Origin of the sequence: Fructobacillus tropaeoli (assembly GCF_016860625.1) — a bacterium.
Lineage (GTDB): Bacteria > Bacillota > Bacilli > Lactobacillales > Lactobacillaceae > Fructobacillus > Fructobacillus tropaeoli.
In genome coordinates, this window is the sequence record NZ_BOJU01000001.1 from 226,967 (window position 1) to 284,099 (window position 57,133).

Consider the following 57,133-nt stretch of genomic DNA (forward strand, 5'->3'; position numbering starts at 1 on the left):
TCGGCGTCTTTCTCCCACGACTTAGCTTTGACAACCTGCCGTGGTGCAATCACAATCACGTCCGACAATGGGAAATGTTTTATCACGTGGGACAAGCCAACAACGGTCTTACCTGTTCCCATTTTCATGACGTAGTAGTAATTTGGTTGTGACTTAGCAACTTGTTTGGCTTGTGCTTCATAAAGGCTAAAAGAGTTGTTCGACATCATCGATAACCTCCAAAAACTTAGTGAAGCTATCAACCACGTACCAGAGTCCGCCATTTCGCTTGATTTGTGCACCAACCGCTTTCTGTTCGGCTGATACCGTTCCTTGTCCGTCTGGTCGCTTAATTTCAAGTCCTAAGAACTTGCCATGTTTATCAATCGTGATGATGTCTGGCGTTCCAATGTCAGTACCAGGACCCGCTTGCGTCTTGTTAACGAAGTAATCGTGTCGATGAAGATAAGTCGTGATTTGTGATTGTAAACGTTGTTCAGGCTTCATTGCTATCCTCCAAAAATAAAGGTTGTGTTCTAAGAACATTAGCTAACTTTCTTAGATTTTCAATTTTAGGATTTCGAATACCCCGTTCATAAGCTGATATAGAAGCCAGGGATACACCACTTTTTTTAGCTAGTTCCTCTTGAGTTAAATAGACTTGTTTTCGAAAATATTTAATTCTATTCATTCTTCACCTTTCGTCAGTCCATCCGACTAGATATTCGAATGAAACATCAAAGTATTCCATTAGCTTTCGCCATGTTGCGAGTTTTGGTTCACTTTTATTGTTTTCGTATCTATTTAGTGTTGACCTGTTAATTCCTGTCTTGTTGGAAAGAAAGTCTAATGTCTCTTTTCTTTCTAACCTCAACTGTTTAATGCGGTTCATCTGTCCACCCCACTAGATACTGCGGTGTCACTTTAAAGAACTTGGCGAGCGCTTCCCATGTAGTAATATTGGGTTCTCGCTCATTGCGTTCGTATTTGCCAAGTCGGTCTCCACTAAATCCAACTTCTTTAGAAACCTGTTTGAGTGTTAAGCCACGTTTTTTTCTTAATTGTTTCAACCTATTACCGTTCATCGCTGTACCCCACTAAGTAATCAATTGATACGTTGAAGTAAGTAGCCATCTTTTTGAGCTTGTTAATATTAGGTTCGGTATCCCCAGCCTCATAACGTTGAACAGCTTGTCCAGTTATTCCTAGAAAATCGCCAACGTATTTTTGCGACACACCCTTTTCCTTTCGTAATTCAGCTAATCGTTTCATCGTCCACCTCTTCATCACAATACACAGATGACTGGTCGATATAGCCAATCCCTCGTTTGTTGAACTCGTCTTGATCAGTGACCATGTGATTCTCAATGTTAGGCATTATTTAATCCTTTCTAGCGTGTTACGGATTTCCCGAGACGCCTTAACTAGGTTGTCGACATCTTCCCCACGTTCTGCTGCCTCATATATCATTTGTGCCATCTGACGGTAAATCTTCTTCTTGTAGTCCTTAGCGTCCCTAATCGCTTCACGATTTGTCATGAACTCGCCATAGTCTAAGAAGCGAACTGTTTGATTAGTTTCTTCGTCGATATTTTCAAGTCTTGTTAGTCGACCTTGTTTTAAATCACGGCTAATATAAGCCTTTACCGAATCAATATTTACGCCAGTTTTTTCGCTGATAGTCTTATTGTCAGCAGTAGGATTTTCACGAATAAAATCTCTAACTTTATCAATTTGTGTTGCCATATTGTCTCTCTGCTTTCTTTCCAACCATCAGCGATGGTCTCGTGCTATAATAGAGACATAAAATTATTTCCCGATAATTTATGCCTAAGCTCGCTCTGCTAAGCGGGCTTTTTTTGTTCGCTTTAAATCTCGTTTGGCAAGTCGCTTGCCCTGGTGAACAATGTCATTGGTAATATCGTTCTCAACGTCATAGGCATCGAACAACGGTGCTCGCTTGTAGTATTTGTATGCCATGATTGACAGTGCTGTCACACTCGTGCCAATCACTAGCATCAATAAGTCGTTGAACTGCATTAGTGTCATGGTTTGTCCTTTCTTATGCGTAACGGTTTGATAACTTGAAGAAATAATTACGAAGTGCTAATCCGTCCCAGACAGGATGGGTCTTACCACCGTGTATTGGTTTCGGAAATCCTTTCTTTTTCTTGTAATTTTTACGGAAAGTATCGTTTGACTTAATTTCAAGTTCGTCCTTTATCTGTTGCTGTGTGTATTCCCTATCTGGCTTAAATCGTTCATACATACTCTTGACTCCTTTTTAGTCTTCTGTAATTTTTATACCGACATTTCCATTTGGTCTGGAGCGTAAAACTTCTTATAGAAGAACTGACGACCGTATGGCGTGATCAAAACTTGTGGCGTATATTCAACACCATTTACAGAACCGCTCTTCAACACGAAGAACTTAGGAACATATTTCTTGTATGGTTGCAACTTCCCGTGACTTCCTGCTGAACGGTAGAGATACTTGTTATTCAGCAAGTTGTCGATGAACTCGTTTTGCTTAACGTTCATTTCTTTAGCCGCTTCACGAACACCAATGGCCTCACCCGTTTCGATAAAGACATCGTTCAGTTCTGCCTTAGGTGTCAATTCTGCAATCTGTGATTCATAATTAATCAATTTTGAATTGGCGTACTGTAATGACCGCGACAACATTAGTTCTGGGCTGTTCCATTGCTTTTCCACTTCGATGAAGTACAGGCGAATTTCACGTCCCTTGTCAGTTCCGGACATCATTGCAATTTGCTTAGCGGCGTCAACTGTTAGTGAGTAGTCTTGAAGGTATTGAATATTGCCATTACCGCCATTAACGGGTGTACCTCCAGGTACACCTGTAAAATCTTCATTTTCAATCAATTGCTTGGAATTTGCGTCAAACCAAGCACTAAACCGCTTCTTTACTTCCAGTGCCTGATACAACTCACGAGCGCTGACACTTACCTCGCCCTGTTCGTTTGTTTTAATTTTGATGATTTGATTCATTTATTAAATTCCTTTCTTAAAACCAGTTTTCGCCTTCGTATCCAGTGAAGTCGAACAACTTTTGCAAGTTGTCATGAGCCGCCGGACCACTGGCATTACCACTCAACAACTGTCGTACGTAAGATGGTGACGAATCAACAACTTTTGCCAACTGGGCTTGCTTGATTCCTTTCATCTTTAGATGAAATTGAAACTTAAAACGTTCTTCTTCAAGAATTCGCTTTGCTTCTTTTACTGACATTCTCTTATTCCTCCTTTCAGTAACAAATGTTTGTAAGTTTTACTTTACTTTTACTCGATTGAGTACTAAAATTGCAGTATAAAGCAACACAAAACAACATAGCTATCACTTATTTAGCCCGCCAAGACACTTAAGTTTTAACTGTTTTTTGTTTGCGTAATTAACTTACAAGAAAAAGTATATTACCCAATCGAGTAATTGTCAATATAAAAACTACTGTTTTGAGTAATTTTCTTGTAAAAACAAGGAGAATACCCAGTATTATGCTACTTGATAGAGTAAAAGAAGTTTCAAAATCACGTGGATTATCGCTGAAAGAAGTTGCTTTAAAAGCAAACATCGGCGAAAATTCAATTTATGCTTGGAAAAATAGAGAACCAAGCGTTGCTATTTTGCAAAAAGTAGCCGACGTATTAAACGTATCTACCGACTACCTATTAGGTCGTACTAATCAAATGAATAGTTACGACTCAAAAGATAAAACTACCGATATTGATGATGATACATTGATCATGGCATTTGATGGTAAGCCCATACCTGATGAAGAACGTGAAAAGCTACTCGATTACGCACGCTACATTATGAGTCAGAAAAAGGAAAAATAAGTGGAAGAGATTTTAGAAGAACTCGAAAAGATAGCAAGACAAAATGAAATTACTATTTTTGATGTTGATAGCCTTGAAAAAGACACGCCAGATTCTTCCATGAGTAACAATAAATTGGTACTCATGAATCCTGCTTATAAAAAGTCTAGTTATGCCTTTCGATTGGCTCATGAATTAAGTCATATTATGTATGGTAATAATTTACCTGACGCCGTGTATCAATTCAGTCCCTACTTCCAACGTGGCGAAGAATATGAGATGCACAAGCACGCTATCGATATGCTGATGGAAATTAAACGGCCGTCAAGTGTTCAAGCGTTCATGGAGTTTTATAAGATTCCATCGTGGCTGTCTGAATATGTAGAAGCTGAATATATCCAGCAGGTATAAAAATGAAAAAATTATATTACGCAACAGTCTTCACGTTCGCCGTTGTTTCTGTTGCTTTGGCTTGTTTGGATATAGGTGGATTAATATCAATTACCAAAGAACCTTACTTTCTAATTGATAAGTTTATTCTTATATTCTTTTGGATAGATTACATCGCTCGATTTACTAAAGCTGATAACAAATGGCAATTTTTCAAATCAAATATCTTTGATTTATTGGCAATCATTCCCTTTGATTCCGTCTTCTCGATGTTCCGAATAGCTCGAACCGTTCGATTGCTGAAACTATTACGCTTTGTAAGAATCGTTGGATTTGCTGGGCGTTTTAAACGTAACCTAGTGAAATTCATCAATACGAATGGTTTCATTTACTTAATGACTTTTGCCATTGTTTTGATATTAATATCTGCTGGAGTGTATTCGTTAGCCGAAAACATTAGTTATGGCAACGCACTGTGGTGGTCGATTGTAACAGCTACGACAGTTGGGTATGGTGATATATCCCCCACTTCTGCAATAGGACGTGGTATAGCTATTGTACTAATGTTCGTAGGCATTGGATTAATTGGTACAATTACCAGTACAGTGACTTCGTTTTTTACACAAGAACAAGCTGATAAATCAAAAGATGAACTAAATCAGAAGTTGAATGAAATCACTGAACAGTTAGATAGATTAGAAAGAAAGTTAGGAGACAAATAATGATATTAATTGGTTTAATTGCACTATTCATCATCAGTATCTGGTTTACGTGGAAATCTTTAACGGTATTCTTGCCATGGTTGATTATCATTTGGGTTATAGTATCCATTCTTTCTTTCATCTTTAGTTGGGTGTTTATTATGTTTGCCTCATTTGCGCTATCTGGTTACTGTTTCTATTTAGCAATAAAGAAAATCAAAGAACAAAAGTCTAATGGACGTGTTGATATAACAGACGAATCAGAAGTATCTGATTCTGACCATAAGTAATTTAAGGCCCCTGGCCTTTTTATTTGTACCTATTTTTGGAAAGGAAACATTATGGCGAGTATTTTTAAACGAAAAGGAGCGAAGACTTGGACCGCTTCCGTTCTTTTAAACGTTGATGGTCAACGTAAAACCAAACAGAAAAACGGTTTTGCAACTAAATCAGAAGCAAACGAATGGGTTGCAAAAGTTGAGTATGAAAAATCAATAGGTAATTTCAGCAAATCAAACAAGCTGTTCATTACCGAGATGAAAAAGTGGTACGCAATCTTCAAAGAACCAAAAATCGCCCGTGCGACAAAACTATGGTTCAATACCGTGCTGAAGTTGGTTGAAAAAGAGTGGCCTGATAAATTAGTGTCAGATATTCGTTCGTCAGACTTCCAACAGTTGCTCAATAAATATGGTCAGACACATGTTAAAGTTTCCACCAAGCGAGTGAATAACATTATATCTGAATTTGGTCGGTATGCCCTTGACGAAGGCTATACAACTCGTGATTTCACTCGAAACGTTTACAATACTGGTAAAGTTGAAAGCAAAAAGGCTGATATGAAGTTTCTTGAAAACGATGAATTTCAAAAGCTGATACAGCGTGCTAAACAAAGCAATTCGGTTTCTGCGCACATGATAATCACTGCCTGCTTAACTGGCATGAGATACGCTGAAATAGCTGGATTAAGGCCAGAAAACGTTGATCTAACCAACAAAACAATTAGCATTGTGGAGACGTGGGACCAAGTTAGTCACGAATTTAAGCCGACAAAAACAAAATCATCAGTCCGAACAATATCGATGCCTGACGATTTAGTAGACTTATTCAATAAATGGGAGTTCGGTGATCAGTTCGTTTTTCAAGGGATAAACGGTTATCCTGCTACAAGCGCTTCTTGCAATCACACGCTAAAAAATTACCTGGAAAAAGATAATTCAAAGCAAATCACATTCCACGGGTTGCGTCACACACATGCTAGTTACCTACTGGCTAATGATATTTCGGTTCAATACGTTAGTGAACGTTTGGGACACGCTAACACAAATATCACTCTCGGCATTTATGCTCACCTTCTCGAAGAAAAACGAAACGAAGAAAATTTAAAGGCATTGGATAAGTTAAACATTCTTTAATCGTCGCATTAACACTGCACGACTTTTGCACGACTTTCGAGTGAAAATAATAGCTTAACGCGTGTTTAACACATTTGAACGTGTTAAAAAAAAGACCTTACAAACGCCTTTAAATCAACGTTTTCAAACACAATAGCTTTAGACAGGCATTTGTATCAAAATATCAAATACGTCCTCTCGGTGCATTTAACATATTGGTCGATCCACGTTGATAACTGCTAATATAAGACAAACCAAAAGGCGTTTGCTTTCGTGAAAGAAAGCAAACGCCTTTTATTAAAAAAATAAATATTACTGCTCGTAAACAAGGTTCAGCAAGCATTGCTATTAAAACTAGCGAGTAGCCATTCACTATAACAAATAATGATGTTACTTATACTTACGTGTATTCATTAATTAAAACTGATGCAAAAACGCAATTTTAGTCATCATCCCCCAGACAGCTAAAATTTGATCCATATTGTGCATCAACAAGACGGCAATGAGGTAAAAGGCAATTACATCAATCACCGTCACCGCTGCTAAACCTGCAATTGTTCCTACTACCGCTTTTACATTCATTGCCCTACTCCCCTTTTTATGATTGAATTAATTTTTGAACCTGCTTAAATTTGTCAGTGTCTTTAACTGATTGACACTTCAAACAAAACGTTATGAAACGCCATCAGTAGCAACTAATCACCTTTATTGTTACAATTATATCACGAAACGATATAATTATTGTGATAACATTTCTTTATAATCAATATATTTCTGAATAGCTTTCATTCGACATGATATTCTCTTTAAAATCACAATTCTGATTTCATCCGACATTTTTTAGACATAAAAAAGCCAAAGGTTCTAAAAACCTTTGGCTTCAGTTAAAAACAATGAAGAACTTGTTATTTTTATTCGCGGGTTTTCTTGCTAGTTACCCCGAAGATTGCCAAAATACCAGCAAATGCAAGTGCTAAAATTCCTTGATTGCCACGATTACGCTGACCAGTAGCCGGCAAGACCGAACTGTTCTTTTCAACGCGAGTTGTTGCTACTGGCGTTGCTGTGATTCCGCCATTCGTTCCAGTTGTCGAAGCAATCGATGAAACTGGCGTTTCACTCGCCATGCCATTATTCAAAACAGCAGTTGCTGGTACTGCAGCATTAGCGCTCGTTGAGCTGCCAGTAGTTGAAATTCCACTGTTCGTGGATTCACCGGTCGTTGACGAACCGCTATTCGTGGTGCCGCCTGTGGTTGACGCTCCGCTAGTTGTATTGCCACTAGTAGTTGAAGTTCCACTATTCGTGGATCCACCGGTCGTAGATGTACCACCATTCGTCGTGCCACCTGTTGTTGACGTGCCACTGTTCGTAGATTCACCGCTTGTTGACGTTCCACCGCTCGTGCTTCCGCCGGTCGCTGAGGTATTATCAATCGCTTCAATCTGCGACAGCAATGCCTGCTTCGACTTCAAATCATCAGTATCAGTGCTCAACTGCTTTTGCAGATCAGTCAACTTACTTTGAGCGGCATCCAACGTTGACTGTGCCTGAGCCTGATTTGCCTGAGCAGTTTCCAAATCCTTTTGCTTAGCAGCAACATCCGCCGTATCAGCTGTACCATTACTTTCAGAATTAATTTTATTTTGTAAATCAGAAATTTGCTGGTTAAGACTAGCAATCGTGCTGTTCAAATTATCAACAGTTGTCTGCACATTAGCCTTCGCCTGTTGGGCCAAGATAATTTGGTTTTGCAAATCAGTATAAGTTGGATTTGTCACCTGTGTTGATGTATCAGCAACCTCGCTGGCACCGAGCTCCTCCGTTTCATCGACACTATCCGTCGTAACGGCTGAGGTAGCGGCCGCACTTGTTGATGGCGTGCTAGTCGAACTTGTCGATGAAGCAGTATAAATTGAAGGATCAACCGTTGAATCATTAGCAGACTTGGTCTGCTGTCCAAGCAAAGCCTGTTGCGAAGCACTATTGATAGCATAAACATCGTATAGTTGTTCAACCTGACCATTAATTGGGCTTAAACTGAAATTAATCGCAATACCCTGGTTAGCCGATTCAGCTGTTGGCTTCAAATCATCTGTAATACCCATCAAGGAATCGCGATGACCCCATTGGTTGGATCCGTCTTGATAAACCATGGCGGTAATAACATTTAAAATCCAAACCTTTGCCTGTAACATGGTTGTTGGATTTTGGCTTGAGTCCCCAGAAGTGCTAAAGTCCTGTGAATAAGTGCTTGGTATAAAACCAATCCCCTTCAAATAATCAATATTCATATAGTGGGGATAGCCACTTTTTACCTTTGGGTCTTGGTAACGCAATTGCGTTTTCTTCTGCATGTTGGTATCCAACTGTGCATAAGAACTAACCGGATTGACCCCAAATGATGCACGACCAGAATTAACAATGGTCATCGCATACTGACGTAATTCTTGCAATTGTTCCTGATTAGTCACGTCAAACTTAGCTGATGTGTCACCATCTCCGACAGTATACCAACCATAAAAACTATCATTGTTCGCTGTTTGGTCCACATTAGCCGGCTTAACCAATGTCAATGGCAATTGTTGTTGCGAATTAATCGTACCATTCGTCTCACCTTTACTTATGCCACCATCATCAGCCGTGGGTGTTGCTACGCTTGTACCATCAACAGTCTTTGGTGTGTTAGCCAATTTGTTTTGCAAATCAGTTACAGTCTGGGCATTCGTTTGCAACGTCTGCTGTGCCGGTGTCAAGGCTGACTGATTTTGTGCCAGGCTTGCCTTAGCTGTTGCAAGAGATTGGTTATCGGTTGCAACCTGTGATTGCTGATTAGAGGTAAGACTTCCCTGCTTAGCCGTCGCCAAAGCGGAATTGGCAGTTGCTGTGGCAGCCGTGGTGCTGGTCAAATTCTGTTGGGCACTATTCACAGTAGCCTGTTGGGAATCAACAGCTTGCTGGTCAGAGTCCACCACTTTTTGCTGGGTATCAACAGCAGCCTGCGCCTGCGCCTTTGTTTGCGTCGATGTTCCTGTCTGACCGGAGCTAGCAGCTGACGTCCCTTGGGTGGTGTCATCGGCATGTGCTGTCGTATTTGAAGCAGCAACTCCTGCCAGAGCAGCCGTCGCGGCTGCCAGTCCAATAATTTTTTTGGTATTACTCATTGTTTAATTGTCCCCCTCTGATTCTAAACTTAACCACACTCGTGTTAACTTTCACCAATCCGGTTCGCAACAAAAGGTACGCAACAGTATTTTAGAATAATGTGTCGTACTGGTGTCGATTATACAATTATTTTCTAATAAAAACCACACTGTTAAAAACTAAGCAATCTTATCAATCAAAGGCAAACAATTGTTGCATTTATAAGTCGAAGGTATACAATAAGGGTTAACTAAGCCAAAAGCAAAATTTCATCTCGGCCTCGGCCAATTTGATTTACTTTCCGGTCAAATTTCAATAAAATATTAGTAGGAAATCAATCATTCGTACACAACCATCAAATTCGTGAAAGGAAATTGCCCATGGTTCAATACAACTTTATTATGGCCTCAGCCCGCGTCGAAACTGACGTTCAACTACCCATCACTCCCCGTCGCGGTGACATCGTTTCGCTAACAACCGGCGTTGACACCCCTCACTACCTTGTTCAGCGAGTCGAGCTGTTTGCTAATTCCGACATCGTTAACCTCCACGTCCAGCGCTTCCCTGACCAACTTTCGGCCAAGCTTGCAATCGATGGTTTCCGTAACACCAGAAACTTCCTTTAAAAGGAAACATCCCCACAGAAAAATCCTCTTACCAGCAAATTGATTGGTCGCATTGTTGCGCTTCCCAGTCAAAGTTGATAAGAGGATTTTTTATTTTGCCGTCAGGCGTTACTGGCTCCAAACCTATCCATTCCCCGCCCAAACATTCTCAAGACAATAAAAAAACGACCTCTCGGTCGTTTTTTTATTGTCTTTAAAAGTGAGCCTTCACCTTGTAGATTGGTTGGCCCAAAGCCATGAACTTCTGTTCATACTCCGTTTCAACGTTGCCTTCAACCTTGTCAGCATCAGCATGCAAGTCCAAGGTATAGTCTTCTGGCGTCCAGCGCATTCCAAAGTCCATGAAGGAAACCAAAGAATACTCGAACAGATGGCGGTTATCAGTCTTGAATTCGACTTCCCCGCCCTCTGGCAAAACTGCTCGGTAAGAAGACAAGAAAGTCTTATAAGTCAAACGACGGCTTTCGTGTCGTGACTTTGGCCATGGATCAGAGAAGTTCAGGTAAATCTTTTGGATTTCGCCCTTCTCAAAATAAGTTTCCACTCCTGAACCATTACCGTAAAGGTAACGCAGGTTTGGCAAAATACCAACAGCCTCAAAAGACTTGCGGGCAGCAATCGCCACGGCCGTTTCTTGAATTTCCATCCCAATATAGTTGATATGCGGGTTCTTCTTGGCCATTTCCATAATGAACTGACCCTTTCCGGAACCGATTTCAACGTGAATTGGTTGGTCTTGGTCAAAAATTTCTTTCCAGTGGCCGCGCAACTTTTGTGCGTGTTCCTGGTCAATGACCAAATCAGTGTGAGCTTCAAGCCAAGGTTTGGCCCATGGTTTTGAACGTAAATGCATAAGTATTTCCTTTTAATTCTTTTTGTGTAAAGTTTTTGGAAGCCAAAGTCCATAAAGAACAAAGGCTAAAAGTAAGCCGCCTGCCAAAACAGCTAGGGCAGCCGCAGGACCCGCTATCAACAACATCATCAAGAAGGTCAAGCCAATCACGGTACTAGTAATTTCGGCTAAGACAACCAAGAAGGTTTTTTCTTGCTGATTTTTATCCGCGAAGGCTAACCGTGACCACAGCACCGCCCGCGTCTTTTCAAAGACCGGCAGTAACTGGAAGTTAATCAAGTAGACCAACACCGCCATCCCCGCCGCCTGTAGGTAATAACTATCCTTGGGCAAGGCCACCAGTAAAATCAGCCCAACCACAACCAGGCGAAGAACTAAGACGAGCTCGTCTCCACCGCGCAGGAGCTTAATCCAGAACAACCGGCGCATCGGCTCCTTTTGAAAGGAGAACCGGCCAAGCAAGTTGTCCAGGTAGGCCCGTCGTTTGACCACGGCACCCTGATTGGGTACCTGGGCAAAGAGACCGTAAAACTGCCAGACCGCCTGACTGTGCCGCTGACTCGTTGTCAAAGCGACATGCCAATCAATCGCACGCTGCGCCTTTTGGTGTTGCAAGAACCAAGTCACTGCAACCGCTGCTAGAATCACCGTTAGTCCCGACAAAATCCAAAGTCGCCATGGATCAGGTAGCAAAACAATCGCCAAGACCAAAACAAACGGCATGGCAAGGCGAATTAACCAGCTTGCTCTCGTTTGGTCAAATCCAGTCCAGGTATTCCCCCGTTCATGGCGGTCAAGGGCCTGAACGAGCATAAAGGCCTTACTTGCCACTAGAGTGAGCAAGGATAGCGACCAATCAACAGGATTGCCGAGACCGATGATATTCATCACTGGCCAGGCAAGACCAAGAAAAGCAATCTGCCAACCGGTAGCCAAGATGAAGGAACGACGCCAAGCCTGGTTGAGGTAGGTCTTCGTTAGGAAATCATCACTAGCCGAGAGAAAGACCCGGTCGGCCGAGTTGAGGTAAGTCACAAAGGAACCAAACTGCTGACCCAAAACCAACCAGAAAATCAGACCCATCTGCCAATAGGATGGTAAAAAAGCAATTGGCGTTTCCAGGGACTTCTTAGCTAATGATTGAAAGGCCAAGATGGCCGCCCCTATTACAATAAGAAGAAAGACGACAAAATGATCGTTAAACAGCAGGCGAAGGTAACGCTGATTTTGCCGATTCGTAGCCGCTGACCGGTCCTTGTAGAGCCGGTTTAAGTCAAGTTTCTTACTGTCAGCCGTCATGAAAAGAGTTCATCCATTTCGGTTAAAGTTAGCTGGTGCTCGGCCGCCAATTCTTCGGGGCTTGCCTGCTCGCGAACCTCGCCCTGGTCCAGCCAGACAAATTGATCAACAAAGGCTGCCGCCGAGGACAGCAAATGTGTCGTCAAAAGGATTGCGCCACCCGCCTTGGTTCGGTCTTCCATCAGTTGCACTAAGGCCTTTTGGGCCAAAACATCCAGACCGAGGAATGGCTCATCGATAACCATTAATGGCGCTTCGAGACTGAAAGCCGCCACTAACATCACCTTTTGCTGCATGCCCTTGGAAAAGTGCTTAGGCAACCAGTGCAACTTGTCATCCAAGCGGAACGTTGCCAACAAGGTCATCGCCTGGTGCCAATGTGCCTGGTCGTCAAGGCCATGACTGGCCAACATGAGATGGATATGTTCCGCCAGGGTCAACTCGTCATAAAGGATTGGCTGTTCTGGAATATAGGCCAACTGCTCCTTAAAGGCAGTTGGATTCTGGACGAGGTCCACCTCGTTCAAAACCACCTTTCCTGCTCGAATTGGTCGTTCCCCAATAATATGTTTGAAGGTAGTCGACTTTCCGGCTCCATTTAAGCCGATTAACGCGACAATTTGCCCATCAGGTACCGTGATGGAAACGTCTTTTAAGACATCTTGGCCAGCATAGCCACCATATAATTTTGTAATTGATAGTCCCATAGCCATTATTATACCAGGTTCTAGTCTGAGAACGGTTGTTTTGCCTGAATTTTGCTATAATAGAAAATAAAGCAATACAGGAAAAAGGAGGCCATTATGGCAGATATCTTTGACAAAATCATCGCAGGAGAAATTCCTTCTTATAAAGTCTATGAAGACGACGACTTACTCGCCTTTTTGGATATTTCCCAGGTTACCCCTGGTCACACGCTCTTAATTCCCAAAAAGCACGTCGATGACATCTTCGCCTACGATGATGACATCGCTCAAAAGGTTTTGTTGAAGTTGCCGGTCTTGGCTCGCGCCATCAAGTCTGCCGACAAAACCATTACCGGTATCAATATCTCATCCAACAATGGTCCCTCAGCTGGTCAAACCGTCATTCATTCTCACTGGCACCTGATTCCTCGTCGCGATGGTGACGGTTTAAACGACGCCCTAGCACCAACGATTGACAATTCTGACCAGTACGACGAAAGCCGTTACGAGGAACTCGCTCAAAATATTAAGAAAGAATTGGAGTAAGCCATGGCATTTGCACGAGTAAAAGCAACCATCACGGAATTCAAGACGATTTTGCGCCTCAGTCAGCGGGCAAAAAAGCAAGTCACCGTCTTAACGCAAGCGCTCGAGGCAAACCAAGCTGATTTGGCAGAATTACAACGGGCAGCCAAGCGTACCCAATATGAAAACCAAGTTCACCTCGATCGAATCAAGGAAGTTCAAGAAAAAATGAAGGCAACGCAGTCGAACGATTCAAAACTGTGATAGAATAGTCTTTGTATCAATTATTTCAACTCGGAAGGAAACTAATTTTATGCACCGCAAAGTTATCTGGGGATTCATCGTCATCGTCTTTGTTGCTGGCGTTGCCTACCTCGGTTTGTCCACTTCGAAGACATTGGCCACGACCGATGCCGGTAAAATCACCCAAGAAGAATACTACGACAAGGTAAAATCCTCGTCTGCTGGTAAGCAAGTCTTCGCCCAAATGGTGATTGATAAGGTCTTGGAAAAGCATTACGGATCACAAGTTTCAAAATCAGACGTAACCAACGCTTACACAACAGCTAAGGCTCAATATGGTGATTCATTTGCTACTATGTTGACTCAGTCAGGGTTGACGGACACTCAGTACAAAGAATCACTGCGCGAAAAGCTTGTGATGAATGCAGCAGTTAAGGCTAACTACAAGATTTCAAAGGATAAGTTGAACGACGCCTATAACAACTACGTCCCTGAGACGACGATTTCTTTGATTACGGCAAAGGACCAAGATACCGCTCAACAGGCCATCGATGCCTTGAACAACGGTACTTCATGGGATGACGTTTACAAGCAATATTCATCAAAGAATACACAAGTTAACAAGTCCGGTCAGTTGCCTGCCTTCGATTCAACAAATACTACTGTTGATTCTGAAATCCGTAAGGCCGCCTTTAACCAGGATGCAGGTTCTTACTCATCATCACCTGTTAAGCCTTCATCTGGTTCAAACTACTATGTTGTCCGCACTGACAAGATGGCAAGTAAGCCAGCCGAAAGCAAGGTTGAGCAGAAGTTGAAGGATAAGTTGACTAACGACTTCTTGAGCGATTCAAACAACGCAACTGAAATTCAAAAGATTGTTGGTAAGATTCTCCGTAAGGATGATGTTAGCATCAAGGATTCTGATTTGAAGAACTCTTTGTCAGGTTACTTAACCGCTGGCGTTTAATCAATCAGTAACAATTAAAAAAAGAAAAGAGGATTCCAATCGGAATCCTCTTTTTTGATGTGGTTGAATTGTGGATGGGCTTTAGGTTAGCCTAGGTATTCGCAGTCCCGAATTAAGCCCTTTTATCGAGAATTGGTTTAGCCCCCATTTTATTGAGCTTTGCTTAAGGCCGCGCCACCTTTTTGGGTTTAAAACAGCGCCGTTGGGTCGATTGGCGAACCTGCTTCCGGGTCTTCCGGCGGCAGTGGTGGCAAGTCATCATCCGTCGGACTGGCTGCCCTTTGAACGCTCTCCGGACGGTAGAATGCTCGATTATCCATAGCGAAAATTCGCTTTGAGAACTCGCCAGGTTCGGTTTGTTCCATGGCGCCCGTCATCATTTGAATTGAGGCGTCCATCTCATCCAGCTGATGAAGAATTTCGGCTTCCATCATCTGAGGGCGAACGGGTGATCCGTACTCCAGAAGCCCGTGATGAGCCAGCACAACATGCCGTAAAATCAGAACATCTTCCTGGTTCAAATCCATTTTGAGCTCATTAGCTGCCAACACTAGTTGCTCGTCAATCAAAGTGATATGACCAATCAACTTACCGGCCCGAGTGTACTCCGTTGAGGCTGGACCCGAAAGTTCAATCACCTTACCCAAGTCGTGCAGCAGTGCACCGGCCAGCAACAAATCCTTATTTAACTGAGGGTAAAGGTCGCTGACCTTATCCGCCAAGCGTGCAATTGATAGGCTATGGAAGGCCAAACCCCGAGCAAAGGCGTGGTGATTGGTCTTAGCAGCCGGAAATTCCATGAAGTCATCGTGGAACTTCTTGAACAACTGGCGGACCAAGCGGTTCCATGTTGGTTGGGTAATTTTAAAGATGGTATCCGTTAGTTCCGATTCCAAATCAGCCTTCTTAACGGGGGCACTTTTGATAAAATCTGCCGCTGAGCTAGGCTCACCGTCTTCAGTCAAGCGGAGTTGACTGATTTGAATTTGTGGGCTACCCTTAAAGGCTGACCGGGTACCGGTAACCTTAACGACTCGACCAGCCTGAAACTGGTCAATGCCCTCTTTGGTCACATCCCAGAGGTTTCCGGGAATATCACCTGACCTATCCGAAAAGGTCAAAGCCAGGTAATCCTTGCCGGTTTTGGTTTGGCGAACGTCGGCCTTCTTTAACAAGGCAAAGGCGTCAACCGTGTCATTTTCATGGTACTGCAGTAATAACTTAGCCATTTATCTCTCCTAAATTAATCTCCTGGTCGGCTGCTTTCTGACTGGTAAAGGTCCAGAACAGGACTTGCCGGTCACGTGCCAGGTCCTCTAATAAGGATAGCACTTCAGCCTGACGGTTCTCATCAAAATTCACAAAGGCGTCATCAACTAGGATTGGCAGATTTTCTGTTAGCTGTAAGCTTGTAATCAAGGCCAAGCGAACGGCCAAATAGGCCTGGTCCGCTGCCCCGGTCGACAATTCAGCCAAGGTAAAGGATTGGTTGTCTCGGTCAAAGACCTGCACCTGCTTCTCGGTAATTTGCATTTTTTGGTAGTGCCCTAGGGTCAAGCGGTGAAGGTACGTTCCCGCCTGGTCTTGGACCCGAGTACTTAAGTCCTGATCCTGGCCGTTAAAAATGTTTTGAATCAAGGCTGGCAAGAGCGACTTCTCTAGATATCGACCAAAGTCCTCAGTTAAGCGTGCCTCCTGATTGGCCACTTCCTGGGTCAAATCCTGGAACTGGCTTTCGGAAACCATGGCGGCCTGGTCAACTTGCAAGGCTTGGACCTGCTTGGTCGCCTGTTCCTTAGCAAATTCGAGGCCCTTTTGCTCCTCCGCCAAATCAGCCACTGCCTTTTCTAATGCAGGCCGATTTCGATATTTGACCAACTGTTTGCGGCGGTCTGCACCAATCTGTTGGTATAAATCAGCCAAGCGCTGGTCGTTCTTAGCCCGGTCATTTTGCTTGGCCAAGGCAGCGGACAACTGGTCAAGTGAGGCCAAACCGTTGTCCTGCAAAATTTTTTGTAACTGGGTCTGAACCTGGTCTCGTTCCTGATAAAGCTGGTGCTCCAGGTCTGCCGCATGGTCCTTTTCGACCCGACGCTTTAAGCCAGCAGCCGGATCCAAACCGTACAATTGACCAGCCTGGTCCACTGCGGCCAGAAGCTCCTGGTAATTGTCCCCCATTGATTCTTGCAGGTGGGCAAAGCGCTTGGCATCAATCTGGTTCAGGCGTTGACTGATTTGGTCAGCTAATGTCTGAACCTGGCGACCGAGGTCACGTGATCGTTTTTTAGCATCTTGGGCCAACATGGCATCATACTGGCCCGCTACAATCGTTTCCTTATCCCATGGCGCAAAGGGAGCCATCACTTCGGCGACTCGGTCATGGTGGCGCTTGGCCAAATAACCCGTGGCCACCATGGTGACGGCCAGCAGTCCCGCAACTGGAAGGCCCAGCCCTAAGGCAAAGGCGCCAACTAACAGAACCACACTGGCCACTGCTCCACCCAACCAGTAGTTGCGTTCCTGCAGGAGGCGGAAATCAGCGGTATCAAGCGGTTCTGGTGCCTGACCCTGGAATTGCTGGTTGAACTTTTCAACCTGCTGGTTGGCACTATGGATTTGGCCAAGTAGCCCTTTGAGGGCCTGGCTCGTTTCGGTCAGTTCCTGGAGTACAGCCACAATTTCGGCCTGGTTGAGGTTGGCCAGTTGACCATCTTTGAGTTTCGCCCGCCGCTCATTCGCCTCCGCTAGCTGTTGGTTAAGCCAGTCAAGTTGCAGGGCTAGTTGCTGTAACTTGTCCTGGTCCGCGGTGCTGATTTTTTGTTGGGGACGGTTGACCTGCTGACCACCATCGGCTCCCGTGGCCTCCAATGCCAACGCTTCTTGATAAAGGTCCCAATAGGACAACAAATCCTGAGCCGCTGTTAGCTGCTCCTTGATCGTTGCCAATTGTTGGTCTTGACCCGCAATTTTTTTCTGCAAGTCTTCCACCTGGTTGCCCTTTTCAAGGTACTGGTTTAGCGATTGCGCTTGATCGAAGCGACTTTCCTGCCGTTGTTGGTAGGCCTGGCTGGCTAAGTTAAGCGGACGCTTCCCCGTTTTTTGTTTGGCAAAGAGCTGACTACCATCTTTTTGTTGGTCGGTTGCCCAGGCCAGCCACTTCGACGCCCGCGGTTGCGTGTAGGTCAACAGGTGCTTTTCCAAATCAGGGCCTGTTAACTGGTTGACCAGTTGCAGGTCCTTAGCATCGAAGGCAAAAATCTGCTCATAATCTATTCGACTAAGCGGCCCAAATAGTTGAGTTAAGAATTCTTCGCCATCTGCCAAGGCCTGACCGTCTGCCAAGTTAACAATCGTTAACTCCGACTGCGTTCGGTTCATCCGTTGAATGCGGTAGGTCCCCTGGCTGATTTCTAAGTCGAGGTAGCCACCATAGGCCGCACCAGACCGGGGCTCGTATTTTTGGCTAGCTCGGGCCTTGTAACCAAATAAAACACCCAAGATAAAGGCCTTGAGGGTCGATTTCCCGGCTTCGTTTTGACCAAAAAAGGCCTGAAAGTCGGCTAAATCTGTCAGTGTTAAATCCGACCAGCGGCCAAAACCAGAAATATGAATCGTTTTAATCTTCATCCTGGCCTCCTTCCACTAAGTCCTGGTAAAGGCGGTCGGCTAAGTCGGCCTGGCCCTCTTCTGAATAAAAATAATCTCTGATAAACGTTGGCGCCTGGTCTGAAAGCCACTGACCAACGCTGTCTGCTTGGACCACCTGATGAATGGCCGCCTGCAAATCAACATCAGCGGGCAACGCTGGGCGCTTTGGGTTAGCAGCCGTTGTGACAATCTGGGCTTTCACTGGCCAATAGTCACTGTTACTTTTCCGGCTAGCCTGCAGACTTTCCAGCAAGGTGCCAAAGCGTGCAGCCTCCTCAATATCCGGACCAACCTGCCCCGTTAATTCAAGTATCACCAGAGTTGGCTGTTCCCAGTGGTAAGCATTTAACTGGCCCTGCAATGTTGCCAAATCAGGACAATTTTGAATTTGAACCCGCTGCCACAAAACGGGGGCAACCGGATAAAATTCCGGTACTAGACCCTGGCCGTCCTGGTCGGAAACCAGGAAAAAGCCCTTTTCGCCATCTTCATTGCGGTTGAGGCCCTGAAGGTTCCCAGAATAGGCAACTACAGGGTTACGGTGGAGAATTTGACGGACGTGAATGTGGCCGAGAGCCCAGTAATCATAACCCTTTGCCACCATGTCTGGTAGTGAAAAGGCTGCATAGTTCTCGCCATCCTGGCCAACGACGCCGTGGTACATCCCCAAGTGATAATCAACCCCCGCCTGCTTAACCGGAAAATCTGGCAAAGCCGACTGGCGGTGTTGCCGGTCCGTATAAGAAAAGGCTGAAATGGCGACCTTCGCTCCTGATTTTGTCGTAATCGTCTTTGTTTCAACTTCCGGGCCAAAAACCAAAACTCGGTCTGGCCAGGTCGGATGAACCTGCTGTCCTTGCTGAAAATCGTGGTTTCCAAAGGAAATAGCGGACCAAATGCCGGCCTGATCCAATTGGGTCAAAGCCTTCGTTAAGCGCTCCTGAATCAGTGGCGAATTATCGGAACCGTGGTATAAATCACCCGGAAATAAGACCAAGTCGACCTCTTGATCAACCGCAAATTCAACTAAGCGATCCAGCGCCGTAAAGGTCGCCAATTGAACATTTTTTTGAAAGTCCGGGCTCAGGTGTTGGCTCAACCCGGTAAAGGGATTGCCCAGGTGAACATCCCCGGCATGAATAAAACTAAGCATCGTCTTCCTTCCACTTTCTTTGCATCAAATCGCCCAAAGAGAACAGGCGTTCGTATCCTCTATTATACAAAATATACTTCCCCTTGCGCCACTATCCACGGCTATTTTCACATTTTTTCATAGAAAAAGGCAATGGCAGAACGCCATTGCCTAAGAAATTAGAAAGTTACCAGCTGCTTACGGATTGTCCTGGCTCAAGAGTCGTCAAATACTCGTATAATGACCTCATAAGCAGCACAGCTCGGTCCAACTTATAACGTCGCCAACTGTTTGTACAATGACCGCCATTAGTCACAGTAGTTCGACCCAACTTACAGCGTCGCCAACTGTTCATACAACAACCGCATTAGTAGCAACGGTTCGCGGCCCGACTTACAGCATCGCCAACTGTTCGTACAATGACCGCATAAGTAGCAGTGAACCAGCTACCTCAAAGCCCTTATTGCCGGCCTTACCACCCGACCGCTGTACCGCCTGGTCAAAAGTATTAGTGGTTAGGACACCATTGACTACCGGAATCGGGCTGACTCTGGCAAGGTTAGCTATCTGACTGACTGTTTGGTTCACGACCACCTGGTAGTGGTCGGTTTCTCCCTGAATCACGGCACCAAGGCAAATCAGTCCCGAAAAGCGTTCACTATCAACCAACTTTTGTGCCACGGCTGGAATTTCCAAAGCACCGGGCACATGGACCACCACCATTTCGTCTTCCGTTAATCCCTGTTGCCGCAATTGTGTTACCGCGCCGGTTACTAGGGGTTCCGTAATCGCGGTATTAAAGTCCGAAACGATAATCGCAACGGGCTTTTCACTTTGGCTTAACATCTTTCCTTGGTATGTCTTCATTGTCTTCTCAATCCTTTTTCTATTTTTGGGTACCGACTGCTTGAATGACTATTTTTAGGGTAAGGCTGATCAACTTCTCGATTGGTCATCTCAATCATCGGCTGCTCACCATTTAGCTACCAATCTACCTGGTCGCCACCGTCCTCAATCACTCACCATTAAATCTGGTATTGAGTAAAAACCTGGCCTAATTTTTCAGCCTTCGTCTGCAAGTAGGCTGTATTCTCATTTGCCTGGCCAACTTCTAATGGCACGCGGTCAACCACATCAATCCCGTAGGCACGCAGGGCTGCTACCTTATCCAAATTATTCGTCAACAGCCGAATTTTCGTCAGCCCCGCCTGCTTCAGCATCAGCGCTGCTCGCTCATAATTGCGTTCATCGGCCTGGTGCCCCAAGGCCAAGTTAGCTTCCACTGTATCATAACCATTTTCTTGCAAAAGATAAGCCTTGAGCTTATCATGCAGACCAATCCCACGACCTTCCTGCCGTAAATAAACAACCGCACCACCTTCTTGACCAATTTGGCTTAAGGCAGCTTCAAGCTGTGGTCCACACTCGCAGCGTTTGGAACCAAATAAGTCGCCAGTGTCACATTCCGAATGCACACGTACGAGTGGCACATCCCCAGCCTGTTGGCTGCTTTCAAGCAACAAATCCGGTTCTCGCTCTTGGCCGGTTGCAATAAAATCAGTTAAGAAAAACTGCCCATAACGGGTTGGTAACGTAACCCTAGGTCCAGCAGTCAACTCAACACCCTCCTCTCGCTCAATATAATCCCGGATGTCTCGAATGCTGATATATTCCAACCCCTGGTCCTTGGCTAATTTTGCTAGGTCCTCTTGCCTAGCCATCTTACCGTCCTCACGCAAAATTTCAATAATATAGGCTACGGGGGGAACACCCGCCAATTCAGCCAGGGTCACAGCCGCTTCCGTATGTCCTTGTCGTTCCTTCAAGCCACCGGCCGCTGCTATCAAAGGAAAAATATGGCCCGGTCGGTCAAAATCAGTCGCTTTCGCCGAAAGATTAGCCAGTTCCCTTAATGTCTGTGCCCGATCATTGGCCGACACACCAGTCGTTGTAGCCACATGGTCGACCGCGACCGTAAACCGTGTGCCAAACTTCTCACTGTTCTGCTGGACCATTTCTGGCAGGTCAAGATTTTGCGCCCGGTCGGCTGTCATCGGCGCACAGAGAACGCCCCGACCGATTGACAATGCCTGGTTAATTTTGGCCGGGCTGGCCAAAGCGGCCAAGCCAACCAAATCGCCTTCATTTTCACGACTGTGATCATCTTGAACAATAATCAATTCCCCTCGCTGCAGTGCTGCAAGGGCTCTTCTAATTTTTTCAGACATGGAGGGCCTCCCGCCGTTGGCTGTACTTGGCTAAAATATCTGTTTCGACATTAACGAAATCGCCAACCTGCTTCGTGCCAAAGGTTGTGTTTGCCTGCGTTATCGGAATCAGACCAATGGTGAGCACCGGACCGGCAACTCGAACAATCGTCAGAGACGTTCCGTCCAATGCCACTGACCCCTTGGAAACGAAATACGGCCAGAGACTTTCATCCTCGACCTGAATTTCCAGTTCAATAGTCTGCCCCACTTTCGTTTGACTAATAATTTTGCCCCGGCCATCGACATGGCCCAAAACAAAATGACCGTCCAATCGACCAGCCAGCGGTAAACTTTTCTCAAGGTTGACCCGGTCCCCAACGACCAAATTGCCAAACGTCGTTTGCGCAACCGTTGGCGCCATAATCTCAAAACGCGCCTGCTGGTCTGATTTATCAACGATTGACAGGCAAACACCGGTAACCATAATCGAATCTCCCAACTGACTATCGTCAAAGAACCCCGCCGGTCCCTGGATGGTATAAGCATAATTTTGACGGTCTATTTCTTCCACCGCCGTAATGCGGCCAATCGCCGCCACAATTCCTGTAAACATCTTAGTGAACCTTCCGCTCAAAATGAAAATCAATGGCATTGCCAACAACCTTGGTCGCTTTCAATTGACCACCAGCCGCTGCGATTGCCGTTGGCGACAAGCCCTGAACCCCGACTGAACCAAAACGACTCGCCGTTTGATATAAATCAAAACTTTGCCAAGCCTGCTCCTTTAAGAAAGCCTTGATGATGGTTGGCCCGCCTTCAACTAACAGTGATTGACAACCGCGTTGCCCTAGGTCAACCAACAATTCCTGCAAGTCACCCGACCATTCTTGTACTTGGTCAAAGTCCCGCACAAAGTCCTTATTTTGACTATAAATCAGCGTTCTCGTTGCCCACTGGCCGGCGGCCACTTGCTTCTGCAGCCTGCCCCGCCGATCCAAAATCACCCGTAAGGGTTGGTCATGATCAATTTTCACGAAACGAACCGTTAAGGCCGGTTGATCAACTAGCGCCGTTTCGGAGCCAATCAAGATCGCACTTTGTCGGCCACGCAGAGCGTGGATGGCTTGATCAGCCACTTGGTCCGTGATTTTCGTTTGTTGGCCCTGCTTAGCCGCTACCCGCCAATCGCCACTCTCGGCTAACTTCAACTGCACATAAGGTTTGCCGGTCTTGTGATAATAGACAAAAGCGGGATTTAACAGCGCCTGCCGGTCAACATCGGCCCCTTGCACATCGACTTCAACACCCGCCGCCTGCAGGATAGCAACTCCACGGCCATTGACCGCCGGATTTGGATCCAGACTGCCAATCACCACTCGACCAATTCCGGCATCAATCACCGCTTGTGTACAGGGGCCCACCTTTCCCTGCCGGCAACAGGGTTCTAAACTGACATAGAGGGTCGCTGATTTTAAATCAGTCCCCGGCTCAACCTGGGCCAAGGCATCAACCTCAGCATGGCGGTCACCGTAACGATGATGGTAGCCCTGACCTAAAACCTGGCCATTATGGTCCACGATAATCGCCCCCACCCGCGGATTTTTCCATGTGTCCTTTGGGTTCGCCTGTTTTGCTAAGGCGATTGCCCAGGCTAAACCAATTTCATCATTCATTTCGACTCCGATCCACTCCGGGCATAAAAAAACCGGTGTGATTTAAAATCACACCGGAGCAAATCGAAATTAGATTCTGCAAATAAAGACTTCAAGCGCCGTCTTCGTGTCGCCAAAAGGACGACAAAAAACTAGCTAAAAAAGCCCTCTTTGTTTATCTTCTCCCATCCAGACTTTACTGTCGGTTACAGAATCTCACTGTATCAATCAATTGCTTGAGTCACGGACTGAGGCTTACGCCATCACCGTCGGTCGGGAATTACACCCTGCCCCGAAGATTTATATTATTTTTTCTTAGTGTAGCACATCCTACTTTTGAAAAACAATCCTAAAATTAGAAAAAACGAGGACTGATTTATTCAAAGACAATAAAAAAACCGACTATCAGCCGGTTTTAAAATATTGATTAGTAGTTCATGAAGTAGTTATCCAATTCCCACTGTGAAACAAATTGACGGTATGAAGTATATTCAATCTTCTTAGCTTCAATAAACTTATCAGTAATGTGTGTACCGATAGCATCGATTACAACATCATCATTAGCCAATTCATCAAGGGCAGCCAACAACGTATCAGGCAAGTTCACGATGCCAGCCTTCTTACGTTCGTTTTCATCCATCAAGTAGATGTTCTTATCAACGTGAGCTGATGGTTCCAACTTGTTGTCGATACCATCCAAACCAGCTGACAAAATAGCAGCCAAGGCAGTATATGGGTTAGTCGTTGGATCAACTGAACGCAATTCCAAACGAGTTGCCAAACCACGTGAGGCTGGTACTCGAACCATTGGTGAACGGTTTGATGCTGACCAAGCAACATAAACTGGGGCTTCAAAACCAGGAGTCAAACGCTTGTATGAGTTAACCGTTGGGTTAGCCAAGGCAGTCAAGGCTGGGGCGTGCTTCAAGACACCACCCAAGAAGTGCATAGCCGTGTCAGACAAGCCCAAGTTCTTGTCAGCATCGTGGCCATCAAAGACGTTCCCGTCCTTGTCAAACAAAGACATGTTCGTGTGCATTCCTGAACCGTTAATACCTGAAACAGGCTTTGGCATGAAGGTTGCGTAGTAACCGTTATTACGAGCGATTGTCTTTACAACCAACTTGAAAGTCTGAATCTTGTCGGCCATGTCAACGGCGTCTGAGTACTTGAAGTCAACTTCGTGCTGACCAGCAGCAACTTCGTGGTGGGCAGCTTCAACTTCAAAGCCCATCTTTTCAAGCGTCAAAACGATTTCACGACGAACGTTTTCACCGCGGTCCAATGGTGCCAAGTCGAAGTAGTTTCCATGGTCATTTAGTTCCATGGTTGGTTCGCCCTTTTCATCCAATTTGAACAAGAAGAATTCAGGTTCCGTACCAACGTTGAAGGCAGTAAAGCCTTCAGATTCGGCACGGGCAACGGCATCCTTCAAGGCAATTCGTGGGTCACCCTTAAATGGTGTCCGATCCTTTGAGTACACGTCCGCAATCAAACGGGCAACTTTTCCACCATGTTCGTCGGTCGCCCATGGGAAGATCATGAACGTTGACAAATCAGGATAGAGGTACATATCAGATTCGTTAATCCGAACGAATCCTTCAATTGAAGAACCGTCGAACATCAGGTCATTGTCCAAGACCTTGTCCAGTTGTGAAACTGGCACTTCAACGTTCTTGATAGCGCCCAAAACGTCAGTGAATGTCACGCGAATGAATTCAACTTGTTCGTCTTGAACGATTTGCTTAATGTCTGCTTTGGTGTAAGAAGGTTTTGCCATTAGAAACTCCTTTACTTGGCTGCTATAGTGGGTACATTTTTTCTTGGCTGAAGGCTTTCTCCAGCCAAGCTGGCCAGCTGGTCAGCTTTTTTCAATCATCAATTCATTGTTCACATTTGGTCAATTAACCGACCAAATCAGTGGTTATTAAAGCGGGCGATTTGAGCAAATTCATCTTGCAACGAGCGGCGCAGGCTACTATCAACGCCGGCCTGTTGCTGATTTTTCCGTTCGGCTTTGGCAAAGAGTTCTTTAATATCGGCAGTGGAATCACCAGCATCAAGGTAGTCCTTAATTTGCAAGAGCCGATCAATATCGTTTAAAGAAAAACGGCGTTGACCACCCTTACCCCGTTTTGGAGTGATTAATTCGTGCTGTTCGTAGTAACGAATCTGGCGGTCGGTTAGCAGGGTCAACTCGCGGACGGTTGACATCGGTAAAACGGCTCGGTTACGTTGCAATTCAGAACTGGACATGAAAAACTCCTTTCAGCTGGTGATGACCACCTTACTTGGCTTCGTACCAGGTTGGACCGGCATGGTCCTCAACTTTCAATGGTACGGACAAAGAAACGGCAGAATCCATCACGGAGGTTACTAACTTTCGTACTTGCTCTAACTCCTCTTTTGGACATTCAAAGACCAGTTCATCGTGAACCTGCAAAAGCATTTTGGCTTGCAAGCCCTCCTTGGTTAAGGCCTGGTCAACCTTAATCATGGCAATTTTGATAATATCAGCCGCCGAACCTTGAATTGGCGAATTCATCGCTGTTCGTTCAGCAAATGATCGTCGGTTAAAGTTTTTGGCATTAATCTCGGGCAAGTAGCGACGGCGATGTTCAATTGTTTCAACAAAGCCATCCTTATGGGCCTGCTCCTTAATCTGTTCCATCCAACCATGAATCTTAGGAAACTCTTTGAAATAGGTTTCGATAAAGGACTTGGCATCCTTGCGCGAAATGCCGAGGTTCTTTGATAAACCAAAATCAGAAATACCGTAGACGATTCCGAAATTGACGGCCTTGGCTGTCCTTCGATGGTTGGCATCAACCGGCTCATCTGCCTTCAGGCCAAAGACGGCGCGGGCCGTCTCGGCATGAATATCCTCGTCCTCCATGAAGGCCTTCTTCATGTTTGGATCACCGGTGATGGCGGCCAAAACCCGTAATTCGATCTGCGAGTAATCGGCTCCAAAGATTAGCCAATCCGGATGACTGGGAACAAAGGCGTGACGAATTTTACGTCCCTCCTCCGTCCGCATCGGAATATTTTGCAGGTTTGGATCAACTGATGACAATCGGCCGGTCTGGGTCAACGTCTGTAAGAACCGGGTGTGGATCTTCTGGTCGGCTTGATCAACCACGGCCAAGAGGCCATCAACGTAAGTTGACTTAATCTTTGCCAGTTGCCGGTACTCAAGAATATGGCTAACAATTGGCGCCTGCGGTGCCAGTTCCTCCAAGACTTCAACGGCGGTTGAATAACCGGTTTTCGTCTTCTTAATCACTGGCAAGTTCATCTTTTCAAAGAGCAACGTTCCTAACTGCTTGGTTGAATTAATGTTGAATTCTTCACCGGCAATCTGGTAAATTTCTTCTTTGAGTTGGCTGATTTTTTCGTCGAGTTCCTGGCCCATCTTTTCCAGACGGTCTTCCTTAACGGCAAATCCTTGGGCTTCCATCTTGGCCAAGACGAATGACAATGGCAACTCGATATCATGGTAGAGGTCCGTTTGCTTGTGCTCAGCCAATTCCTCAAAGGCTTTGTCACGTAAGCCATAAAGCGCTTCTGCTTTATGGCCGAGGTGATCAAAGACTTCTTGATCATCGGTTGGTACAGAGAACTTAGCACCCTTGCCATAAAAATCTTCATCGGCTGGTAGGTACAAACCAAAGCGGGCGGCCAACGTTGATAAGACGTTGTCATTGCCAACCGTATCGAGCAGATAGGCGACGAGCATAAAGTCAAAATCAACTCCGGCAAGCGTCAAGTCCAAGCGGTGCATCAATACCCAAACTTCCTTGGCATTGAAGAGGCGCAACTTCTGTTCTGGATTTTCAATCAGGTCACGTAGTGTCTGATTTTCAAACCAGGTAAAGTCACGACTAGCAAAGTACCCCAAATCATCATTACCGATAGCAAAGGCGAGCATGTCGGCCGTATGATAATTATCTGCATCCGTATCAATTTGGATAGCCAAGGTATCTGCCTTAGCAAGAGCAGTTAGGGCCGCTTCGTCCAACTCCTTCACTGGGTGGAAGTTGGCGCTTTGTGACTCAGCCTCCTCAACGGAAGTATCATCTTGACCGACCAATTGGTGCGCCTTCAGCTTGGCCAGTGCTGATTTGAAATGCAAACTTTCAAACAGTTCAACCAAGCCCTTGGTTTTTGGACCATTGTAGGCCAGGTCGTCCAAAGAAATTGATAAATCAGCATCCGTAATGATGGTGGCCAACTTCTGTGCCCGATAGGCAACATCCTTATCCGCAATCAAGTTTTCCTTCATCTTGGACTTTTTCATGTCGTCAACGTGGGCATATAAGTTATCCAGGTCGTGGTATTCGGTTAACAACTTCAAGGCTGTTTTTTCGCCAACCTTTGTCACCCCTGGATAATTATCAGAAGTATCACCGGTCAAAGCCTTCTTATCGATAATCTGTGCCGGAGTCAGTCCGAACTTTTCTTGGATATAAGCGGGTGTGTATTCTTCAATCTGAGTCACACCCTTTTTTGTAATTTTCACAGTCACCTTATCGGTGGCCAACTGCGTCAAATCTTGGTCTCCAGTAATGATGATGACATCATCACCCGCTTTTTCTCCTTCCCGAGACAGTGTTCCAATGATATCGTCTGCTTCCAAACCATTTTGTTCGTAATTATGAAGGCCATGGGCCAACACCATTTCACGAAGGTATGGAAATTGTTCCTTAAATTCAACCGGCGTCTTATCCCGACCACTCTTATAGTCGGCATAGAGGTCACCGCGAAAGGTTTCCTTACCTGATTTGGCATCCCAAGCAACAAGAGCGAAGTCAGGTTGCATTGGTAAGACGATTGATTCTAAAAAGTTATTAAAAGCCACAAGGGCATTGGTGTGTAATCCTTCCGGTGTTACCATTCGGTCTAGCTGTTGGTACATCGCGTAGAAAGCCCGAAACGCCAGCGAATTCCCATCAATTAAGAGTAGTTTTTTAGTCATTGGTTAGTCCTTATTTAACTTGTTTGTAGTTTAGCACAAAAAAAGCTCGCCGAAGCGAGCAATGTTAGTTTTTCTGACGTGTTAATTTCGGTTATCGCCGAAAAGTTGGATCAAAGCGTAGAAAATGTTCATGAAATCAAGGTAGAGCATCAAAGCTCCTGACACAGCCAAGCCGGTCGTCTGAGCCTCGCTAGCACCATTAGCTGACAATTGAACATAAACTTGACGCAACGTATTGTTGTCGTAAGCCGTGTACAAAGCGAACACGATGACAGTTGCCACTGAGATCAACAAGTGCATGGTTGAAGAACCCATGAAGATGTTAATCACTGATGCCACGATAATCCCAATCAATGAACCAAAGAGGATTGGACCCATTGAAGCCATTGACTTCTTTGAGAAGTAGCCATAGGCAGCCATTCCGGCAAACAATGCCGCAGTTGAGATAAAGGCAGCGCCAACTGAAGCGGCCGTATAAACGGCCAAAATCAAACCAAGCGTCAAGCCTTGGACAGCCGAGAAGGCCATCAAAAGACCGAAAGCCTTTGAGGGATTATTCGCGAATGAAGCGCTGCGAATCATGGCCACAATGACCAATTCAACGACAACAACCGCTGCCATCCCAATCCAGCTACCCAAAAAGAGTTGGGCAACTTGTTGCAAAAAGAAATGTTGAACGACGTAGCCGGCAACGGCCGTTACAGCCAAGGCAATTGCCATATAGCCATAAACACGCTGGAAGAAGGACTTCATGCCTTCATCAGCGCCCGTCACATCGCGGCGAGCGTTCATATCAAAATTATCCATCAGATACCTCCCATTGGTATTGTTAATTTTTCTATCTATATGATAACAAAAAAATCTTAATCTTAGATTAAAGGATGGCCCCTTAATTCAAATCAGGTAAAGTTTGACCGAGCAACTTTTCATAAGCATACTCGTACTTTTGAATATCGCCGGCACCCATGAAGACCAAAACGGCGTCATGGTGCTTCAACAATGGTGAGACATCGTCTTCCTTCAAGACAACAGCGCCATTTGGCAAAGCATCGGCAATATCTTGGGCTGAAACTGTCCCCTTACTTTCTCTGGCAGAACCAAAGATAGGCGTCAAGTAAACGGTATCAGCCGCCTGCAAAGCCTGCGCAAATTCATCCTTATAAGCGATTACCCGGGTAAAGGTGTGCGGCTGGAAGACCGCCACAATTTCCTTTGTTGGGTACTTCTGCCGAGCGGCATCAATCGTTGCTTGGATTTCCGTTGGGTGGTGAGCGTAGTCATCGATAATAACAATATCTTGGACTTTCTTCTCGGAGAAGCGACGCTTCACCCCAGGATAAGTCAACAAGTGCGCACGGACATTTGCCAAGTCCAACCCTTCCAGGTAAGCAACGGCAATGACCGCTGTGGCATTATAGACGTTATGCTGACCAAAAATTGGAATCGCAAATTCGCCCAAGTCCTGTCCCTTGAAACTTACTGAAAAAGTGGAACCGGAAGTCGTCTTCTTAACATCACTAATCAAGAAGTCATCACGACCAGCCTGATCACCGTAGTAATAGACGGGCACGTCAACACCCAAATTTTGCAAGCTCGGATCGTCGCCCCAAGCCACAATGCCCTTTTTAACACCCTTGGCAAAATCAACAAAGGCTGAGCGGACATCTGCCAAATCGTGGTAGTAGTCGGGATGGTCAAAGTCAATATTGGTCAAAATGGCATAGTCTGGGTGGTATGGTGCAAAGTGGCGTCGGTATTCATCAGCTTCCAAAACGAAGAAATCAGAATCAGCCACACCGTGACCGGTTCCGTCCCCAATCAAGTAAGAGGTCTTCGCAACATTCTTAAAGACGTGTGACAAAAGACCAGTGGTTGAAGTTTTACCGTGAGCCCCAGCGACCGCAATGGTCGTGGCTTGGTCAATTTGCTTGGCCACAGCTTCCGGGTAAGAAATCATTTTAACCCCAGCTTGCAATGCTGCCTGGACTTCCACCTGGTCATCCTCAAAGGCATTACCACGGATAAAAATCGCATCCTGATTATCCAAGACGTTTTGCGCGTCAAAAGGTAAAATCTTAATGCCCGCTTGTTCCAATGGCGCTTGCGTATAAGTAAACTGGTCGATATCCGAACCCAAGACCTCGTTGCCTTGGTCATGTAAAATTTGGGCAAGAGGCCCCATCCCAGTCCCCTTAATCCCGATAAAATAATACTTCTCTGACATGACAGTCGCCCCTTTTAATAGTTTGTATCAATCAAGCCGTCCGCATACAAACTTTGGGCAGCAGCAAAATCAAAAGCCTGGCCAATTTGGCCAAAGTCAGCTGGCAAAACCAAGGCCCCTGGCTTATCGGGTGCCCCTGGCAACTGCAATTCGCGGCCAGAAACAATCATACCGGCCGATGGCACACCGCGCAAAGCGCCATCCCAAATGATGGCACCTGAAGGCATCATCGAACCGGGCTTAGCAACCACGACGCGAATCCCCTCTTGCATATTCGGAGAACCAGAAACAATTTGGAGGCTTTCACCGTTACCAACGTTTGCCTGTGTCACGTGGAGGTGATCAGAATCAGGATGAGCAGTCATTGAAACGACTTCACCCACAACCAAGTTTGATTGTTCAACGGCAATAGCATCTTCAAAACCGGCATCTTGCAAAATCTGGTTAACTTGTGCCACTTGGCTTTCCGTCAGGAAGACTTGACCAGCTTGGTCAGTCAATGCCAAAGCTGCACCGGCACCTTCAATGTTGATGCCCAACGTTTGCTTACTTTCGGCATCAACAACCTTGGTCACCTGCCCCTTGGTTTCTTGGACAACCTTCCCCGTTGCTGGCGCAAAAGTTAACATCAAAATATCGCCAACTGCTGCTTGATTATAAACTGCAATCATGATTTTTCATCCTCTAATTTCAAATATTTTCAATCGCTGGCTGTCCGCTCATTAGGCAGACAATGAGTCCAGGTAAGCCAGTAATAACTGGGCTGATTTTTGGCCGGCCTCGACAACAAACTCGTCAAAAGTCACAGATGATTCACCATTGGCCAAATCAGAAACGCCCCGCAAAACAATAAACGGCACATTAAAGCGTGTTGCCACTTGAGCAACCGCTGCCCCTTCCATTTCGGCCAAAAGAGCCTTGGGGAAGTGTTGTTTAATTTCTTCTTTTTTGTCCTGTTGAACAAAGCTATCACCAGACACAATCAAGCCAGCCTGGCTATCCGTCAAGGCCTCAAACGCCTTAACCAAGTCCGCATCAGCTTCGAAGTAAGCAGGTTGAGCTGGCAACTGACCAAAATCATATCCGAAGACTGTGACGTCGGCATCAAAGTATGTCAACTTCGTACCGATAACCAAATCACCAATAGCCAATTCCGGCTGCAATGCACCGGCAGAGCCGGTATTGATGACCACGTCCACATGAAAGACCTGGGTCAAAATCGTCGTTGCCGTTGCGGCAGCAACCTTACCAATCCCTGATTCCGCTAAAAAGATTTCTTGACCGGCATATTCACCGACCAAAACTGTTAAATCAGCAAAGCTTTTTTCAACAGGGTTTTGGATTGCGCTCGTCAATGCCTTTTTTTCTTCAGGCATTGGGGTAATAATTCCAACTTTCAAAGTAGGTATCCTCACAGATTTTTAGTTAAAATTGACAAAGAAAAAGAAGAGATAAGTCAAGACAATCAAAACCGCCACAAAAATCATGCCGCGGTTATAGCGGTATGCTAGGCGGTCCGTTTTTCCTTTTTCCGTTAATTCACCATTTGATCCCAGTTCAAAGCGGCCCTTTTTAGTCAGGCGCATCTCGGCTCGGTTTTCCGGTTCAACCACTGTGATTTCATCCGGATGAGCCTTTTCATATTCGCGTTCAACCTGTCGGCGCATCTTTGCCCGCTTCTTATCTTCACGACTTTGCCGTGACCGGGTGAAAAAATGATTATTTGCCATTTGTTAATCTCCAATTTGTCCAGTAGAAATAAGCCGTCAACGTCTTTTGATCATTGAGTTCGCCTCGTTGATACAGTTCGGTCATTTCATCATAGGAAACCGTCAATAGGTCCAAGGATTCGCCATGGTCCTGCGGCAGTTGTTCAGCATTTGCTAGAGCCGTCATATCGGTTGCCAGGTAAAGGACAATTCTTGCATCCGTAAAGCCGATGGCTTCATAAACGGTCGCAAATTTAGTCAAAGAACCGGGATGAAAACGAATCTCTTCGTTCAATTCTCGGATAGCTGCCTGTCGTGCGGCTTCTTCTTCGTTCCCATGGTCGCGACTGTCTACTTTTCCAGCCGGAATTTCTAGGACAAAATCATCGGCTGCAGCGCGCCATTGGCGAACTAAGATAGCGTGATCGGCATCTACTAATGGCAAGATACCAACGGCCAAGGCATGGTGCACGATATCGCGTTGCGCCTGACTGCCGTCAGCAAGTTCCACCTGGCGTTTCTCAACAGAGAAAATCTTGCCCTGGTAAACGTCCTGCTTTGATAAAAACCGTTCTTTTTCCGCCATACCTAGTCCTTTCCGTCAATAACCTGGACTTGAGCAGCTTGAAAAGCGTCCTTGCCTTGAACCAGGACGTAGGCAACTCGTTGCCCCTGGTGGAGAGATTTAAAACCATCCCCAGCAATGCCGTTAAAGTGGACGTAAACGTCCGGTCCCTTTTGATCGGGTGTGATATAGCCATAGCCGCGTTCGGCTTGCCAAATTTTTACTGTTCCATATTTCATAGCTCTATTATAGCAAAAAACGGCCTGAATCGCTTGGTAAAAGTCTTCTTTCTATAAAATCAGGACCGAAATTTGCCAACAAAAAAAGACGACCAAAGTCGTCTTTCAATCCTGATTTGCTTTAAATAATCGCAATCAGGATAAAGTTAATTAAGAAGAAGGCAGTAATCACCAACAAGATTGGTGACAACGTCTTGAATTGCTTTTGCGCAATCTTAACCACGATATAGAAAATAAAGCCAGCGGCAATTCCATAAGAAATTGAATAAGAGAAGGCCATGAAAATCGATGTAAAGAAGGCTGGCAAGGCAACTGCCAAATCCGCCCAATCAATCTTCTTGAATTCGGCCATCATCATGATTCCAACCACAATCAAAAGCGGTGCGATAGCGGCCGTTGGTACGATTGATACCAATGGTGCCAAGAAAAGCATCAGCAGGAAGCCAACTGAAGTCACCACGTTGGCCAAACCAGTCCGGCCACCCGCAGCGACCCCGGTCGCTGATTCAATAAAGGTTGTTGTATTCGAAGTTCCAACAGCCCCAGCCAAGGTTGTCGTAAAGGTATCAACGACCAAGGCCTTGTCCATCTTAGAATTGAAGGAATTATCGGCAACGAACGCTTCTTGGTCTTCCTTGGAGAAGATACCAGTCTGGTTACCAATTCCAATCAAAGTTCCGATGGCATCAAACAAGCCAGTCAAGCCCATGGCGAAAATCGTAACGACCGCCAAAATGGTCTTTTGCCAAGTACCAAAGAGTGACTGCATGCCGTGTGGGCCAAAGGCAGCACCAAAGGTTGATGAGAATTCAGAAAAGGCGTGTGGCAAAGAGGTTGCTGCTGACATGTGCACGTCCGTCACACCCATTGGAATACCAATCAAAGTCGTTGCAACCAACGTAATCAAAAATGCACCTGGGACCTTTTTAATGAGCATAAAGGTCAACAACAGCAAACCAATCAAGGCCAACAATGCTGGTGATTGCGTAAACTTGGTCAATTCTGGGGTTACACCACCAGAGGCCAACAATGAAGTCAATGGTCCATGAACTGACCCACCGTTGTAGGCCTTATCATTAACGGTAATCAAGTTATTGCCATCAATCACAAAGTTGATGAAGCCGGCATTCTTCAAACCAATATAGGTCACGAAGACACCTAGCCCACCACCAATGGCTGCCTTTAACTCAGTTGGAATGGCCTTCACAATTGCTTGACGACCATGGGTCAACGTAATGATGACATCCAAAATTCCAACCAAGAAAACGATGGCCAAAGCCTGTTGCCACTTAAAGCCAAAGCCAAAGACGATGGTGTAAGTGAAATAGGCCTGCATTCCGATTCCAGGAGCTAGAGCAAAAGGAACGTTGGCATACAAGCCCATCGCCAAGGTTCCAAAAACGGCAACGATAATGGCTGCCACGAAGACAGCCAAAGCTGGCATCCCCGTTTGTCCCAAAATTTGTGGGTTCAAGAAGAAAATGTAAGCCATGGACACGAAAGTCGTAATCCCGGCAACCACTTCACGGCGCACCGTGGTGTTGTTTTCCTTGAGTTTAAAAAATGATTGCATGATATCCGGCTGGCAAAGCGCCGGCTCCTTTTCTTATTTTTTTGATAACTGCTGATATCCGCCACAGCAGTGGTGCACTTTTGTCTTATCTATCTCACGGTCCGGCTGAAAAATCAAACATGAACTGTCTGACAGTCGTGCTTCAAAAGCAGACGTTGACGTTTTGATAGATCGACCTAAAAGTCAAACAGAGACAACTGATTTTCATCCGGCAAGTCCGAAATAACCGAATGTAGCGTTAAGAACTCGATAATGGTCTGAGAAACCTTGCCCCGCTTCTTCAAGTCTTCCTTACTGATAAACTTCTTTTCGGCGCGGGCCGCCACAATTTGCTTGGCCACGTTATCACCCAAGCCAGGAATCGTTGAGAACGGTGGGATTAATTCATTACCATCAATGACCCAATCCGTCGCTTCTGATCGGTAAAGGTCGACCATTTTAAAGGAAATCCCTCGCTCTAGCGCTTCATTGGCCATTTCCAAGACAGTCTGTAGGTCTTGGTCACCCTTGGTGGCATCATTACCGAGGTCACGAATCTTGGCGATGGCTGATTTAACCGCTTCCTTACCACGAGCCATGGCAACCACATCAAAGGCCGAAGCACGGACTGAGAAATAAGTCGCGTAATAGATCGCTGGGAAGTAGACCTTAAAGTAAGCAATCCGCAACGCCATCAACACGTAGGCCGCGGCATGGGCCCGGGGGAACATATACTTAATCTTCAAACAAGATTCGATATACCACTCCGGCACCTCATGCTTGCGCATCAGTGCCTGGTACTCATCGGTAATGCCCTTACCCTTTCGAACCTTTTCCATAATGTTAAAGGCATCTTCAGAAGGCAGGCCATAGCCGATTAAATCAGTCATGATTTTATCACGGGTTCCAATCACCGTCGCGATTGTCGCTGTGCCGTTTTCAACCAAGTCGTGAGCATTGCCAAGCCACACATCCGTTCCGTGGGACAGACCAGAAATCTGTAGCAGTTCCGAATAAGTATGTGGTTGCGTGTCTTCCAACATCCCCCGCACAAAGTTCGTTCCAAATTCCGGTAACCCAAGCGTCCCGGTCTTCGAATTAATTTGCTCAGGGGTCACCCCTAAGGCCTCGGTTGAGGTAAAGAGGCTCAAAACACCGGGGTCATTGGCTGGAATTGACTGTGGGTCAATCCCGGACAAATCCTTCAGCGTCCGGACCATCGTGGGATCATCATGTCCCAGGATATCCATCTTCAAAAGATTATCGTGAATCGAATGGTAATCCATGTGGGTGGTTTGCCACAAAGCGGTTTGGTCATCGGCTGGGTATTGCACCGGCGTAAAATCATAAATATCATAATCGGCCGGAACAATCAGAATACCACCGGGGTGCTGCCCCGTCGTCCGCTTGACCCCGGTAATACCGGAAGCCAACCGTTCTACTTCGGCGCCACGGTAGTGCTTGTCATGGTCACGTTCATAGGCCTTCACATAACCAAAGGCCGTCTTTTCAGCCACAGTCGCAATTGTGCCGGCACGGTAAACCTTCTTTTCACCGAACATCACCTTCATATAGTTATGGGCAATCGGCTGGTAGTCACCCGAGAAGTTCAAATCGATATCGGGCACCTTATTTCCGGTGAAGCCCATGAAGGTTTCGAAAGGAATATTTTGCCCATCACCGATGAGCATTTCACCGGGATGGTTTGGGTCTTCCTTATCAGGCAAGTCATAGCCCGAACCATACCTCTTTTCATCGGCCAACTCAAAGTAATCGCCATGAGCCGACCGATAATGTGGTGGCAAGGGGTTAACTTCGGTAATTCCAGACATGGTGGCCACAAAGGATGATCCAACCGAACCACGAGAACCAACCAGATAGCCGTCCTTATTGGACTTGGCCACCAGGCGTTGGGCAATCATGTAGTGCGGCGCAAAGCCGTTACCGATGATTGACTTCAACTCCCGGTCGATTCGTTCTTGGATCAAATCAGGTAGTGGGTCGCCGTATGCTTCTTTGGCAGCAGCAAAGGTCTTTTCGCGCAATTCATCACCGGCTTCTGGAATCTTTGGTGGGAATGATCCCTCCTTCAATGGTGAAATATCCTCCACCTGATTTGCAATGGCGTGTGTGTTTGTAATGACAACTTGTTTGGCCTCATCCTCGCCCAAGAAAGCAAACTGATCAAGCAAGTTCTGGGTCGTCCGGAAGTGCAAATCCGGCAAGTTTGTCCGGTTCAACGGATTTCCTGGTTGTGACCCAATCAGAATGCTTCGATAAATTTTATCTTCGGGGTTCGTATACTTGACGTCGCCCGTTACCGCAACCGGCTTATTCAATTCCTGACCAAGCTGAATCATTTCCTTGATCAGCTTTTCCAGCTTACTTTTATTGGCAATCAATTGGCTATCCAACATTGGTTGGTAGTTTGCCAGTGGCTGAATTTCCAAGTAGTCATAAAAGGCAGCCTTCTTCTTAGCCGCTTGATACCCCTTTTCAATCAACGTGACGATCACATCACCATCAGTATCACCGGTTCCAATCAACAGCCCCTCCCGATATTTAACCAGAACGGACCGCGGAATTCGTGGCACCTTGTTAAAGTAGAGGACGTTTGATTCCGAAACCAGGCGATACAGATTTTTTAGGCCAGTCTCATTTTGCACCAAGACAGACAGGTGGAATGGCCGGCCATGACGCCAAGCCCCACCATCGAGCATATGGTCGTTTAACTGATTCAGGTTTGATAGATCAAAGCGTTCCTTAGCCTCTTTTAGTAACTTCCAAGCCAAGTGACCGGTCGTTTCGGCATCGTAAATGGCGCGGTGGGCCTGCTCCAACTCGATACTAAACTTCTTGGCTAAAGTACCCAAACGATAAGACTTATAGTCGGGATACAGCCAACGCGTTAGGGTCAACGTATCGATCACAGGATTTGAAATTGCTTCTTCACCATATCGGTCATAGGTAGCATTCAAGAAGTCCACATCAAAAGTCACGTTATGACCAATCAAAATCGTCCCAGCGGACCATTCCCGAAAGGCATTAATCACATCCTTTTCGGGCTTGGCGTTAGCCACCATGGCATCGGTAATCGACGTTAAGTTCGTCGTAAATTCGGACAGTGGGAAGCCAGGGTTGATATATTCTGAGAACTTGTCAACCACGTTCCCCAGTTCCATCTTCACGGCCGATAATTCAATAATTCGGTCCGAAACGGCCGACAACCCCGTCGTTTCCAAATCGAAGGCGACGTAGGTTTGGTCCTTGGCCAAGAGGTCTAAGTCCTTGGTGTTATAGGCAATCGGATCACCATCCTCAACGACGTTGGCTTCCATACCATAAATCATTTTCAAATTATGCTTTTTGGCCGCAGCAATCGCCGTTGGATACCCTTGAACGTTGCCGTTGTCCATGACCGCCAGCGTCGTCTGGCCCCAGTTTTCAGCCAAGCCAGCCAAGCCGTTAAAATCAGTGACCGCATCCATCCCAGACATATTGGTATGGGCATGCAGTTCGATGCGCTTTTCCTCGCCCTCATAGGGTTCGGCTCGCTTTTCGTGGTCAACGACTTGAAGGTCATAGATGTTTAAGGCTAATTCACGAGCGTAGGTATCCTCTTGCACGTTTCCACGGACCTTAACCCACTGACCCGCCTTTAATTGATTGAAGACGGCCTCGTCCTGCTCATTATTTGAAAACTTCTTCGCCGTAATTGATGAAGAGTAGTCCGTAATCTTTAAGGTCATTAATTTACGACCGGACCGAAGTTCGCGAACTTCATCGGCAAAGACAAACCCTTCAACGACGACCCGCGACTCCTCACCATCAATTTCCTCTAAGCGAGTGACTGGGATATCAGCGTTGATGGCGCGGCCAAGGCGCAGTGCAACCCCAGATGCAGACTTCTTTGGCTTGGCCGCATTGGCCTTTTCAATGGCCTGATTGATACTTTCTTGAACAGCCTGATGGTGAGACTGGTAATCTTGCGACAACTTTTCCTGCATCTTTTCGTCGACTTGGATGGCAAAGGTCAAATCAGGCAAGCCAAAGCTTTGATAGACTGCTTGCAATTCAGCCAAAACATTCTTCGTCATGGCAGCAGCCAAATTAGGCATTGCCGTGGCAATCAATACCTGACGGTCTTTCGCCAAATTGATTTGCGAAGAAGCCGCTAACTGTTGCCCAACGGCAAACGGCAAACTGGTTTTGGTCAAGGCTAAGTGAAAATAGTCTCGAATCACTTCGTCGCTAACCGTTGTATTAGCGGCTTCAATGGCCAAATCAACTGAGGAAACGTGTTGGAAATTTCCTTTCAGACCTTGGGAAAAACTCAGGTATACCTGGAAGGGCAAAACCTGATTTAACGCCAAGACAAAGCGCCAAGACTTTTCAACCGGATTAACCTCAACCGCCTTTAAGTACCCACCTTGAAAATACGCCCGGTTCTCTTCCCCTTGCTTCGTTTGGGTCAGTAATTGTTCTAATTGTTCTTTTGGGCTCAGCGGCATACAAAAACCTTTCTATGACAGCAAAAAGCCGATCTACATCGGCTTTTTGTCAAACTTACTGTGCATCTTCTTGCCCATCTAATAAGACGGCAATCGATTCATTTACTTCTGAAATACGCATTTCAAATTCAGATTGGGTACCACGAACAGTGACTTCCACAATCCCTTCACCGGCCTTCTTACCAATCGTAATGCGGATTGGCAAACCAATCAAATCAGCATCGGCGAACTTGACACCTGGACGTTCCTTACGGTCATCAACCAAGACTTCTAATCCTTGGTCAGTCAATGAAGCTTCCAATTCAGCCGTGACCTTGGCCTGGTCATCATCCTTCAAGTTGATGGGCACAAGGTGAACATCGAATGGCGCAACGCTTGCTGGCCAAACCAATCCCTTGTCGTCACTCTTTTGTTCTGCAATTGCTGCCAACAAACGAGAAACACCAATGCCATAAGAACCCATAATCATGTCGGTATTGCGGCCATTTTCATCAAGCACTTGGGCACCCAAGGCCTTTGAATACTTTGTTCCTAATTTGAAAATGTGGCCAATTTCGATTCCCTTGGTGAATTGTAGCTTTCCCTTACCGTCAACGGAAAGGTCCCCTTCCTTGGCTGTTCGGAAATCAGCAACCTGGTCATCAGCCAATTCAACATCTCGACCCCAGTTCACGTTCAAGAGGTGCTTGCCATCTTCATTGGCTCCTGCGGCAAAGTTGACCAAATCAGCGGCACGCTCGTCAACTAGTAATTGAACGTTTTCTGGCAAACCAACTGGTCCTAATGAGCCAAATGATGCCCCAACAGTTTCCTTAACCAATCCTTCATCGGCCAATTCAACTTCTGGATAGCCCAAATGATTTTGGACCTTAACCAAGTTCACTTCAAAGTCACCAGTTGTCACAACAGCAACCAAGTCTTGGTCAGGAGTGATAACCATGATTGTCTTCACTAGTTGAGCAGGATCTTCATCCAAAAGTTCTGCTAATTCTGCAATCGTTTTTGCATTTGGCGTATCAATCTTTTGTAATTCAGCTAATTCTTGACCCTCTTGTGGATTTTCCTGGCGAACATAAGCATCCTTGGCCATTTCCAAGTTAGCTGCATATTCGCTTTGATCAGAATAAACAATCGTGTCTTCCCCAGCAGCTGCGGGTGCTGAGAATTCCTTTGAATCAGAACCACCCATGGCACCAGCATCACCAACGATTACCCGGTAATCAATGCCAATTCGATCAAAGATCTTCACGTAAGCTGCTTCCATCTTCGTAAAGGCAGCATCCAAACCAGCTTGATCAGCTGAGAATGAATAAGCATCCTTCATAATGAATTCACGCGTCCGCAAAAGGCCAAAACGTGGGCGACCTTCATCACGGAACTTGGCTTGAATTTGATAAACCAATAATGGTAACTTTTTATAAGACTTCACATCGTTAGCAAAAAGTTCCGTAAAGGTCTCTTCATGCGTTGGGCCCAAGATAAAATCACGGTCCTGACGGTTCTTAAACTTATATAAATCTTGGCCATAAGTAGCATAACGGCCTGACCGCTCCCACAATTCAGCAGGCAAAACTTCAGGCACCAACATTTCGTTGGCATCAACCGCATCCATTTCCTCACGGATGATGGCTTCAATTTTGTTCAACACACGCTTTGCCAATGGTAAGTAAGCAAACATCCCAGCCGTAACGGGTCGGATGTAACCGGCCTTCAAGAGCAATTGATGTGATTTTACTTCGGCGTCAGCGGGAATCTCCCGCAAGGTTGGCATGAAAAGCTGTGATTGTTTCATAAAGTCCTTCTTTCGACTAATTTTAATTAATAGGCAATGGCCTGTCATGAAAAAGCGAATAACATTATTTGTAAATCATTATTGACCCAAGTCCTTAATGGTCACTAAGATCATCAAGACAACCAGCAAGGCTGTTCCAGCACCAGTCAATGTTGTTGCTAACCAGGCAGGCGCAGGTCGCCTGAAGATTCCTTCAATAAGGTCTAAAAAGATTTTACCACCATCTAAAGGCGGAATTGGTAAAAGATTGATTAAGCCCAGGTTAACCGATAGCAGTCCCAGCAGGGCTAGCACCGTGACAAATCCTTGGTGCGATGCCTGGGCAGTTGTCTTGGCTAACATCACGGGGCCACCCAGTTTGTTGATTGAAAAGCCACCCACAAAAAGATCCTTGATTCCGTTACCTACTTGAGTAAACCACGTACCCGTATTGAGGAGAGAAAACTTAATTCTTGACAGCGGATCGCGGTAACTTTTCACCCCAACCCCGATTCGAATTTGTTTTTGTCCTGAAACCTCAATCAATTCAGGCGTTACTGTTTTATTCAACGTCTTGCCTGACCGACTAATTTTCAATTGCAGTGATTGGTCGGCCTTCTTCGTCACCTCATTAGCAAAATCAGTAAAGCTCTGAACGCTTTGACCGTTAACGGCCAAAATCTTATCACCAGACTGAATGCCAGCCTGAGCGGCCGGTTCACTCTTGACTACCTGGCCAATAATTGGTTCATTAAAGTGAACTGAAGGCAAGGCAAAACTTAAGATTCCGGCAGCTAAAATAGCCAAAATAAAGTTCATTGCCGGTCCCGCAAAGTTAATCAACAACCGTTTCCAAACAGGCGCTGATTCAACCCACGTACTTGCGGGAGCAATACGCGTAGTAATCCCCTCTTGGTCGGTCTTAATCGCCGTTTGGGCAACCGTCAACGTTTGTAGGTATTCCTCATCCTGACGGTAACCGGTCATGGTCATGTCATGGACCAAATCAGCTGAATCGACTTGGAAAAAGAAGCCGGGGCCATCCTGGTCAACCCGCTCATCCATGCTTTCAACTTCGCCGGCCTGATTTAAGACCAGTCGAAAACGCTGCCCAGCTTCGAGCTCATCCTTTTCCATCTCGCTCGCCATGCGCACATAGCCACCCACGGGTAAAAGACGAATCGTATAAGCCGTTTGATTCTTATACCATGATAAAATTTTTGGGCCCATGCCAATAGCAAATTCACGAACCAAGACACCTGATTTTTTGGCGACAATAAAGTGTCCAAATTCATGGAAACCGACCAACAGGCCAAAAACAATCAAAAAAGCGATAATCGCAGTGATGTTCATTTATTTCATCCTTAAAAATAGCTACAAAGTTCTTGTTCTAATTTAGCTGAGAAAAGCAGCCAGACAACAGGTTTTGGATGTTACTGAAGCATCCCCAAGACAGCCATCAAGGGCATCACGACCAACATCGAGTCAAAGCGGTCTAAGATACCACCGTGACCTGGCAAAATGCGACCAGAATCCTTAACACCGAAGTGACGCTTCAAAGCAGATTCAATCAAATCACCGATTTGACCAGCGATTGACAGCAAAACAGCCATGATGACTAAATCCCAGACGGCATATGGCAAAGCATTGGTCAAAGCGTACAAGGTAACCACAACAACCACCGCAATCACTGTCCCACCAACAGAGCCTTCCCAAGTCTTGTTAGGTGAGAGGTTCGGTGACAACTTGTGCTTACCAAAGGCTTTGCCGACAAAGTAAGCAAATGAATCTGTCAACCAAACCAAAAGCATTCCGAAGAATAAGACGGATAAGCCACGGAAATCAGCCAAGTAGAAATAGTGGAATCCTGTTCCAATATAAACCATGGCCAAAAATAGCGTACCAGCATCCTGGAAATTAAAGCTCTTCTTAGCAAAAACCGTTCGAGCAAGGAACAAAAAGGCCAGACCGTAAATCACGGATTGGCTATTGACCGTTGCCGGCCAAAAGCCGCTTTGCCAAAAATCTTTCGGCAGGATGATAGCGACAACTCCAATATAAGAAATCAGGGCTTCAAAAGAAACCAATAGCGTGTGGGTCATCTTCAAAACTTCACTCATCGCCACAATTCCCAAAGCAATGGTCAAAACTAGCAATGGTAAGTCCCCAATAATAATTAAGGGAATAAAAACAATCAAGGCCAAAACGGCCGTAATAATCCGCGTTTTCATCGGAATTTCTCACTTTCAAAATTTAAATCTTTTTTCGTTTATGCCACCCTCTTTTGCATCCGGGTAGCGACTAGATGTCGTGATTACTGATTTTATGAGCTGACCTTACCAAAGCGACGATCACGCTTGGTAAAACTCTCCAGTGCCAATTCGAACTGTTCTTGGTCAAAATCAGGCCAAAGAACCGGCGTAAAGTAAAACTCCGAATAGGCGGCCTGATAAGGTAAGAAGTTCGAGAGTCGTTCTTCACCAGAGGTCCGAATAATCAAATCAGGATCGGCCAAGTCACCTAAGAAGCCTGTCGTTAATTCAGCAGCAAAGGCCGCTGGGTTAATGTCTTCAACCGCCATTTCGCCATTTTGTACCTTTTTAGCCAGTGCCGCTGCGGCTTCAACGATTTCTTTTTGGCCACCATAGTTCAAGGCAAAGTTCAAAACCATCCCAGTATTTTGACTGGTTTGTTCCTTTGCGTCGTAAACCGCCTTTTTGGTTGCTTCGGGCAAGGCATCAATATCGCCAATGGTTTCCACTCGAACATTTTGTTCAATTAACTCCGGTACAAAGGTATCAAAGAAAGTGACCGGTAACTTCATTAAAAAGGAAACTTCATCCTTAGGCCGTGACCAATTTTCCGTTGAAAAGGCGTAGAGTGTCAAGACCGAAACGCCAGCCGAAGAGGCTAATTTAGTAACCGTCTTGACCGTCTCCATCCCCTCTTTATGACCCGCTACCCGAGGCATATGTCGCTTTTTGGCCCAACGACCATTTCCATCCATAATAATGGCTAAGTGCTTTGGAATCTTTAATTCATTTAAGACCAAGTGGTGGCCGACTAAATGTTTCTTTTTATGTGAAAATACCTTTGCCAACAGGCTCATCGTTTTGTCTCCGTCCGACTTTCGTCATTTAATTCATTCCTCACTATTTTACCAGAAAAAAGCGGGCAAACAAAAAAATGCCGGCTGAAATTCGCCGACATTTTGGTTACTAGTGTTGTTTTTTGATGATTGGGCAGCCAAACACTTTATTGAACCGTGACTGATTTTGCCAGGTTACGAGGACGATCAACATCCAAATGACGGTCCAATGTTGCATAATAAGCAATCAATTGGGCTGGGATAACAGCCAAGATTGGCATCAACAATTCTTCCACTTCAGGCAAAACAAAAGCATCGCCATCCTTAGTCAAGCTCTTTGAAGCGATCACAACCGTATTAGCACCACGGGCAGCAACCTGAGCCACTTCACCACGGAGTAATCCGGCCGTCTTCTTTTGCGTCAACAACGCAAAGACTGGCGTACCATCTTCAATCAAGGAAATCGTACCGTGCTTCAATTCCCCGGCTGCAAAGCCTTCCGTCTGCACGTAAGAGATTTCCTTCAACTTCAAAGCCGCTTCCAAAGCAACCGCAGCATCCAAGCCACGACCGATATAAAAGGCTGACTTTTGGTCCTTCAAGGCCGTTTCAGCAATCTTCTTAAAGGTTTCCTTTTCATCCGTAATGGCTGAGATTTCAACAGCGACCTTGGCCAATTCTGCCTTCAAATCAAAGCCAGGGTTCCCCAAGGCTGAAGCCAAGATGGCTTGAACCAAAACTTGGGCCGTATAGGCCTTGGTTGAAGCCACGGCGATTTCTGGGCCGGCCAAGACTGGCAAGGCAAAATCAGCTTCGCGGGTCAACGTTGAATTCATCACGTTGGCCAACGTCAAGGCTGGGAAGCCCTGCTTCTTGACGTTATCCAACACTTCACGAGAATCAGCCGTTTCACCAGACTGAGACAAGAAGATAAAGAATGGCTTAGCTGACAACATTGGTTGGTCGTAAGCAAATTCCGAAGCAATGTGCACTTCCGTTGGAATCTTTGCCCATTGTTCGAAGTAACGCTTTCCAACCAAACCGGCGTGGTAAGAAGTTCCAGCTGCCACAATGTACAGGCGGTCAGCTTCCTTCATCTTGTCGGTGATGGCACAACCGATTCCTTGCAACTGTCCCTCCTCATCGAAGTAATGAGCAGCAATATTGCGGGCAACGACCGCTTGTTCATCGATTTCCTTCAACATGTAGTAAGGGTAAGCGCCCTTGTCCGTGTCTTCTGGGTCAATTTCCAATGTAAAGTGTTCGCGATCAACTGGTTTTTCGTTAGCATCATAAACGGCCACTGAGTCTGGCTTGATGATAGCGATATCACCATCGCGCAATTCGATAAATTCCTTGGTCACATCAATCATGGCAGCGGCATCAGACGTCACCACGTTCCCATGGTCAGAGACACCAACCAAAAGTGGTGACTTCTTCTTAGCGGCAAACAAAGTACCAGGTTCCTTCGTATCAATCAACAAGAAGCCATAAGCTGAGTTGTCACCCAACAAAGAAATCATCTTCCGGAAAGCTTCAACGTTTGACAAGCCTTCTTCAGTAGCAAACTTGTCAACCAATTGAACAGCGACTTCCGTATCCGTTTCAGAAACAAAGTGAACACCCGGCAAGTATTCAGCCTTCAATTCTTGGTAATTTTCAATCACACCGTTGTGAACCAAGTAGAAACGGTCATCGGCTGACTTTTGTGGGTGGGCGTTTTCAATGGTCACGTTCCCGTGGGTTGCCCAACGAGTATGGGCGATTCCGGCAGTACCAATAAAACCGTTGGCCTTCGCTTTTTCAGCTAACTTGGCAACCCGTCCCTTCTCACGAATATAGGCATCATTGCCTGCATTATCCATCAGATAAACACCGGCAGAATCGTAACCACGGTATTCCAACTTTTGCAAACCATGCAAAAGGCATGGCAAAGCCTGTTCAACACCGGTTACTCCAACAATTCCACACATACAAAATTTCTCGCTTTCAAAAAAATTGGTTTGGTAATACTTTTTAAGTTAACAACTGCTATTCTATCAGTATTATTCGCTTAGTCAATCCCAAAATTAATAATTGGTATAGACTAAATGACCGGCAGTAGTCAACTTTCTTCACAAAGCTGATTTTCCAGGCGTTTAAATCAGTTCCAAAGCCTGGCTGACATGTGCTAAACTAGATAAAATTCAAAACGAAAAAAGGAGTGTACAATGGTACAGCAAGTCGATTACCGCCTTACCGGCGGTCAAGTCTTAAACGTCTTTAATCAGGAATTTGAGGAAAAGGATGTCTGGATTAAGGGCAAAAAGATTGTCTTTGTTGGTGATAACCAGGACTTGGAGGCCAAGACCACTATCGATTGCCACGGTCGCTGGCTCGTGCCCGGCTTTATCGATGCGCACCTTCACATCGAATCGTCTTTGCTAACCCCTTCTGAATTCGGCCGTCTTTCCCTTGAAAACGGCGTTACCCGAATCTTCGCCGACCCACACGAAATCGCTTCCGTGGCCGGTATTTCGGGTATCCAGTACATGCTCGATTCCGCCAAGAAGACACCATTGCACATCCACTATATGTTGCCATCTTCCGTGCCAGCCACTCCCTTTGAGCACGCCGGTGCCATCTTAGATGCGGATGCCCTGCGTCCCTTCTACCAACACCCAGAAATCGCTGGTTTAGCCGAAGTCATGGACTTTCCAGCAGTCGCTAACGGCCAGGGCGACATGTTGCAGAAAATTGCAGACGCCCAGGAAGCCCACCGGCACGTTGATGGCCACGGTGCTGGATTAGGTCCTGCCGAACTAGCTATCTACCGCGCCTACGGTATTGATACCGACCACGAAGCAACGAGTAAAAAAGAAGCTCTAGACCGTGTCAACGCCGGTATGGCCGTCTTCTTGCGCGAAGGAACCGTTGAACGCGATGAGCTCGCCCTTCTCCCAGCCGTGACAAAGGCCAACGAAGGTCACTTTGCTTTCGCTACCGATGATAAATCAGCTGCAGATATCCAAAAAGAAGGCTCTATCAACTTTAATATCGCCTTGGCCATCGAAAATGGTCTCACACCCGAATTGGCCTACACCCTGGCTTCCTATAACGGTGCAACCGCCCACCACCTGCAAAATGTTGGTGCCTTAGCTCCAGGTTTCGAGGCGGATTTGGTCATGCTGACTGATCCAAAGCAAGTTACCATTGACCAGGTCATGGTCGGTGGCCAATTCTTTCAAAACAAGCAAGAAGACGTCTTGCGCCTTCCCGGTCAGCAAATCAATTTGACCTTTAGCAAAGCCGATTTGGCCTTGCCATTAGATGCCAGCAAAAAAGCCCACGTGATTGAAATTGAGCCCCACCACATCACCACAAAGCACCAGGTCGAAATGGTGCCGGTGGACGCAGACGGCCAATTTGCCCCAAACGAAACCTTCGCCAAGGTGGCCGTGATTGAACGCTACCACGACCTCGGCCACGGTCTGGGTATCATCAAGGGCCTTTCTCTAAAAGATGGCGCCATCGCTTCCACCATTGCTCACGATTCCCACAACTTGATTGTTGCTGGTGTCAATGACGACGATATGGTCTTGGCCGTTGAAACCCTCAAGAAAATCGGTGGTGGCCAAGTGGTTGTCAGAAACGGTCAGGTAACGACCTTACCATTGCCTATCGGCGGTTTGATGTCTGATTTGCCTTACGAAGAATTAATTCAAAAGCAGCAGACCCTAAATGAAGCCTTTGCCAAAATTTCACCACTAGCCTTCGACCCATTCTTGACCCTTTCTTTCATGGCCCTACCCGTGATTCCTTCGCTAAAAATTACCGACCAAGGACTCTTTGACTTCGCTCAATTTGCCTTTATTCAAATTCAGGATTAAACTATTTCTCATGCAAGCTATTAATATTACCCCAACCGAATTACTCAACGTCCTCGCCGGCCAAGAAGTCACGGCTGACGAAAAGATGACCGGCCAGTTCCTCCTGGTTGCCAAGGAAAATCAGGACCGCCACCTGCCGTCAGCCATGGCGGGTGCCGTCGCCGATATCGCGCTCGGCCAAGTCCAGTTACAAACTTTGGTCCACCCCATGAAAATTGCGGTCGACTTACCCGATTGGACGCCCTACCAGATTGAAGAGAGCTTCTTAACCAAGGAGCCCCATAACTGGTTTGGCCCTGAAGCCATTGTGATTGAAAAGCGTTTCGACGACTTTACAAAGGAATACGAAGGGCCTCGCGATGACCGTGGTGGCATTCCACGAACAGCAATCCCAAAAAATATCGCCGAACCACTCCTCATCGAAGACGCCTACTGGGCGGCCTACAAGACCTTTGTCAACGATCCCGACGGTACATTTGCCAAACAGATCGTGCCCTTTTTCCAGGAGTAATTTATCAAGAAATTTTGCGCCAACCCATTTGGGAAGGCGCTTTTTTGATGGAGATTTACCCTTAACCTGCCAAATGGCCCCCCCTCGTCAAATCTCCAAGAAAATAGGCACCAAAAAAGCGAAACCGCCATTCACTTTGGCAGTTTCGCTTTTTACTTCGCTTTACTTATTCATCGGCTTTCTTGCTAACATTGACATGGCGTGGCCGGGCACCGTCAGCCGGACCAATATAGCCAGCATTTTCAAGATCATCAACCAGGCGAGCCGCCCGGTTATAACCAATCCGGAAACGTCGTTGCAGCAATGAAGTCGAGGCCTTCTGCTGGTCAATCACGAATTCTAGTGCTTCCTCGAACAATTCATCATCCGAATTGCCGCCACCACCGTTTTCATCCTGGGCGACTTCCTCATCGGTCACCGTCATCTTCTCATCATAAACGGCATCTTGTTCGCCCTTAACGAAATCAACAATGGCAGTCACATCCTGATTTGAAATAAAGGCCCCCTGCAGTCGCTTATGAGCCTTGCCAGGTGGGGCAAAAATCATGTCTCCACGGCCAAGCAACTTTTCAGCGCCGTTTGTATCCAAAATCGTCCGCGAATCGATTCCCGATGCCGTTCGAAAGGCAATTCGGCCGGGAATATTCGACTTAATCGTCCCGTTAATCACCTTCACGTCGGGACGCTGGGTTGCCAAAATCATGTGAATTCCGGCAGCTCGTGCCTTGGCGCCCAGGCGGGCAATGGAAACTTCGATTTCAGATCCAACTGTTGCCATCAAATCAGCAAATTCATCGACAACCGCCACGATATAAGGCAACTTTGTCATGATAGCGTTGCCGGTTTCCTTGGCGTGCGCATTATTGTCGTCCACTGCCGCATTATACTCACCGATATTGCGCTTGCCAAATTGAGCCAGCAGATCATAGCGATTTTCCATTTCATCCACTAACTTTTGCAGCGACTTGGCTGCCTTACGTGGATCGGAAACAACGGGTGTCAACAGGTGCGGAATACCATTGTAAATCGACAACTCGACCACCTTAGGATCGACCATCATCAGCTTTACTTCGGAAGGCTTGGCCTTTAAGAGCAAGGAAACAATGATGCCGTTCAACCCAACTGATTTTCCAGAACCCGTGGATCCAGCAATCAGCAAGTGCGGCATGGCTGATAAGTCCACTGACACGATATTGCCAGTCACATCACGGCCCAATGGAACCGTTAGCAAGCCCTGGTCTAAGGTGTTGGACTGCTCAATCATCGAGCGAAAACCAACGACCGCCTGCGTATCGTTTGGCACTTCGATGCCGACATAGGGCTTTCCAGGGATTGGCGCTTCAATTCGAATTGATTTCGCCGCTAAGGCCAAGGCCAAATCATCCGCCAAATTCGCAATTCGGTTAACCTTCACACCCTGACCCGGCTTGAGCTCATACTGAGTAACCGTTGGTCCCAAGGAAACCGAGGACACGGTCGCGTCCACGCCGAAGGATTGTAGCGTGTCATGGACCAGACGAGACTTCGCATTCAAGCTTTGGGCCTCCTTAGTCTGGTCAGTCGGCTGAGTCTTTGTTAAGAGTGAGGTTTGTGGCAACTGGTAATCATCGTCGTCCACAGCACTAGCATTAAGGTGCACGTCCTCACTTCCCTGCGAACTAGTAGGTTGCACCGGTGCAGCGGGAGTAGGTGCTGGGCTCGGCGTTGTCGGTGCTTGCCAATTAATAGTTGGTTCAACCGGGTCGGCACCCAAATTCAATCCTTCTTCTGCTGGCAAATCAGCCCCATCTCCGGCAATGTCTTTGGCAAGGTCGGGGAAGAATGGGTCTGCTGCCGGTTCATCTGCCTTCGGCTCCGTTTTACTCAAGCCAAATGGGTGATCACCAAATTCCGTCAAATCCTGTTGCTTTTTTTCAGCCAGCAATTGACGCTGATCACGCTTTTGACTTTGTTGTTTTTGGAACTCCGTAAAGTTTTCATGGGCCTTGACAACACCCTTTTGCGCCAAGTCACGAGCGGGCAAACGAAAAGTGACAATTATACCCGCAATATACAAAACAACGACAATAATCGCTACACCAACGTTTGATAAGAGGGTGAAGGTTAATTGGTATAAAAGAGCCCCTAACATACCAGCTCCAACCGGTGTTCCAGCGGATTGATTGGTCATATCCTGGCCAATCAATCGAATTACCTGGGAAGCATAACCACCACCTGGCAATTCGTTCTGTGTGAAGAACAGCATCGATGACAGCAAGACCGTTGCCAAGTAGATCATCCCCACTCCGACATAGATGCGACCTGGAATTGGATAACTTTTATCCATCACCAAATAAACCGTGGCCCAAGCAATCAGTGGCAACAAAGTAATTTGGTAAAGGTTTCCAAAGAAAAACCGCACCATATCGGCTAGATAAATGCCAAAAAGTCCTAATTGAAAAATCGCAAAAATTGATAATAAGATAATCGCCAGTAGGCCAACAATTTGTCCAGCAGTTCCTGCCCGACTAACTTTCTTTTTCTTTTGACTACGACGTTTCGTCTGCTTAGCCATGAGGGTTCTCCTTTGCCTCAGACCGCTTAAATGGTCTGAAAATGTCTAGTTTACTCCTTCTATCTTAGCACAGTCGCCTCTTTTGCTCCTAGTGTTTTCAGGACTGAAAACACTAGCTTTAGTCACGGTCGTCTAGACCATTTTCCTGATTTTTCCTTTACCTGCTCCTATTGTCCATGATAAACTAATTTCAACGCAAAATATTAAAATTGGAAAGGTTTATATATACCAACTAATTTTAATGTTAATTACTAGAGAATAGGCGTTTAATAGTTATTGTTTTATAAATAATTATAAATTGGTACTGTTTATTTTTTAACGAATATTCTCACGGATAGCACAGAAAGTAGGAAATTATGTTCACGCACACTCGGAAGTTACAATACAACGCCAAGCCTGATCGTCCGGACCCATTGATGGCCCGTCGTCTGCAAGAAGCATTGGGTGGCCAATGGGGTGAAACAACCGGCATGATGTCATACCTTTCACAGGGTTGGTCATCAACTGGCGATGAAAAGTACAAGGACTTACTTCTAGACACTGGAACCGAAGAAATCGGTCACGTGGAAATGATTTCAACAATGATTGGCTATTTGCTCGAAGGTGCGCCAATCTCTGATGCTGACGTTGCCGGCGACCCACTTAAGGCAGCCACATTGTCCGGTATGAACCCCGAACACGCACTGGTTCATGGTTTGAACGCCGGTCTAACGAACCCAAATGGTGCAGCTTGGAATGCCGGCTACGTGACTTCATCTGGTAACTTAGTGGCCGACATGCGTTTTAACGTTGTTCGTGAATCACAGGCCCGCCTCCAAGTTTCTCGTCTCTACAACATGACAGAGGACAAGGGAATCCGCGATATGTTGAAGTTCTTGTTGGCTCGTGAAACACAACACCAACTTCAATTTATGAAGGCCCAAGAAGAACTCGAAGAAAAGTACGGTGTCATTGTTCCTGGCGACATGGGCGATATCGAACATTCAGAATTCGCCCACACCATCATGAGTTTCTCTGATGGCACTGGCTCAAAGGCCTTTGAAGGCCAGGTAGCCAAGGACGGACACAAGTTCACTTACCAGGAACACCCTGAAGCCATGGGTGGCGTTCCTGAGGTGAAGCCCGCGGACAAGCGCTTGAAGAACAACCAAGGCTAATTTTCGCCCACCAATTGGCTCCTCTCCCGTATATTTATATATGAAAGAAGCTGCTTACCTCTTCGATTTGAGAAGAAGTAGGCAGCTTTTTTGGTGGATTGAAAAATCAGGCAGTAAAGCCAACTATTCAAAGCGTTTCAGTTTAAAGGCTGATAAATCAGTCGTAATTTCTTCTTGGGCGGCCTTTTGGGCAGCCAATTCGCCAAGAACACTGGCAAACTTAAAGCCATGACCGCTTAAGCCGGTCACAAATTGCACATTTGGATGACCCGGTAACTGGTCAATGATAAAATCGCCATCTGGTGATTGATCATACGTGCAAGAAGCCCCATGGTTTAGTGACCCAACCCCTTTTAGGTACTGCCGCAACAGGGGCAGCACCTCTTCTTTATCTGAAGCATAGTCGCCATAAGGAGTTCTCTGCGAGCGTTGGGTGATGGGCTGTCCACCAGTATGTTGACCCATTTTGATGGTACCGTCCTTACCCGGAAAACCATAATAAGTCTGTTCATCGTCAATTTCGATTGCATAAGCTGGAAAACCCGCATCCTCATTCAACTGTTCATCAGCCACATCAAACCAAGCAAAAACCTTGCGAAGTGGTTGGACTGGTACCTTTGGTAAAAGCTCCTTCACCCAAGTACCGGCCGATACTAAAATATTCTTTGCCCGATAAACCTGTTGAGCAGTTGTCATCACCACAATGTCATCTTGAAAGTCAATTGATTGAACAGCGCTATCGAATTTTTGCTCAACACCGGCTTCCCTCGCTAAATCCAAATATGTTTGAATTGCAATTTCAGAGTTTAAATAACCAGCTTTCTTTTCGAGAATGCCGACGTAGTCCTCGCTAAAATTAAAGTTTTCCCAGCGTTGGCTGATTTCATCACCCGTTAATTTTTCATACGGTAATTGGTACTTTTGAGCACTCTTTTCGACATTTTCAATAAAATCAGTCCCTTGCCGGCCAACGTTTAATAATGAAGTCTGATGGAAGATATCGCGGTGAGTTTTCTGTTGCAATTCATCCCATAATTTTTGTGCACGCAAGAGCATTGGCAAATATTTCTCACCCTCACCGTAAGCATGACGAATCAACCGTGTCTGGCCATGATGCGAGCCCTGCGTATGCGGTGGCACCGCTACATCCAGTTCCAAAACCTTCAAGCCTTTTTGACTAGCATAATAACCAGCAGCCGATCCGACTGAACCAGTTCCAATAATTGCAAAATCATATATTTCCGCCACCTTCAGCACCTCAAGCCTCTTTCAAGCAATTTTGGCCATCATAGCAGAAATAATACCGATGAACAAATAAAAACTTTTTCGACCATTCGCATAGTGACCTGCCTTTTAAAAACAAAAGAACCAGGTCTCTATAAAGTTCGAATTTCGTGTTGATTTCAGGCTTTATCAGGCTTTATATCATTGCTTTTTTACAACTATTTTTACGGCAAATTTACGACAAATTTTCTGCAAATTCGGCAAAAAGTACTCCAAAACACACATTTACCGCAACTTTTCAGCAAGTTCCGAAAAACTCCCATACAAACCAAAAGGCCCTATATCCTTGATATAGAGCCTTTTTTAATAGCAACAAAAAAGCCGCAACCGAAGTTGCGACTTTAATAGTAGCTCGTGAGAGAATCGAACTCTCGATTCCGCCGTGAAAGGGCAGCGTCTTAGCCACTTGACCAACGAGCCATGGTCAGTTGTTGCTTGATATCTCTATCAAACAACTATATTAGTATATCAACCATATCTCTAAATTGCAACCCTTTTTTGGAAATTTATTTTAATTTATCTTGTTCATAGGCATGAATCTTATCCAAGTTGGCAAAATCCTGTTGACGCAAGGCTTCATAGACCACGATTGCCACCGTGTTCGACAAATTCAAAGAACGAATATGTTCATCATTTTGCGGAATCCGAATTGCCTTTTCAGGATTTTGACGCATAAAGACTTCAGGCAAACCGGTTGTTTCCTTTCCAAAAAGGAAATAATGGTCGCCATCATCCAATGTATAATCCGGATCCGTATAGTCCTGGTTAGCAAATTTTGAAACCAGGTATAAGTGATCAGTTGGCTTTAAGGTAGCCAAAAAATCAGGTAAGGAATCGTGCTTAACCAAATCCACATGATCCCAGTAGTCCAAACCAGCCCGCTTCACCGCTTTATCTGAAATATCAAAACCTAAAGGCTCGATTAAATGCAAGACAGCATTTGTACCGGCAGTCGTTCGGGCAATATTCCCCGTGTTCGCCGGCATGACCGGTTCAAATAAAACAACATGATTCGTCATTTTGTTTCTCCTAATTCTTTGTCTAATTCTTCTTTAAATAACTTTGAGTTTGTCCGCCACCAGGTATAAAGGTGAACCACCAAAACCTTTAAGACGGCATAACCAGGGACTGCCAGGATAAAGCCAAGCAGACCAAAAATTTGACCAGAGGCCAATAAGACAACGATTACCGTCACTGGATGGATATCCAAGGCATCCCCCAAAATCTTCGGTGTAATGACATGACCTTCCAATGGTTGCTCAATGACTAAGACAATCGCTGCCAAAACTGCCATCTTCACTCCACCGGTCACAAAGGCTACCGCAAAGACCGGTACCTGCGCCAAGAAGGAACCTAAGTACGGAATCAGGTTCAAGACACCAGCCAAGATAGCCAACAGGATTCCAGAGGGCAAACCGATAATCGTATAACCAATGGCAAACATAATCGTTACGGACAACGCGACTCCCAATTGTCCCCGAATATACTTTGAAATCTGTCCTGATAATTCTGCCAAAAGATTTTTCGTTGATGGTCGCGCCTTGGGCGGCAACTTGTCGATAATAAATTCTGGCAAATGAGCACCGTCAACTAATAAATAATATAGAATAAAGGGCGTTGAAACCAAAACAACACCGACTTCACTTAAGCGGGCCGCAAAGTGCCCAACACCAGAAATACTAGCACCCAGATGAGATTGCACCCAAGCAATCGCCGTATGGTTAATTTGGTCGTTCGACGTGACCAAAATGTTCCGCAACTGATCATACTGCTTTCCTTCAAATGTTTCCTTAATCCAATCCTGGCCCTCACGTAAGTAACTTGGCCAGTGGGTCAACAAATCTGTTACCTGGACTGTCACTACTCGAGCCAGAAAGGCAATCGCCGCTACCAAGATGAGGATAAAAAGGACAAGGACAACCAACACAATTCGATTTCGTTTCCAGCCTAACTTCGTTTCCAACTTTGTGACTAAGGGATTCAATAAGTAGTAAAAGACCCCTGCAATCAAAATTGGTGCCCCAACCGCAGCGACAAAGGACTCAATCGGTCCAAAAATAAAGCGTACTTGATAGGCTAACCAAATGATTAACAAGACTAAGACCACCGCAGTTAAAGTTTTAAGTCCCTTAACCGATGTCAACCCCGTCGATTTTTTTCCGTTTTCTCTCGGCATAGTTGCTCCTTTTCATGACATTTCTATTACTAAACATTTTACCATAGCACTAACTCAAAAAGGGCCTTGACCAACGCTTTCCCCGTGGCAATTCGGTGTCAAATGAGCCGCTCTCCTTAAAAATCAGAAACCAACATGTTGTTACTTTTTTAGCTACTCAGTCGAGACCATGACAAAAATGTGCTACAATATCCCTGATTAGAATATTAAAAAAGGAGTGACACTGAACATGACTGTTCATCACGTACTATTTGGTACTTATACCCGCCAAAGTTCAAAGGGCATTTACGAAGCTGATTTTGACGAAGCAACCGGTCAATTGTCCGATGCACGCTTAGTTTTTGCTGGCACGAATCCGACCTACTTGGCGATTTCCAAGGAAAACGTTGTTTACGCCGTTGAAAAACGTGGCGATGAAGCTGGTGTTGTTTCGCTTGATAACGCCACCCGTCCCATGTCTGAAATCGGCTTGAATGTAACCGAGGGCTCTGCCCCCGCTTACATCGCCGTTGATGAAGACCGTCAATTGGTCTTTGCTGGCTACTACCACCGCGGTACGGTTGAAGTTTACGCTATTCAGCCCGGTGGTTCCCTGGTCTTAAAGGACACATGGCACAATAGCGGTTCTGGTCCTCGTCCAGAACAAGACAGCTCCCACGTTCACTATGTCAACTTGACGCCTGACAACCGTTTGGCTGTTGTTGATTTGGGAACCGATGAAGTCATTACCTTAGATGTCGACCCTGACGGCCTTTTGACCGATGTTGCTCGCTATAAGGCGGACGACGGTTTTGGACCGCGTCATTTACGCTTCTCCCCTGACGGCCAATACGCTTACGTCTTGGGTGAATTGTCATCATTGCTTTCCGTTTTGAAGTACGACGCAGAAGACGGTTCATTTGCCCATGTCATGACGATTTCAACCATCCCTTCTGACTGGGACGAACACAATGGTGCTGCGGCCATCCGCTTAACGGAAGACGGCCGTTTCATCTACACGTCAAACCGCGGTCACGATTCCGTTTCTGTCTTCCAAACATCCAACATGGGAGCAGAAATCGAATTGATTCAAACGATTTCGACTGAAGGTTCATTCCCTCGCGACATGAACTTCGATCCAGCCGAAAAGTTCTTGGTTGTTGCTAACCAGAAAACGGACAACGTTTCCGTCTTCTCACGCGACCACGAAACTGGTGAATTAACACTAGTTCAAAAAGACTTTGCCATCCCTGAAGGTGTCCGAGTAAAGTTTGAAGGCTAAAACCAAACTGATTTTTCAAAGAGTTGCTCAGGCAGCTCTTTTTTACGCCCTTTTTCGTCAAGGCAATCAAAAAAAAAAAACCCTTGCTATCGCAAGAATCTTCCATAAAAATTTTTAATTAGCGAGCCATACGTCGTTCAGCATAGCCCAATGCCCGTGAAATGGTAAAGGTCAACACAAAGTAAATCAGTGAGGCAATCACCAGTGGCATAAATGGTTCAAAGGAAGCTCCCTGAACAACGCCCGTTTCATACATCAACTCGCCGACACCGATAACCGAGATAACAGAGCCTTCCTTGATGACCGAAACAAACTCATTTCCCAAGGCTGGCAAAATCGTGCGGACAGCCTGTGGCAAAATTACCAAACGCATCGTCTTGGCATGGGAAAGACCC

59 protein-coding genes, 1 tRNA gene and 1 riboswitch (2 of these 61 cut by a window edge) are annotated in these 57,133 nt (G+C 45.9%); of the genes, 13 read left to right on the forward strand and 47 right to left on the reverse strand.

Annotated features, from left to right (window positions below; translation table 11 throughout):
- The 12 genes from FT12353_RS01165 to FT12353_RS01215 form a co-directional block, all read right to left on the reverse strand.
- Positions 1–209, reverse strand: partial view of a DEAD/DEAH box helicase gene (locus tag FT12353_RS01165; RefSeq protein ID WP_239061151.1) — the beginning only. Its footprint begins 952 nt before the window's first position; 209 of the gene's 1,161 nt are visible here — the first part of the coding sequence; the start codon lies at positions 207–209; its stop codon lies beyond the left edge, outside the window.
- A complete protein-coding gene (locus FT12353_RS01170; protein WP_203617268.1) occupies positions 187–486 on the reverse strand; it encodes a VRR-NUC domain-containing protein in 300 nt (99 codons plus the stop codon). Before FT12353_RS01170 ends, FT12353_RS01165 begins: the two co-directional genes overlap by 23 nt.
- Positions 476–670 carry a helix-turn-helix domain-containing protein gene (locus tag FT12353_RS01175; RefSeq protein WP_203617270.1) on the reverse strand — a complete coding sequence of 65 codons (195 nt, stop codon included), beginning with the start codon at positions 668–670 and terminating at the stop codon, positions 476–478. Before FT12353_RS01175 ends, FT12353_RS01170 begins: the two co-directional genes overlap by 11 nt.
- Positions 671–673: 3 nt before the next feature.
- Positions 674–871, reverse strand: coding sequence for a helix-turn-helix domain-containing protein (locus FT12353_RS01180; protein WP_203617273.1), 198 nt, complete (start codon positions 869–871; stop codon positions 674–676).
- Positions 858–1,064 (reverse strand): helix-turn-helix domain-containing protein, encoded by a 207-nt coding sequence (locus FT12353_RS01185; protein ID WP_203617276.1) that lies wholly within the window; start codon positions 1,062–1,064, stop codon positions 858–860. Before FT12353_RS01185 ends, FT12353_RS01180 begins: the two co-directional genes overlap by 14 nt.
- Positions 1,054–1,251: a helix-turn-helix domain-containing protein gene (locus FT12353_RS01190; protein ID WP_203617279.1), complete on the reverse strand. Its 198-nt coding sequence runs from the start codon at positions 1,249–1,251 to the stop codon at positions 1,054–1,056. Before FT12353_RS01190 ends, FT12353_RS01185 begins: the two co-directional genes overlap by 11 nt.
- Positions 1,235–1,357: a hypothetical protein gene (locus tag FT12353_RS08560; protein WP_275403529.1), complete on the reverse strand. Its 123-nt coding sequence runs from the start codon at positions 1,355–1,357 to the stop codon at positions 1,235–1,237. Before FT12353_RS08560 ends, FT12353_RS01190 begins: the two co-directional genes overlap by 17 nt.
- The gene (locus tag FT12353_RS01195) at positions 1,357–1,725 is read right to left on the reverse strand and encodes a hypothetical protein (protein ID WP_203617282.1); all 369 of its coding nucleotides are present in this window, start codon (positions 1,723–1,725) and stop codon (positions 1,357–1,359) included. Before FT12353_RS01195 ends, FT12353_RS08560 begins: the two co-directional genes overlap by 1 nt.
- 84 nt (positions 1,726–1,809) lie before the next feature.
- Positions 1,810–2,028, reverse strand: coding sequence for a hypothetical protein (locus tag FT12353_RS01200; RefSeq protein ID WP_203617285.1), 219 nt, complete (start codon positions 2,026–2,028; stop codon positions 1,810–1,812).
- A 13-nt stretch (positions 2,029–2,041) separates the two neighbouring features.
- A complete protein-coding gene (locus FT12353_RS01205) occupies positions 2,042–2,248 on the reverse strand; it encodes a hypothetical protein (protein ID WP_203617288.1) in 207 nt (68 codons plus the stop codon).
- A gap of 32 nt (positions 2,249–2,280) precedes the next feature.
- Positions 2,281–2,991 carry a phage antirepressor KilAC domain-containing protein gene (locus tag FT12353_RS01210; RefSeq protein WP_203617304.1) on the reverse strand — a complete coding sequence of 237 codons (711 nt, stop codon included), beginning with the start codon at positions 2,989–2,991 and terminating at the stop codon, positions 2,281–2,283.
- 16 nt (positions 2,992–3,007) lie between these two features.
- Positions 3,008–3,232: a helix-turn-helix domain-containing protein gene (locus FT12353_RS01215; RefSeq protein ID WP_203617333.1), complete on the reverse strand. Its 225-nt coding sequence runs from the start codon at positions 3,230–3,232 to the stop codon at positions 3,008–3,010.
- A 263-nt stretch (positions 3,233–3,495) separates the two neighbouring features.
- On the opposite strand from FT12353_RS01215, the gene FT12353_RS01220 reads away from it, so the two are divergent.
- The 5 genes from FT12353_RS01220 to FT12353_RS01240 are packed head-to-tail and all read left to right on the forward strand — an operon-like array spanning position 3,496 to position 6,322.
- Entirely contained in the window at positions 3,496–3,837 is a 342-nt protein-coding gene (locus FT12353_RS01220; protein ID WP_308438115.1) for a helix-turn-helix domain-containing protein, read from the forward strand.
- Complete coding sequence (locus FT12353_RS01225) at positions 3,838–4,227, forward strand: ImmA/IrrE family metallo-endopeptidase (RefSeq protein ID WP_203617348.1); 390 nt, start codon at positions 3,838–3,840, stop codon at positions 4,225–4,227.
- A 2-nt stretch (positions 4,228–4,229) separates the two neighbouring features.
- A complete protein-coding gene (locus tag FT12353_RS01230; protein ID WP_203617351.1) occupies positions 4,230–4,928 on the forward strand; it encodes an ion transporter in 699 nt (232 codons plus the stop codon).
- Positions 4,928–5,197: a hypothetical protein gene (locus FT12353_RS01235; protein WP_203617353.1), complete on the forward strand. Its 270-nt coding sequence runs from the start codon at positions 4,928–4,930 to the stop codon at positions 5,195–5,197. The genes FT12353_RS01230 and FT12353_RS01235 overlap by 1 nt, the downstream gene beginning before the upstream one ends.
- A gap of 51 nt (positions 5,198–5,248) precedes the next feature.
- Positions 5,249–6,322 carry a site-specific integrase gene (locus tag FT12353_RS01240; protein ID WP_203617355.1) on the forward strand — a complete coding sequence of 358 codons (1,074 nt, stop codon included), beginning with the start codon at positions 5,249–5,251 and terminating at the stop codon, positions 6,320–6,322.
- A gap of 396 nt (positions 6,323–6,718) precedes the next feature.
- Here FT12353_RS01240 and FT12353_RS01245 read toward each other — a convergent pair whose 3' ends face one another.
- Together FT12353_RS01245 and FT12353_RS01250 are read right to left on the reverse strand one after the other, a co-directional pair.
- Positions 6,719–6,883: a hypothetical protein gene (locus tag FT12353_RS01245; RefSeq protein ID WP_158531858.1), complete on the reverse strand. Its 165-nt coding sequence runs from the start codon at positions 6,881–6,883 to the stop codon at positions 6,719–6,721.
- 329 nt (positions 6,884–7,212) lie between these two features.
- A complete protein-coding gene (locus tag FT12353_RS01250; RefSeq protein ID WP_203617357.1) occupies positions 7,213–9,465 on the reverse strand; it encodes a hypothetical protein in 2,253 nt (750 codons plus the stop codon).
- A gap of 354 nt (positions 9,466–9,819) precedes the next feature.
- On the opposite strand from FT12353_RS01250, the gene FT12353_RS01255 reads away from it, so the two are divergent.
- Positions 9,820–10,071, forward strand: coding sequence for a hypothetical protein (locus FT12353_RS01255; protein WP_373299296.1), 252 nt, complete (start codon positions 9,820–9,822; stop codon positions 10,069–10,071).
- Between the two features lie 193 nt (positions 10,072–10,264).
- On the opposite strand, the gene trmB is transcribed toward FT12353_RS01255, so the two are convergent.
- From trmB to FT12353_RS01270, 3 genes are read right to left on the reverse strand one after another with little or no spacing between them, the layout of a single operon-like run.
- Positions 10,265–10,924, reverse strand: coding sequence for a tRNA (guanosine(46)-N7)-methyltransferase TrmB (gene trmB / locus FT12353_RS01260; protein ID WP_203617358.1), 660 nt, complete (start codon positions 10,922–10,924; stop codon positions 10,265–10,267).
- A gap of 12 nt (positions 10,925–10,936) precedes the next feature.
- Positions 10,937–12,223: an ABC transporter permease gene (locus FT12353_RS01265; RefSeq protein ID WP_203617360.1), complete on the reverse strand. Its 1,287-nt coding sequence runs from the start codon at positions 12,221–12,223 to the stop codon at positions 10,937–10,939.
- Positions 12,220–12,930 (reverse strand): ABC transporter ATP-binding protein, encoded by a 711-nt coding sequence (locus FT12353_RS01270; protein WP_203617833.1) that lies wholly within the window; start codon positions 12,928–12,930, stop codon positions 12,220–12,222. The genes FT12353_RS01265 and FT12353_RS01270 overlap by 4 nt, the downstream gene beginning before the upstream one ends.
- 96 nt (positions 12,931–13,026) lie before the next feature.
- Between FT12353_RS01270 and FT12353_RS01275 the strand changes: the two genes are divergently transcribed.
- Genes FT12353_RS01275 through FT12353_RS01285 form a run of 3 tightly spaced genes read left to right on the forward strand, consistent with a single transcriptional unit; the run spans position 13,027 to position 14,647 of the window.
- Positions 13,027–13,455: an HIT family protein gene (locus FT12353_RS01275; RefSeq protein WP_203617362.1), complete on the forward strand. Its 429-nt coding sequence runs from the start codon at positions 13,027–13,029 to the stop codon at positions 13,453–13,455.
- A 3-nt stretch (positions 13,456–13,458) separates the two neighbouring features.
- Complete coding sequence (locus tag FT12353_RS01280) at positions 13,459–13,698, forward strand: hypothetical protein (protein WP_059393441.1); 240 nt, start codon at positions 13,459–13,461, stop codon at positions 13,696–13,698.
- Between the two features lie 49 nt (positions 13,699–13,747).
- On the forward strand, positions 13,748–14,647 hold the full coding sequence (locus FT12353_RS01285; protein WP_059393442.1) for a peptidylprolyl isomerase: 900 nt from the start codon (positions 13,748–13,750) through the stop codon (positions 14,645–14,647).
- Positions 14,648–14,835: 188 nt separating this feature from the next.
- Here the strand turns inward: FT12353_RS01285 and FT12353_RS01290 are convergent, their stop codons facing one another.
- The 24 genes from FT12353_RS01290 to glmS all read right to left on the reverse strand — a co-directional run bounded on the left by FT12353_RS01290 (position 14,836) and on the right by glmS (position 45,899).
- Positions 14,836–15,876, reverse strand: a complete 1,041-nt coding sequence (locus tag FT12353_RS01290; RefSeq protein ID WP_203617364.1) for a 3'-5' exoribonuclease YhaM family protein — start codon at positions 15,874–15,876, stop codon at positions 14,836–14,838.
- Positions 15,869–18,274, reverse strand: a complete 2,406-nt coding sequence (locus FT12353_RS01295; protein WP_203617367.1) for an AAA family ATPase — start codon at positions 18,272–18,274, stop codon at positions 15,869–15,871. Before FT12353_RS01295 ends, FT12353_RS01290 begins: the two co-directional genes overlap by 8 nt.
- Complete coding sequence (locus tag FT12353_RS01300) at positions 18,264–19,448, reverse strand: metallophosphoesterase family protein (protein WP_203617370.1); 1,185 nt, start codon at positions 19,446–19,448, stop codon at positions 18,264–18,266. Before FT12353_RS01300 ends, FT12353_RS01295 begins: the two co-directional genes overlap by 11 nt.
- Before the next feature lie 372 nt (positions 19,449–19,820).
- Positions 19,821–20,294, reverse strand: coding sequence for a 6,7-dimethyl-8-ribityllumazine synthase (gene ribH, locus FT12353_RS01305; RefSeq protein ID WP_203617373.1), 474 nt, complete (start codon positions 20,292–20,294; stop codon positions 19,821–19,823).
- Positions 20,295–20,452: 158 nt separating this feature from the next.
- Positions 20,453–21,655: a GTP cyclohydrolase II gene (ribA, locus tag FT12353_RS01310; protein WP_203617377.1), complete on the reverse strand. Its 1,203-nt coding sequence runs from the start codon at positions 21,653–21,655 to the stop codon at positions 20,453–20,455.
- Complete coding sequence (locus FT12353_RS01315; RefSeq protein ID WP_203617391.1) at positions 21,648–22,250, reverse strand: riboflavin synthase; 603 nt, start codon at positions 22,248–22,250, stop codon at positions 21,648–21,650. Before FT12353_RS01315 ends, ribA begins: the two co-directional genes overlap by 8 nt.
- Before the next feature lies 1 nt (position 22,251).
- Positions 22,252–23,310 carry a bifunctional diaminohydroxyphosphoribosylaminopyrimidine deaminase/5-amino-6-(5-phosphoribosylamino)uracil reductase RibD gene (gene ribD, locus FT12353_RS01320; RefSeq protein WP_203617394.1) on the reverse strand — a complete coding sequence of 353 codons (1,059 nt, stop codon included), beginning with the start codon at positions 23,308–23,310 and terminating at the stop codon, positions 22,252–22,254.
- Between the two features lie 152 nt (positions 23,311–23,462).
- Positions 23,463–23,593: riboswitch (FMN riboswitch) on the reverse strand.
- Between the two features lie 123 nt (positions 23,594–23,716).
- On the reverse strand, positions 23,717–25,069 hold the full coding sequence (gene glnA / locus FT12353_RS01325; protein WP_059393449.1) for a type I glutamate--ammonia ligase: 1,353 nt from the start codon (positions 25,067–25,069) through the stop codon (positions 23,717–23,719).
- 137 nt (positions 25,070–25,206) lie between these two features.
- A complete protein-coding gene (locus FT12353_RS01330) occupies positions 25,207–25,545 on the reverse strand; it encodes a MerR family transcriptional regulator (protein ID WP_059393450.1) in 339 nt (112 codons plus the stop codon).
- Positions 25,546–25,576: 31 nt separating this feature from the next.
- A complete protein-coding gene (polA, locus tag FT12353_RS01335) occupies positions 25,577–28,267 on the reverse strand; it encodes a DNA polymerase I (RefSeq protein ID WP_203617397.1) in 2,691 nt (896 codons plus the stop codon).
- Between the two features lie 81 nt (positions 28,268–28,348).
- On the reverse strand, positions 28,349–29,074 hold the full coding sequence (locus FT12353_RS01340) for a Bax inhibitor-1/YccA family protein (protein ID WP_059393452.1): 726 nt from the start codon (positions 29,072–29,074) through the stop codon (positions 28,349–28,351).
- 82 nt (positions 29,075–29,156) lie between these two features.
- Positions 29,157–30,491, reverse strand: a complete 1,335-nt coding sequence (murC, locus tag FT12353_RS01345; RefSeq protein ID WP_203617400.1) for a UDP-N-acetylmuramate--L-alanine ligase — start codon at positions 30,489–30,491, stop codon at positions 29,157–29,159.
- Positions 30,492–30,505: 14 nt separating this feature from the next.
- Positions 30,506–31,162 (reverse strand): YtpR family tRNA-binding protein, encoded by a 657-nt coding sequence (gene ytpR / locus FT12353_RS01350; RefSeq protein WP_203617402.1) that lies wholly within the window; start codon positions 31,160–31,162, stop codon positions 30,506–30,508.
- Between the two features lie 51 nt (positions 31,163–31,213).
- The gene (locus FT12353_RS01355) at positions 31,214–31,891 is read right to left on the reverse strand and encodes a 5'-methylthioadenosine/adenosylhomocysteine nucleosidase (RefSeq protein WP_203617405.1); all 678 of its coding nucleotides are present in this window, start codon (positions 31,889–31,891) and stop codon (positions 31,214–31,216) included.
- 21 nt (positions 31,892–31,912) lie between these two features.
- A complete protein-coding gene (locus FT12353_RS01360; RefSeq protein WP_059393456.1) occupies positions 31,913–32,221 on the reverse strand; it encodes a hypothetical protein in 309 nt (102 codons plus the stop codon).
- Positions 32,211–32,786, reverse strand: coding sequence for an NUDIX hydrolase (locus FT12353_RS01365; protein ID WP_203617408.1), 576 nt, complete (start codon positions 32,784–32,786; stop codon positions 32,211–32,213). Before FT12353_RS01365 ends, FT12353_RS01360 begins: the two co-directional genes overlap by 11 nt.
- 2 nt (positions 32,787–32,788) lie before the next feature.
- Positions 32,789–33,004: a cold-shock protein gene (locus FT12353_RS01370; RefSeq protein ID WP_059393458.1), complete on the reverse strand. Its 216-nt coding sequence runs from the start codon at positions 33,002–33,004 to the stop codon at positions 32,789–32,791.
- Between the two features lie 121 nt (positions 33,005–33,125).
- Positions 33,126–34,577 (reverse strand): NCS2 family permease, encoded by a 1,452-nt coding sequence (locus FT12353_RS01375; protein WP_047975241.1) that lies wholly within the window; start codon positions 34,575–34,577, stop codon positions 33,126–33,128.
- Positions 34,578–34,753: 176 nt separating this feature from the next.
- On the reverse strand, positions 34,754–39,067 hold the full coding sequence (locus FT12353_RS01380; RefSeq protein WP_203617411.1) for a PolC-type DNA polymerase III: 4,314 nt from the start codon (positions 39,065–39,067) through the stop codon (positions 34,754–34,756).
- 55 nt (positions 39,068–39,122) lie between these two features.
- Entirely contained in the window at positions 39,123–40,859 is a 1,737-nt protein-coding gene (locus FT12353_RS01385; RefSeq protein WP_203617414.1) for a proline--tRNA ligase, read from the reverse strand.
- 78 nt (positions 40,860–40,937) lie between these two features.
- Positions 40,938–42,191: an RIP metalloprotease RseP gene (rseP, locus tag FT12353_RS01390; protein WP_203617417.1), complete on the reverse strand. Its 1,254-nt coding sequence runs from the start codon at positions 42,189–42,191 to the stop codon at positions 40,938–40,940.
- Between the two features lie 80 nt (positions 42,192–42,271).
- A complete protein-coding gene (locus FT12353_RS01395) occupies positions 42,272–43,069 on the reverse strand; it encodes a phosphatidate cytidylyltransferase (protein ID WP_047975237.1) in 798 nt (265 codons plus the stop codon).
- 92 nt (positions 43,070–43,161) lie between these two features.
- A complete protein-coding gene (uppS, locus tag FT12353_RS01400) occupies positions 43,162–43,947 on the reverse strand; it encodes an undecaprenyl pyrophosphate synthase (RefSeq protein ID WP_203617420.1) in 786 nt (261 codons plus the stop codon).
- 146 nt (positions 43,948–44,093) lie between these two features.
- Positions 44,094–45,899, reverse strand: coding sequence for a glutamine--fructose-6-phosphate transaminase (isomerizing) (gene glmS / locus FT12353_RS01405; RefSeq protein WP_203617423.1), 1,806 nt, complete (start codon positions 45,897–45,899; stop codon positions 44,094–44,096).
- A 237-nt stretch (positions 45,900–46,136) separates the two neighbouring features.
- Between glmS and ade the strand changes: the two genes are divergently transcribed.
- Positions 46,137–47,795 carry an adenine deaminase gene (gene ade, locus FT12353_RS01410; protein WP_203617426.1) on the forward strand — a complete coding sequence of 553 codons (1,659 nt, stop codon included), beginning with the start codon at positions 46,137–46,139 and terminating at the stop codon, positions 47,793–47,795.
- A gap of 10 nt (positions 47,796–47,805) precedes the next feature.
- Positions 47,806–48,306, forward strand: coding sequence for a hypothetical protein (locus tag FT12353_RS01415; RefSeq protein ID WP_203617428.1), 501 nt, complete (start codon positions 47,806–47,808; stop codon positions 48,304–48,306).
- Between the two features lie 166 nt (positions 48,307–48,472).
- Here FT12353_RS01415 and FT12353_RS01420 read toward each other — a convergent pair whose 3' ends face one another.
- Positions 48,473–50,860, reverse strand: coding sequence for an FtsK/SpoIIIE family DNA translocase (locus FT12353_RS01420; protein WP_203617431.1), 2,388 nt, complete (start codon positions 50,858–50,860; stop codon positions 48,473–48,475).
- 356 nt (positions 50,861–51,216) lie between these two features.
- Here FT12353_RS01420 and FT12353_RS01425 point away from each other — a divergent pair, with 356 nt between their 5' ends.
- The gene (locus FT12353_RS01425) at positions 51,217–52,017 is read left to right on the forward strand and encodes a manganese catalase (protein ID WP_203617434.1); all 801 of its coding nucleotides are present in this window, start codon (positions 51,217–51,219) and stop codon (positions 52,015–52,017) included.
- A 123-nt stretch (positions 52,018–52,140) separates the two neighbouring features.
- Here the strand turns inward: FT12353_RS01425 and solA are convergent, their stop codons facing one another.
- The 4 genes from solA to FT12353_RS01445 all read right to left on the reverse strand — a co-directional run bounded on the left by solA (position 52,141) and on the right by FT12353_RS01445 (position 55,477).
- Positions 52,141–53,265 carry an N-methyl-L-tryptophan oxidase gene (gene solA, locus FT12353_RS01430; protein ID WP_203617438.1) on the reverse strand — a complete coding sequence of 375 codons (1,125 nt, stop codon included), beginning with the start codon at positions 53,263–53,265 and terminating at the stop codon, positions 52,141–52,143.
- Positions 53,266–53,649: 384 nt separating this feature from the next.
- A tRNA-Glu gene (locus FT12353_RS01435) sits at positions 53,650–53,721 on the reverse strand.
- Positions 53,722–53,807: 86 nt separating this feature from the next.
- Entirely contained in the window at positions 53,808–54,320 is a 513-nt protein-coding gene (locus FT12353_RS01440; RefSeq protein ID WP_203617441.1) for a tRNA (cytidine(34)-2'-O)-methyltransferase, read from the reverse strand.
- Positions 54,317–55,477, reverse strand: a complete 1,161-nt coding sequence (locus FT12353_RS01445; protein ID WP_203617444.1) for an AI-2E family transporter — start codon at positions 55,475–55,477, stop codon at positions 54,317–54,319. The genes FT12353_RS01440 and FT12353_RS01445 overlap by 4 nt, the downstream gene beginning before the upstream one ends.
- 229 nt (positions 55,478–55,706) lie before the next feature.
- Here FT12353_RS01445 and FT12353_RS01450 point away from each other — a divergent pair, with 229 nt between their 5' ends.
- Complete coding sequence (locus tag FT12353_RS01450) at positions 55,707–56,738, forward strand: lactonase family protein (RefSeq protein WP_168778201.1); 1,032 nt, start codon at positions 55,707–55,709, stop codon at positions 56,736–56,738.
- A 118-nt stretch (positions 56,739–56,856) separates the two neighbouring features.
- Here the strand turns inward: FT12353_RS01450 and FT12353_RS01455 are convergent, their stop codons facing one another.
- Positions 56,857–57,133, reverse strand: partial view of an ABC transporter substrate-binding protein/permease gene (locus FT12353_RS01455; RefSeq protein WP_203617447.1) — the 3' portion only. It continues 1,211 nt past the right edge of the window; the window shows 277 of its 1,488 coding nt (coding positions 1,212–1,488); its start codon lies beyond the right edge, outside the window; its stop codon occupies positions 56,857–56,859.

Excerpts from the sequence above, each read along its gene's own strand:
- FT12353_RS01395 (WP_047975237.1), bottom strand. The coding sequence starts at position 43,069 with ATGAAAACGCGGATTATTACGGCCGTTTTGGCCTTGATTGTTTTTATT.
- uppS (WP_203617420.1), bottom strand. The coding sequence starts at position 43,947 with ATGAGCCTGTTGGCAAAGGTATTTTCACATAAAAAGAAACATTTAGTC.
- FT12353_RS01200 (WP_203617285.1), bottom strand. The coding sequence starts at position 2,028 with ATGACACTAATGCAGTTCAACGACTTATTGATGCTAGTGATTGGCACG.
- FT12353_RS01170 (WP_203617268.1), bottom strand. The coding sequence starts at position 486 with ATGAAGCCTGAACAACGTTTACAATCACAAATCACGACTTATCTTCAT.
- FT12353_RS01440 (WP_203617441.1), bottom strand. The coding sequence starts at position 54,320 with ATGACGAATCATGTTGTTTTATTTGAACCGGTCATGCCGGCGAACACG.
- FT12353_RS01365 (WP_203617408.1), bottom strand. The coding sequence starts at position 32,786 with ATGGCGGAAAAAGAACGGTTTTTATCAAAGCAGGACGTTTACCAGGGC.
- FT12353_RS01210 (WP_203617304.1), bottom strand. The coding sequence starts at position 2,991 with ATGAATCAAATCATCAAAATTAAAACAAACGAACAGGGCGAGGTAAGT.
- ytpR (WP_203617402.1), bottom strand. The coding sequence starts at position 31,162 with ATGATTGCAGTTTATAATCAAGCAGCAGTTGGCGATATTTTGATGTTA.
- FT12353_RS01245 (WP_158531858.1), bottom strand. The coding sequence starts at position 6,883 with ATGAATGTAAAAGCGGTAGTAGGAACAATTGCAGGTTTAGCAGCGGTG.
- FT12353_RS01195 (WP_203617282.1), bottom strand. The coding sequence starts at position 1,725 with ATGGCAACACAAATTGATAAAGTTAGAGATTTTATTCGTGAAAATCCT.
- FT12353_RS01290 (WP_203617364.1), bottom strand. The coding sequence starts at position 15,876 with ATGGCTAAGTTATTACTGCAGTACCATGAAAATGACACGGTTGACGCC.
- FT12353_RS01420 (WP_203617431.1), bottom strand. The coding sequence starts at position 50,860 with ATGGCTAAGCAGACGAAACGTCGTAGTCAAAAGAAAAAGAAAGTTAGT.
- FT12353_RS01275 (WP_203617362.1), top strand. The coding sequence starts at position 13,027 with ATGGCAGATATCTTTGACAAAATCATCGCAGGAGAAATTCCTTCTTAT.
- FT12353_RS01315 (WP_203617391.1), bottom strand. The coding sequence starts at position 22,250 with ATGTTTACAGGAATTGTGGCGGCGATTGGCCGCATTACGGCGGTGGAA.
- FT12353_RS01340 (WP_059393452.1), bottom strand. The coding sequence starts at position 29,074 with ATGGATAATTTTGATATGAACGCTCGCCGCGATGTGACGGGCGCTGAT.
- FT12353_RS01205 (WP_203617288.1), bottom strand. The coding sequence starts at position 2,248 with ATGTATGAACGATTTAAGCCAGATAGGGAATACACACAGCAACAGATA.
- FT12353_RS01230 (WP_203617351.1), top strand. The coding sequence starts at position 4,230 with ATGAAAAAATTATATTACGCAACAGTCTTCACGTTCGCCGTTGTTTCT.
- FT12353_RS01425 (WP_203617434.1), top strand. The coding sequence starts at position 51,217 with ATGTTCACGCACACTCGGAAGTTACAATACAACGCCAAGCCTGATCGT.
- FT12353_RS01295 (WP_203617367.1), bottom strand. The coding sequence starts at position 18,274 with ATGAAGATTAAAACGATTCATATTTCTGGTTTTGGCCGCTGGTCGGAT.
- FT12353_RS01250 (WP_203617357.1), bottom strand. The coding sequence starts at position 9,465 with ATGAGTAATACCAAAAAAATTATTGGACTGGCAGCCGCGACGGCTGCT.
- FT12353_RS01380 (WP_203617411.1), bottom strand. The coding sequence starts at position 39,067 with ATGCCGCTGAGCCCAAAAGAACAATTAGAACAATTACTGACCCAAACG.
- polA (WP_203617397.1), bottom strand. The coding sequence starts at position 28,267 with ATGACTAAAAAACTACTCTTAATTGATGGGAATTCGCTGGCGTTTCGG.
- ribD (WP_203617394.1), bottom strand. The coding sequence starts at position 23,310 with ATGAATGATGAAATTGGTTTAGCCTGGGCAATCGCCTTAGCAAAACAG.
- FT12353_RS01450 (WP_168778201.1), top strand. The coding sequence starts at position 55,707 with ATGACTGTTCATCACGTACTATTTGGTACTTATACCCGCCAAAGTTCA.
- FT12353_RS01235 (WP_203617353.1), top strand. The coding sequence starts at position 4,928 with ATGATATTAATTGGTTTAATTGCACTATTCATCATCAGTATCTGGTTT.
- FT12353_RS01360 (WP_059393456.1), bottom strand. The coding sequence starts at position 32,221 with ATGGCAAATAATCATTTTTTCACCCGGTCACGGCAAAGTCGTGAAGAT.
- FT12353_RS08560 (WP_275403529.1), bottom strand. The coding sequence starts at position 1,357 with ATGCCTAACATTGAGAATCACATGGTCACTGATCAAGACGAGTTCAAC.
- FT12353_RS01270 (WP_203617833.1), bottom strand. The coding sequence starts at position 12,930 with ATGGGACTATCAATTACAAAATTATATGGTGGCTATGCTGGCCAAGAT.
- trmB (WP_203617358.1), bottom strand. The coding sequence starts at position 10,924 with ATGCATTTACGTTCAAAACCATGGGCCAAACCTTGGCTTGAAGCTCAC.
- FT12353_RS01265 (WP_203617360.1), bottom strand. The coding sequence starts at position 12,223 with ATGACGGCTGACAGTAAGAAACTTGACTTAAACCGGCTCTACAAGGAC.
- FT12353_RS01445 (WP_203617444.1), bottom strand. The coding sequence starts at position 55,477 with ATGCCGAGAGAAAACGGAAAAAAATCGACGGGGTTGACATCGGTTAAG.
- FT12353_RS01280 (WP_059393441.1), top strand. The coding sequence starts at position 13,459 with ATGGCATTTGCACGAGTAAAAGCAACCATCACGGAATTCAAGACGATT.
- FT12353_RS01190 (WP_203617279.1), bottom strand. The coding sequence starts at position 1,251 with ATGAAACGATTAGCTGAATTACGAAAGGAAAAGGGTGTGTCGCAAAAA.
- FT12353_RS01285 (WP_059393442.1), top strand. The coding sequence starts at position 13,748 with ATGCACCGCAAAGTTATCTGGGGATTCATCGTCATCGTCTTTGTTGCT.
- FT12353_RS01180 (WP_203617273.1), bottom strand. The coding sequence starts at position 871 with ATGAACCGCATTAAACAGTTGAGGTTAGAAAGAAAAGAGACATTAGAC.
- FT12353_RS01385 (WP_203617414.1), bottom strand. The coding sequence starts at position 40,859 with ATGAAACAATCACAGCTTTTCATGCCAACCTTGCGGGAGATTCCCGCT.
- ribA (WP_203617377.1), bottom strand. The coding sequence starts at position 21,655 with ATGTCTGAAAAAATTAGAAGAGCCCTTGCAGCACTGCAGCGAGGGGAA.
- FT12353_RS01220 (WP_308438115.1), top strand. The coding sequence starts at position 3,496 with ATGCTACTTGATAGAGTAAAAGAAGTTTCAAAATCACGTGGATTATCG.
- FT12353_RS01185 (WP_203617276.1), bottom strand. The coding sequence starts at position 1,064 with ATGAACGGTAATAGGTTGAAACAATTAAGAAAAAAACGTGGCTTAACA.
- glnA (WP_059393449.1), bottom strand. The coding sequence starts at position 25,069 with ATGGCAAAACCTTCTTACACCAAAGCAGACATTAAGCAAATCGTTCAA.
- glmS (WP_203617423.1), bottom strand. The coding sequence starts at position 45,899 with ATGTGTGGAATTGTTGGAGTAACCGGTGTTGAACAGGCTTTGCCATGC.
- FT12353_RS01300 (WP_203617370.1), bottom strand. The coding sequence starts at position 19,448 with ATGCTTAGTTTTATTCATGCCGGGGATGTTCACCTGGGCAATCCCTTT.
- FT12353_RS01370 (WP_059393458.1), bottom strand. The coding sequence starts at position 33,004 with ATGAAATATGGAACAGTAAAAATTTGGCAAGCCGAACGCGGCTATGGC.
- murC (WP_203617400.1), bottom strand. The coding sequence starts at position 30,491 with ATGTCAGAGAAGTATTATTTTATCGGGATTAAGGGGACTGGGATGGGG.
- FT12353_RS01330 (WP_059393450.1), bottom strand. The coding sequence starts at position 25,545 with ATGTCCAGTTCTGAATTGCAACGTAACCGAGCCGTTTTACCGATGTCA.
- ade (WP_203617426.1), top strand. The coding sequence starts at position 46,137 with ATGGTACAGCAAGTCGATTACCGCCTTACCGGCGGTCAAGTCTTAAAC.
- FT12353_RS01375 (WP_047975241.1), bottom strand. The coding sequence starts at position 34,577 with ATGCAATCATTTTTTAAACTCAAGGAAAACAACACCACGGTGCGCCGT.
- FT12353_RS01175 (WP_203617270.1), bottom strand. The coding sequence starts at position 670 with ATGAATAGAATTAAATATTTTCGAAAACAAGTCTATTTAACTCAAGAG.
- rseP (WP_203617417.1), bottom strand. The coding sequence starts at position 42,191 with ATGAACATCACTGCGATTATCGCTTTTTTGATTGTTTTTGGCCTGTTG.
- ribH (WP_203617373.1), bottom strand. The coding sequence starts at position 20,294 with ATGAAGACATACCAAGGAAAGATGTTAAGCCAAAGTGAAAAGCCCGTT.
- FT12353_RS01240 (WP_203617355.1), top strand. The coding sequence starts at position 5,249 with ATGGCGAGTATTTTTAAACGAAAAGGAGCGAAGACTTGGACCGCTTCC.
- FT12353_RS01215 (WP_203617333.1), bottom strand. The coding sequence starts at position 3,232 with ATGTCAGTAAAAGAAGCAAAGCGAATTCTTGAAGAAGAACGTTTTAAG.
- FT12353_RS01415 (WP_203617428.1), top strand. The coding sequence starts at position 47,806 with ATGCAAGCTATTAATATTACCCCAACCGAATTACTCAACGTCCTCGCC.